Source organism: Psychrobacter sp. NPDC078929, from assembly GCF_050267985.1.
Classification (GTDB): Bacteria; Pseudomonadota; Gammaproteobacteria; order Pseudomonadales; family Moraxellaceae; genus Psychrobacter.
Genome location: NZ_JBNNFX010000001.1, coordinates 115,344 through 173,014, shown reverse-complemented (window position 1 = coordinate 173,014; position 57,671 = coordinate 115,344). Strand labels below are relative to the sequence as shown.

Genomic DNA, 57,671 nt, shown 5'->3' with positions numbered 1-57,671 from the left:
ATCCTAGTACGCCACTGCCAGCGCAGCTATCGAGTACATGGGCGTCATGAATGTCAGCGAGTAGCCAGTTAAATAAAGTCTCCCGCAAGCGATCTGGGGTCGGGCGCAGGCCATCTGCATCAATGAAACTTACAATACGGCGCTTAAACTGACCACCGATAATGCGCACATCACCCGCTGCCGCACTTTTCGTCTTACGGTTATTCTTTGGTGCGCGTCCATTTGAGGCTTTTTTCATTATTGTGTCTCGCTTACCAATTCTATGCTAGGTTTTACTTTACTAAGTCTTATTTCACTAGGTTTTACTTTTTATACTATTAACTGCTTAAACGTCTAGTTACTCAGACGTTGCTGCTGCCGCTTCAGCTTCCGCGGCTTCTTTCTCTTCCAATGCTTTTGCTTCTTTATCACGAATGGCATCACGCATCGCTTTTTCAAAAGCCTTTTGGCGTTTAATGACTTTTAGCTCATCAGCGGACGGCGGCAATATCGGATCAGTTTTGCGTTGTAGCATCCAGTAGTCAAATAGAGCACGGCCAATAGGCGCTGCAACAGCACTACCACCGCCGCCATTTTCGACCAATACCGCAAGGGCAATCTGCGGGTCTTCTACTGGCGCAAAACCATTAAACCAAGCATGATCCCAGTGGCGCTTATCTATTGCTGACTTATCGTAGCGTTTGCCCTGCGCAATAGATTTCACCTGTGCAGTACCTGTTTTACCAGCGATACGATAGCGCGGGGTATAGATACCGCGTCCTGTACCATTTTCTACCACGCTTTCCATCGCATCATGCATACGCAACCAGTCAGACGGCTTACCGTTATAGTCGATTTTACCATCTGGCTTAGTGATAATTTTGACGTCCGCGGCACCGTCACTGCTCTTTAATAAATGCGGAGTAATGTGCTGACCTTTACTGGCTGTCATGGCTGTAGCGTTGGCAATCTGTAATGGTGTTGCCAAGAAATACCCTTGTCCAATACTGACCGAGATGGTTTCGCCCGGTAGCCAATCTTTATCGTAAGTGTCTTTTTTCCACTTTGGTGATGGCATGATGCCTGATTTTTCATTAGGCAAATCAATACCAGTATCTTCACCAAAACCAAAGCGTACCATCCAGTCGTGCAGACGCTGTATACCCATTTCATAAGCCAACTTATAATAATAAGTATCGACCGACATCGCGATGGATTTTTTCAGATCTACCGTGCCATGACCGCCACGTTTCCAGTCGCGGAATCGATGCGTATCACCAGGTAAGCTAAAATAACCAGGGTCGTAGATAGTGCTGTTCCAATCGCGTAGACCATAATGAATACCGCCCAAACCTTCGAACGGTTTGATAGTAGAGCCAGGTGGGTAGGTACCTTGTAGCGCACGGTTATACAGTGGTTGATCCAAATCTTCACGCAGATCGTCGTAGTCTTTGAAAGAAATACCTGATATAAAAGGGTTAGGGTCGTAGCTTGGATTACTAACAAATGCTAAGACGTCACCGTTTTTTGGGTCTATAGCAACGATTGCACCGCGGCGTCCATCAAGTTGCTGCTGGGCGATGGTTTGCAAACCATAATCCAAGCTCAATGTAATATCGTTACCCGCTATCGGCGGCTTGGTATCCAATTGACGTAAGATATTCCCATGTGCGTCTGTCTCTACCGATTGATAACCCGGTTGCCCAAGCAAAATATCTTCGTAGTAGTCTTCGATACCAATCTTACCAATCAAGTCAGTACCAGCGTAACGGTCTTTATCAATACGCTTTGACTCTTTGTCATTGATACGTCCGACATAGCCGATGACATGAGCAAACAGCTCATCATAAGGATAAGAGCGCGTAAGCTTGCTCTGAATAGAGACCCCGCGGAAGAATGGCTTACGCTCACTAAATTGAGCCAACTGTGCTTCTGTTAAATCAATCTTAATCGTCACAGGGTCATTTTTATTTTTACTTAGACGCGCCAAGATATCAGTAATATCTGTATCGGTTAAATCAAAAATCGGCGCGAGCAGATGCAGTGTACGCTCAGGATTTTCCACCTCATCAGGGCTGAGCATCGCTGTAAATACAGGCTGATTGTCTGCCAATATTACTCCGTTACGATCATAGATATACCCACGACTAGGCGGCGCAGATATCAGTTTGATACGGTTGTTATCGGCTTGTGTTGTGTACTGATCATGAGCGTAGACTTGCAAATACCCATAACGTGTTATCAAACCGCCCAAACCAATCAATATTATAATCCCAAAGATGATAATACGATTGGTAAAGGTACTGTTGACCTGTTCGGTATTGGGAGTTATCGGTTTATTCATAGAAGATCAGAGCCCAAACGGTCAGTGAGTCAATAAAAGAAAAATAAGAGGGCAGGTTGGTTAACCAAAGTGCGGTGAGTCTAAAAGATAATGCAAATGGTTTCAATCACATAGAAGGGTATGGTGTGAAATCGTCATGCAGTCATTTATACGCAGGTAGTCTTTGTTATTGCACTACAAATTATAACAGAACAAATGAGCAGACGCAGTACTCAGTCATATATTTTGTATTGATTATCTACTGACCAAGCCCTGGATTATATTTAGTTTTTTGTTGGTTAATAGACGATACGAACCATGTCATCTTTAGTCACAACTTGCCGCTGGTCTATATGTGCTAATAAATGGCAAGTATGCTAAAATCAGGCGATTTATTTTATAGTAGTTATTATGGGCGGAGCGTCTTTTGAAACGTTCTCATTTTGCTAAAGTCTCGTTATCAGTAACGACAATATTAGCAACGACAATCAACCTGTCAGGGACTAGATAAGTCATGGACGTAAATTCATTATGGCAGACGATAGCTGAACACCCAGAGTTCTTTGCCATGCTGACCATCCCACCAGTGACGGCATTCGTCACTTGGGTACATGTGTGGATGGCGCTCAAGATGCTGTTCTATCCGGTCAAGTTTTGGGGTATTCGTATTCCTAACTTCCCATTTTTTGGGCTGCCAGGTATCGGTTGGCAAGGTATTGTTCCGCGCAAAGCGGGCAAGATATCAGGGGTTATCGTTGACCAGACGCTCTCAAAACTCGGTTCACTTGATGAGTTTTTTAAGGCGATGGAGCCTGAGCAAATGGCGATATTTGTCACTGATACGGTAGACAAAAACCTTGAGCCATTGATTGATGAGATTATGCTGGATCACTCGCCAGCATTATGGGGTAATCTACCTTACGCCCTAAAGCGTCGTGTCTATGCGCAAGCCCATAAAGAGCTCCCTAGTATTATGCAGTCGCTTGTGACAGATTTGACTTATCATGTCGAAGACTTGGTCGATATGCGTAAAATGATTGTCAATACCATGGAAAACGATCGTCGCCTGATGGTCAATATGTTTTTAAAGGTCGGCCAAAAAGAGATCGATTTTATCTGGCATATCAGTGCTTTGATTGGTCTGGTATTTGGTATTATCCAGATGTTTATATTTTTGGTGGTGCCGCAGCATTGGACCGTTCCGTTCTTTGCCGCAATTTGGGGTTTTCTCACCAATTGGATTGCCATTTGGATGGTGTTTAATCCAGTAGAGCCGCACTTTATACCTTATTTGAAGCTGTTTACGGTGCAGAGTCGCTTTCCATTTATCAAACCCGTCATACCGCATATCGCAAAGTATCGCTTACAAGGCGGCTTTATGAAGCGCCAAGAGGAAGTTTCTGAGGTTTTTGCTGAAATTGTGGTAAAGGATTTGGTCACTCTAGAAAACATCATGAATGAGATGATGTATGGTGACCGCTCAGCGCAAACGCGTGATTTGATGAAGTCACATTTATATACGGTGCTAGAGTCACCAGTGATTAGCACGACATTACGTGTGGGGTTGGGTCGCCGTGATTATGGACAACTCAAAAATACCATTATCGACAAATCTATTGTCGCGACGATGGTACCACTGCGAGATCCTGAGCTAAATGAAAGCCGAGCCAGTAAAATATTTGGTCTGTTTCGCGATAGAATACGTGCGCTCACGCCAAATGAGTTTCAAAATCTGTTACGTCCAGCTTTCCGCGAGGATGAGATGACGTTGATTGTTTTGGGCGGTTTGACTGGTTTTCTAGCAGGTTGGTTGCATTTAGTGTTAGTATTTTTCCCCTCGATGCAATAATGCATCAATAAGTATTTTTAATTAGTCATGAACGGCTGTATTGAATAAGCTTTGAATAACTAAAAAATGTAAAATTAACAACAGATAAGCATTTTGTATCAATCATTCATATTGGTACGTCACAATGATAGTAGCGGGTTTTATGTGCTTCTACAGCAATTGAAACCTCAGTTTTTAACCGTAAACTATGACCGCATAAAGGACTATTAGCGTTTGCCAGTGGCTAGCAATGCCATCGGTGAACCCTTAATTGTATCCAAGGTAAACAAGGTTAGACCGTATGTTAATCACAGAATTGGGTTATTTTGCCTTGCTGGCCGCTTTTATATTGGCGATTTTGCAGGTGGTACTACCAACCATTGGCGTCATGCGTGACCACGTCGCTTGGCAGCGTTTGGCGCCAAGTCTAGCATGGGCGCAATTTGCGGCAATGATTACCTCATTTGCAGCGCTGATGGCAGGCTTTTATTACAACGACTTTAGTCTCGTCTATGTCACTCAGCATTCCAATACATTGCTGCCTTGGTACTACAAGCTGTCGGCGACATGGGGCGGGCATGAAGGCTCACTGTTGCTTTGGATGACCATCATGGCCACTTGGTGTGCGCTGGTCTCTTACTTCAGTCGTGGGTTGCCGTTGTCTATGCGTGCGCGAGTGCTGGTGATATTGGCAGGCGTGCAGATGATGATGCTGGCGATGCTTATCTTTACCTCATCGCCATTTGATCGCACATTGCCAAATCTACCTGTTGATGGCGCGGATCTAAACCCTGTATTGCAAGATTTTGGTCTGATCATTCACCCACCGATGCTTTATATGGGCTATGTGGGTATGGTTGTGCCATTTGCGTTTTGTATGGCAGCATTGTGGGAAGGGCGTTTGGATGCGGTATGGACACGCTGGTCGCGTCCATGGGCATTGGCGGCTTGGGGGTTCTTAACAGTCGGTATCGCGCTTGGCTCATGGTGGGCTTATTATGAGCTTGGCTGGGGCGGTTGGTGGTTCTGGGATCCAGTAGAGAACGCCTCATTGATGCCATGGTTGGCAGGAACAGCGCTACTGCATTCACTTGCTGTCACCGAAAAACGCGGTGTATTTAAAGCATGGACTATTATGCTCGCAATCTTTGCTTTTGCGCTTAGTCTGCTTGGTACGTTCTTAGTACGTTCAGGTGTCATCACCTCAGTGCATTCATTTGCCGCTGATCCGACGCGTGGTCTAGTGATTCTAGTCATTCTCGGTATTATCGTCGGTGGTGGTCTGTTGATGTTTGCTGTACGTGGTTGGCGTTTGACGGTCGAGAGTCAGTATCGACTTATCTCACGTGAATCATTTCTAGTGATTAACAACGTTATCATTCTAATTTCAACCTTAGTCGTACTACTTGGTACGCTATATCCTATTATTGCTGATGCCTTTAACTTAGGTCAGGTATCTGTTGGCCCTCCGTATTTCAACGCTCTATTTGTGCCGTTGACATGGCTGCTACTGGTAGCGATGGGTATGGGCTCTAATATCCGCTGGAAACAAGACAGCCGCCCGTTATTGGGTGCTGGCATGGTCATTGCGGTGAGTAGTTTGGTATTGGCCGCCATTATTACCTATTTCACCAGTCCGTCGGCGATGCTAAATATCGGTGTCACATTGGCTGTGAGCTTTTGGGTGTTGCTATGGATGGTTGTCGATTTCAAAGACAAGACCAAAAACGCACCAAGTCGCTTAAACGGTTTACGTCAGTTGCGTCTGAGCTACTGGGGTCAGCAAACTGCTCATATTGGTGTCATCATTGCGGTCATCGGCGTGGCATTTACCACTACGTTGAGTATTGAGCGTGATGTGGCATTAGGGCCTAATGATAGTGTCAATGTGCAAGGCTATGACTTTACGGTAAAAGATTTTAGCGAAGTAAAAGGCAGTAACTTTGACGCTACGCAAGCAGAAGTAACAGTCAGTAAAGACGGTCAAGAAGTGACCACGTTATATCCCGAAAAGCGTAACTATATTATCAGTATGATGCCGATGACAGAGGCTGCGATTGATGCCAATTTGATGCGCGATGTCTACGTAGCACTTGGTGAGCCGATTGCTGAAGATAGCAATGAATGGGCTTTCCGTATCTATGTCAAACCGCTTATCCGCTGGATATGGTTGGGTGCGCTTATCATGGCGTTCGGTGCCTTGCTCAGCATGCTAGACAATCGTTACCGTATCAAAAAAACCAAAACACCTGCGCAAATCGCGGCCAAAAAATCAGGCTTTGCGACGGTTGCAGATTTGGATACGTCAGCTACAAAGATAGGGGAGCGTTAATATGACTACCTCAAACAATGAACCTGATAGAAAAGCTCAGCAAGAGGCTGTCAAAGACCCTAAAGTTGCGAGCAGCAATAAAGTAAAAAGTAAGAAAAAACTTAAAATTGGGTTTTTGATTCCGCTGGTTATCTTTATTGGTTTGGTCGCCATGCTCTATATGCGTTTGGGTAAACCGACTGATATCGTAACCAATACAGCGCTTGAGCGTCCAGTACCTGCTTTTGAGTTGCCATTGTTATCAGATACCAGTCGTATTATGACCAATGACAACTTGCCAGATAAGCCATTCCTCATGAATATTTGGGGCTCTTGGTGTCCAACTTGTATCATTGAGCATCCTTTTTTGATGAAGCTAGAAGAGCGCGGTGTTAACTTAGTGGGCGTAAACTACAAAGATGATATTGGTGATGCGTTAGGGTATCTGAATCGCGGTGGCGACCCGTTCTCTATGTCTATTCAGGACTTGTCAGGACAGTTCGCTCTTGACTTAGGTCTGACTGGTGCGCCTGAGACTTTCATCGTCGATGGTGATGGCATTATTCGTCAGCATATTATTGGTGAGATTAATGAAGCCAACTGGCAAGACCGTATTACTCCTTGCTTAATGGTACTCAATGACGCTAGTAATAATGGGGTCAGTCCAGATCCTAGCCAAGTTGCGGAGGCGTGCAAATGATAGCCTACCAAATAAGAAAGGCGACCATAAAGTTAGCAAGCTTGTTTATCGCTTGTCTATTGAGTATGGCAAGCTTTGCTGCCATTGATGTCTACGATTTTGATTCTGTGCAACAAGAAGCCCAGTATCGCGGTCTCATCGAAGAGCTGCGCTGCCCGAAATGTCAAAACCAGAACTTGGCGGGGTCTGATGCGCCAATTGCGCAAGACTTAAAGCAAAAAACCTATGATTTGATAAAAGATGGGCGTAGCGACGGCGAGATTCGAGCCTATATGCAAGAGCGTTATGGCGACTTTATCAGTTATAAGCCGCCAGTACGTCCTTCAACATGGATTTTATGGTTTTTCCCACCGTTATTATTGATCGTTTTATTGGTCGGTTGGTTTTGGCAAAGTAAACGCCGTCAGCTTGTTGCCAGCGGTGAGAGTGGTGTAGCAGTAGACAACCATGTCAAAGCGTTGTCTGCCGCTGAAAAAGCAGAACTTGATCGCTTATTGTCACGAGCCAATAACGATGACAAAGACGACACTACAAGCCTTGGGGGCAAAAAATGACCATATTTTCTACTGTTGGCTTATTTATTGCGCTAAGTTTACTTGTCGCTCTTTTATTGGGTGTTATCACCATTAAGCCGTGGTTAAGAGCACCGCGTTCGCATAGCATGCCTGTGGACAATCAACTGCTGGATATCAACGTTGCTGTGTTTCGTGAGCGACTAGCAGAGCTGAAAACAGACAAAGACAGTGGTATCATTGATGACCATCACTATCAAAACCAGAAGCTTGAGCTTGAACGTCAGCTTTTGGATGCTCAGCGTGAAGTGTCACCAATGGTCACGCCAGGTATCAAAAGCCGATTGATTATTATGGTTTGGGTGCCTGTATTAACGGCCATGGCATATCTGATGGTCGGTGATCGCACACCTGTATTTGAGCTATGGGCTGCTGAGGACAAAGTCGGTCAAGTGGCAGACGATCTATTAACAGGTAGAATCGATCAGCCACCGGCTTGGGCAATTGAAGATGGTAATCAGCTGATTAGTGCCATGCAGACTAACGTCTATCGTCATGCCAGTGACTACAATCGCTGGATGCGCCTATCAGAGCTGTTCTTGTCATTAGAGGCGACTGATTCGGCATTAGAGGCTTTGTCGCGCGCTTATCGTCTATCACCTGATAACGAAGAAATTGCGACCACTTATGCGCAGATTAGTTTCTTTGCTAATAAGGGTCAGTTAGATGCCAATAGCCGCCGAGTGTTAGAAAACATACTGGCCAAAAACCCAGAGCATGAGGGCGCACAAATGCTTATGGCGATGGGTGAGGCACGTGCTAGCAACTTCGATCAAGCGCAAGGCTGGATTAAACGTCTGCGTGACAGTATCGCGGCCAAACCAGGTGATCATACGCAAGCGCTATCAAGTCTAGATGAGCTTAGCGCTAATGTGGTGATGCAGCAACAGCAAGCCTCTGAAGGCGTCGAAGTGACAGTCAAAATAAATGCTAGTCTGTTACCATTGGTAAAAGCTGACGATACGCTGTTTGTAGCGATACGTGACGTGAAAGGTGGTCCACCATTTGCGGCTAAGCGTCTACCGATTAGCAATATCAAACAAGGCGAAGCGGTTATTAGCCTAAGTGATCTTGATGCTATGATGCCAGAGCGTACCCTAGGGTCGGCTCGTTCTGATAAAGTACAGCTAGCGGTCATCGCTCGTATCAGTCATAGTGGCAATGCTACCGCAGAGTCAGGCGACCTCTCGGGTAATCCCGTGGTTATCAGCGCAGAACAAAATCAGGTCAACGTGGAAATAAATCAGCAAGTTCCATAGCCATAGTAGTAATATAAATACTGGACGCTAATGGTATTTATTATATAGACGCTGTTGCTCAGTATGGACGCGAGCAGCAGTGTTATGATTGACTTGATTAAAAGAGATATAAAGGTAACCCAGATATATAAATGGGCACTCCAAACGCAGTCAATACTGCTGCTTTTTATCTTGAATTGACCATGTATGAACAGATAAGTCATGCCAACTTGTCACATCAATAATGAAAATACTTGAGCTTTGCAGGGCCACAAGGTAAGGTAGCTTTGCAAACAACTAATCCCAGAGTTTTATTAATCCCAAAATCCTATCTATTAAGGAGAGTCGTGTAATGATGCGTATTATTTTACTAGGACCACCAGGCGCCGGTAAAGGTACCCAAGCCCAGTTTATTTCTAAAGAATATGATATTCCACAGATCTCAACTGGCGACATGCTACGTGCAGCAATTAAAGAAGGTAGCGAGCTTGGCAAAAAAGCCAAAGATATCATGAATGCTGGTGGTTTGGTTTCTGATGACCTCATTATCAACCTAGTGAAAGAGCGTATCGCTAAGCCTGATTGTGTGAATGGTTGTATCCTAGATGGTTTCCCGCGCACTATTCCTCAAGCGCAAGCACTTGCAGACGCTGATGTTGCTATTGACCATGTTATCGAAATCAGTGTACCTGATGACGAAATCGTGAGCCGCTTGTCTGGCCGTCGTCAGCATCCAGGTTCAGGTCGTGTTTATCATGTCGATCACAATCCACCAAAGGTTGAAGGCATCGATGACGTCACTGGTGAAGCGCTTATCCAGCGTGAAGATGACCAAGAAGCGACTATCCGTGACCGTCTATCTACTTATCATGAGCAAACGTCAGCATTGGTTGGTTTTTACCAAGACAAAGCTAAAGAAGGCGATGATGCGCCTAACTATGATAAGTTTGATGGTACGCAAGGTATCGATGACGTTAAGCAGCAAATCCTATCTGCACTAAAAGGCTAATGTTCGATATTAGCTAATTGATTTAGCCAGTCGATGTAGTCGTTGAAGACCCTGTTTAATAGCAGGGTTTTTTTATGCCTTATGAGAACACACACAAAAAAACCGCTTACTCATTATAAGTAAACGGCCCTTTATCAAATATACGACTGGTAGAGCTCATATATTTTTGGTTAGCGCTTAAGCATTACCTTGAGCATCAACTTGTGCTTGCTGCTGACTCTGTGCATACGCTTGATCAAAGTTCACAGGTGCTAGTAGCAATTGTGGGAAGCTACCACGCGTCACGATGTCACTGATGACTTCACGAGCATATGGGAACAACACGTTAGGGCAGTATGCGCCTAGGATTTGACCGATTTGATCTTCTGGAATGTCTTTTAGTAAGAAGATACCTGCTTGATGCACTTCAGCGATAAATGCTGCTTCTTCCGCATTTTTGGCAGTAACGCTCACAGTTAGGATGATTTGATAATGATCGTCATCTAATTTTTCAGCGTTGCTAGACAAATTGATATCAAGCTCTGGGTTCCACTCTTTGGTAAATACGCTAGCGCCTGGGACTTCAAGTGACATGTCTTTTACGTAGATGCGTTCTAGTGCCAATTGTGGTTGTGCTTGTTCTTCAGCCATGGTAAATCCTCTAAAATTAAATCAAATGATTGGGCAAATCGTCATTTTAATAAAAGTTCATTGTAATATAAATCGAGACTATTTTTTGGTATTGTCTCGATATTTTTTATCGTTACTTCTTACTGCTCTATTAAAACCTGCCACTGTCTGTCTTTACATAAGTAAAGACAGACAGTAAAGAAAGGTAGCAGATTAACCTGCCAATAGCTCGTCAAGTTTGCCTTGCTGGTTCATTTGGTTGAGCTCATCAAAACCACCGACGAAAGTTTCACCAACGAAGATTTGCGGCACAGTGCGGTAATTATTGGTTTTTTTCATCAACGCTTGACGCTCTTCGCTGCTCATATCGTGCATGCCGATTTCTTCATAATCAACACCTTTGGTTTTTAGTAGTTGTTTGGCGTTTGAGCAGTATGGGCAGATAGGGGTAGTGTAAACTTTCACAGATACAGTCATGGTAAATCCTTATTTATAAATTTATGGGATAACAAACGTATTATAAAAAGCATGATAAATTATCATAGTCTAAGCGTTGGTATAGTCTGTTATCAATGAGTAAAGTAAAAATGCATTCGGTGATGCTCATTACTAAAGTGGGGATGAGCATGACAAATTCAAGCCGTTTTGGCTCAAAACGTATTTTAGTGCTATAAAACATGATAAATAGAACATAAAAAATAAACCACAAAAAAAGACACCCAATAAAAAGGTGTCTTCTTTATAGCGTTGGTAGCGCTGATAACGTCAGTCAGGTCACACAAACATGGGCTAAGCGATGTGTATAAACGCTTCACTTAAGCGCCTATACAGATCTATTACTTGCTTAGACTTGGTTTTGTTTTACCTTTAGCCTTTGCTTTGGCGTCTTTTACACCAACCAACGGCATGCCAGCGCCTTGCCAGCCGCCAATACCGCCCTCTAAGCGATAGACACTATCTTTACCAATCATCTGAATCGCAGCGCCTGCTTGGACGCCCATGTCGCAGATGATAATCACCGGCTGCTCAATCGCGCGAATCTCTTCTAAGCGGTCTTTGAGGTCAGTGAATGGTATGTTGCGGCTGCCTTGAATATAGCCTGATTCAAACTTCTTCTTAGCGCGAATATCGATAAGCTGCGCGTTTTGAGAATTGACCATCATGCCAAGCGTGTTAGGCGATATTTTTCTACCGCTACGTTTGTTTTCAATCGTAAAAAACAGTATAGCAAGTACGGCTAATATACCAAATAAAAACGGGTGGTTGCCCACAAATTCCAGCGCACGATCCAAACCATACCTCCAAAAAAATAAGTGTTCTATTAAGCTGAGAAGACAGCCCAATGATAATGAACAAGGCGCTATTATACCGATAAGGCCATCTATAGTAAACGGGCGATGACATAGGCAATAATTGGGCGGTTATTGCACCTATCTATGGATCTTCTCAGCCTAATAAAAATATCTACTCACAAGACCGTGTTTAATTAAAACGAACAGTAACAAGCCAAATACTAATAAGGCTTCGTATCTGCCTCTTCTCGTAGCGTGACGAGATTTTCAACGCGGCGCTGCAATACTTCACCATCAGCTACGGCTTGCCATAGTGCACAGCCTTTGCTGTTGTGAGTATGGCGACAGTCACGGAATTGGCAACCGCTGGCCAATGGTGCTAGCTCAACGAAGCCTGAAATAATATCATCAGGAGTAAGGTGCCAAATGCCATATTCACGAATCCCTGGTGTATCAACGATACCGCCTTGAGTGAGATCTTCTGGATTGAATGGCAACAGTCGACTGGTCGTCGTAGTATGCTGACCAAGCTTAGAGTTTTGCGAGATGATATTGACGCTCTGTCCAGAGTCAGGCAAAAGGGCATTGATTAGACTGCTTTTGCCGACGCCAGATTGACCCGCGAAGATGACCAGCTTTTTATCTATATAGCGTTTTAGTTCATCAAGGCCTTCTTGCTCATCGCTCTCAGCGATGTTTTCAGGGCAATCGACCGAAGTTAGAACGCTTTCATAACCGAGCGCGGCATATTGTGCCAATAGTTCATTGGTGTCCACGCCGTTCTCTTCTGCTAATAAATCGGCTTTGTTGAGTACCAATAGTGGTTTGACACCTGCATGATGGCATACCACGAGATAGCGATCGATCAGCGTTGGCGCGGCGGCAGGCAATGGCGCAAAAACAATCGCCAGAATATCGACATTGGCGGCAACAGGCTTGAGCTTGTGATAGCGGTCAGGACGAGAGACCAGCGATGTACGCGGTTTGACCGCTTCGATACGACCAAAGCCAGTATTAGAGTCGGCATTCCAGCGCACTTGATCGCCAGCAGCTAGCATCGGTAGATTGGTACGCACATGACAGCGCCAAATATCATTCAATTCAAGCGTTTGCCAAAACGGCTCAGGATCATCAGGTGCAATCTCTGGCTGCTCAGGTATGACAGCTGGCAGGCTAGTGACTTGTACTTCTAGTTGCTTACCGTAATGCGCCATGACCACGCCATCCATCAAACTGTCATCAATACTATCTTGATTGGACAGTTGCTGCTTGTCGATGCGACGAATCTGTTGTTTAGTCAGTTTGCGTTGCCGGATTAATGCCATGGGTTTTTGACCTATTATAAAAATATTGCTAAGTGTAGCGTGAAAATTTGCTAACATACAGCCTAAAGCGTCTGCGGCAGACAGTGGTTTTGTAATATTTTAGCTGCTTGCTAGATTTTTTGAATCAATCAGTGCATGACAAACCTGCCTGAATATGAGTATTCAACCGCAATACGTTTTTTAAATTATGTTTAAAACTGTCCCAAAATTTAATGACCATAGGATATTGTATGACTACCGGTGACCATCCCAATAAGATTAAAATCAAAAATCAAGGCAAAAAAGGGCTGGTGTGGATTGATTTAGAAATGACCGGACTTGATACCTTAAACGATGAGATTATCGAGATTGCTACTGTCGTTACTGACGAAGATTTGAATGTACTTGCTGAAGGGCCTGTGTTTGCTATCAAAGTATCAGATCAAGTCTTAAATAAGATGGATGACTGGAATACCAAGCAGCATGGTCAGTCAGGATTGGTCGATCGTGTACGTCGTAGTACGGTGACATTGGCAGAAGCCGAAGCGGAGACCATCAAGTTCCTAAACAAATGGGTCGATAGTGGTAAGTCGCCAATGTGTGGTAATTCTATCTGCCAAGATCGTCGATTTATGGCGCGTCAAATGCCAGAGCTTGAGCGTTTCTTCCATTATCGTAATCTTGACGTGTCATCAATTAAAGAGCTTTGTTTCCGCTGGCGTCCTGATATCTTAAAGAACTTCGAAAAAGGTGGCAGTCATTTAGCCTTAGACGATATTCGTGACTCTATCCGTGAGCTAAAGCATTACCGTCAGCATTTCTTTAAGCTAATACCTTAAATAGCTAGCAAGCGATGAGCTATTTAAAAGTGTAATGAAAGAATTGTGGTAAAAAATAAAAAGGGTCTGTTGATATTTCAACAGACCCTTTTTGTTTTTTAGATAGATTCAACGATCAAGTCAAACAAACATTGTAAACTCAAATAATCCAAACTCAGCATCATTACTGCTTAAATCATTACTACTAAAACCGTCATTTGAATGCTCGTCATCTGTAACTGCACCAATCACGGCACTGACTTTCGGCTGGCGAGTGTCTTTATCTAACAATCGCCAGTCGCCAAGCACGTAGCGCTTTTTATCATTAGTTACCTGATGAATGTCTGGACGATGAGTATGTCCGTGTAATAATGCATCGCTAGTAGTGATGGCCTGACGTACAGCTTTATCATTCACATCCATGATATGCGCAGCTTTGTTCGCATTATTCTGCTGGCTTCTTTTACGCATGTTTTCTGCGATGACTAAGCGTTTTTCTAATGACTTATTAAGCAAATACCACTGAGTTAAACGGTTGCGCATAATTTTGCGAAAGAACTGATATTTCTTATCATCAGTACATAGTGCGTCACCGTGTTCTAAGCGGTAGTTCTGCTGACCAACAGGCAAAATATATGGCTCGTTGATAAGCTCTCCACCGAACAGATTACAAAACGGCTGACCCAATAAAAAATCACGGTTACCGTGCATAACCAATATCTCACAGCCATTGATACGTAGCTGCTTGAGTTTAGCTATGAGCGGAGTTAGCCAATGTTTTTTCTGCTCATCTCCTGACTCCTTCTCTTTCGATAGGGACAGATACGTATCATCACCTAGCCACACCTCAAACCAATCACCCAATATAAAGAGGCGTTTGAGCGCTGGCAGGGCGAGACAGTCATCTAATAGCGCCAAAAAAGCCTGCACTAAGGCAGGCTCCTGAGGCGATAAATGCAAATCGCTAATCAATACTTGCCGCACTTGATGAGGGCGGGTCGTGATTAAGTGATTAAAACTTTGCATTTATCTTGGTCCTCGTGACTTATCGTATGGCGAGCATGACTTAGTAAATTCTACTAGAAAGTGCTCGCTCATTCACAGCTATCGCTAAGTAAATATTACTGACTAGCTGCTATTAAATAACTACTACTGAGTAATGATGGTTGCTGAGTTGATAACAACTGGCTCTTTTGGCACATCAGCATGCATGCCGAAACGACCAGTTGGTACGCTGCGCATTTTCTCGATAACGTCCATACCGCTTGTTACTTTACCAAATACGGTGTAACCCCAACCTTGCATGTTTTTGCCAGAGTGGTTTAGGAAGTCGTTGTCTTTTACGTTGATGAAGAACTGGCTAGTCGCTGAATGCGGATCTTGGGTACGCGCCATTGCGATAGTACCTTTGTCATTTTTTAGACCATTGTCCGCTTCGTTTTCGATAGGCGCATTGGTTGGTTTTTCATTCATCTCAGCGTCCATTCCGCCGCCTTGAATCATGAAACCATCAATGATGCGATGGAAAATTGTACCGTCATACTGACCAGATTTTACGTAGTTCAAAAAGTTTTCTACAGTTTTTGGTGCTTTTTCTTCGTTGAGTTCGATAACGATCGCACCCATATTGGTTTCTAGTTCTACTACTGGTGGCATGTCTACCATGGGATATTCCTTTTTTGTTGCAGCGCCTTAAATGACGCTGTCAAGTGGTGGTTAAAAATTAGTGATTAAAAAGTTACGGGTAGTCTAACGGCTTTTTTATCCCGTGTCATGTATCAGGCTGTTAATGCGTTTGCGAAACCTGATAGAATAACGCAACTTTACCCATTTTTGAAAAATTTTGATAATGCGGTCGCACTATCTAAGTTTTAATATTCTCGTTTTATTTTAACACTTTAGTTTAAACGTTTCGTGATGCGTGATGGCACGCACCATGAACTGACAATTTGCGTTAGGAGCAATGCCCGATGAGTGATCACTCAAGCAACAATGCACAAAAAGATGAACCAAAAAACGATTTTATTCGTAATATCATTCGTGACGATGTCAATGCGCAAAAATATCAGCAAATTGTAACGCGCTTTCCGCCTGAGCCAAATGGATACTTGCATTTAGGCCACGTAAAATCTATCTGCTTAAACTTTGGTGTGGCCAAAGAGTTCGGCGGTGTGTGCAATCTGCGTTTTGATGACACCAACCCAACTGCTGAAAAGCAAGATTACATCGACAATATTAAGAACGATGTGCAGTGGTTAGGTTTTGAGTGGCCAGGCGAGGCGCATCATGCCTCAGGTTATTTCGATCAGTTGCATGCATGGGCAATCCAGTTGATTGAGCAAGGCGACGCTTATGTTGATTTGCAAACCCCTGAACAAATCAAAGAAAACCGTGGTTCATTCAATGAAGCGGGAACGCCTTCACCATATCGTGATGCCAGTGTTGAAGAAAACCTAGCGCTTTTCAACGATATGAAAGACGGTAAATACGCTGAGGGTAAGGCTATTTTGCGCGCCAAGATTGATATGGCCAGCCCAAATATGAACCTACGTGATCCTGTCATCTATCGCGTGATGCATCAAGCGCATCATCAGACTGGTGATAAATGGTGCATCTATCCGATGTATGACTTTGCTCATCCACTCTCGGATGCGTTAGAAGGAATTACCCATTCATTATGTACGCTTGAGTTTGAAGATCACCGTCCATTCTATGATTGGGTCATCGAAAAAATCGGCTTTGACGTACCACCACATCAGTACGAGTTTAGCCGCTTAAACGTTGATCATACATTGACCAGTAAGCGTAAGCTAAAACAACTGGTAGATGAAGGTATCGTAAGCGGTTGGGACGATCCCCGTATGCCGACCGTCGCTGGTATGCGCCGCCGTGGTTATACGCCAGAGGGCTTGCGCGATTTTTGTGAGCGTGTGGGTGTGACCAAAGCGGATAGTGTGGTTGATTTCCGTTTACTAGAGTTTAGTGTTCGTCAATCGTTAGAGACAACTACTGGTCGCGGTATGGCAGTCCTAAAGCCATTGAAAGTGACGATCACTAACTTTAGCGAGGCGGTAAGCAGTTGGGAGTCACAAAAAGCCGATAGCGTTAATGCACGTTTTGACGATGCGACTCAGACGCTTTGGTTGACTCAGCCAAACCATCCTAACGTGGATATGGGTGAGCGTGAGATTCCATTTACCGAGACGCTATACATCGATCAAGGTGATTACGAGATTGAACCGCCAGCAGGCTACAAGCGTCTCTCTCCAGAAAAGCCAGAGATTCGTCTGCGTAACACCTACGTACTAGCCGTCACTGAGCATATCACTGATGAAAGTGGCAATGTCGTTGAACTAAAAGCGACGATTGACCCTGCTACTTTGGGCAATAACCCTGAAGGGCGTAAAGTCAAAGGCGTGATTCATTGGGTATCAGCCAGTCAAGGTGTGCCAGCGACGGTACGTATGTATGAGCAGCTATTCAGTGCTGAGGATCCAAGTAGCGTTGCTGATGTTTATCAAGCGCTAAACCCGAACTCGCTCACTGAGCTAAATGCAGTGGTTGAGCCATCTTTGGTCAATGCAGATGCTGGCACGCGTTTCCAGTTTGAGCGTGAAGGTTACTTCATCTCTGATAGCGAAGATCACAGCACTGATAAGCCAGTATTTAACCAAATCGTTAGCTTGCGTGATAGCTATAAGCCAGCTTAATTTATGTTGACTCAGTATATGAAAAGTATCCTTATCCAAATAGATATTTTGAAATAATACTGAACAATAGTAGTTTGCAAGTTAGCCTATTTCTAGTACGCTAGGAATGGGCTTTTTTGTGTGCAGTTATAAAGTTAAGTATGATTATGGTGCGAATTTTGCTTATGGGATGCAGGTATGGTGGTTTAATTATTTATCAAAGCTACTTGTCCATAAAATTCATTAAAAGATTTGTCCATCAGCTTAGAGGTAAATGGAATAACCGCATTACAATCCGTCACAAGACATTCATAACCAGTTTGTTACTATAAAGTCAGTTTTTACGGATGTGCTTTGCATTTTTATGGCGAGCACATCGATGATAATAATAGAGCGCGCGGCCAACGGGTCGATACAAGCGTTCATCAACATAGCTAAGGAATAAAGCATGGCACATTTACGTTTAGGCGATACCGCACCAAACTTTGACGCTGCGACCACAGAAGGCGATATTAATTTCCACGAGTGGGCAGGCGATCATTGGGTGGTTTTTTTCTCACATCCATCAGACTTTACCCCAGTATGTACCACTGAGCTTGGTCGTGCAGCAGCACTCAATGGCGAGTTTCAAAAGCGCAATGTAAAACCGATTTGTATCTCTGTCGATAGCTTAGAGGACCATAAAGCGTGGGCGAGTGATATCGGTGAGACGCAAGGGACAGAGATGAACTTTCCAATCATCGCTGATCCTAACAAAGAAGTGGCTGAATTATATGACATGATGCATCCTAATGCAGATAGCACGCATACGGTACGCAGCGTTTTTATTATTGATCCAAATAAAAAGGTGCGTCTAACGCTGACATATCCTGCTAGCTGTGGCCGTAACTTTGATGAAATTATCCGTGTAATTGACGCACTACAGTTGTCGGATGAGTATAACGTTGCAACACCTGTAGACTGGAAAGATGGTGATGACGTAATCATTCCACCAAGTGTGAAAAACGAAGATATCGCTGCAAAATATCCAAAAGGTCACAAAGAGATTAAGCCGTATCTACGTACCACACCTGCACCAAACAAATAATTAGACTGATGTATAAATGTGATTAAATAAAGCCCCATGACTCAAGGTTATGGGGCTTTATTTATTTCTACTTTATGATTAATAACACTTTGCCATGATGGCCCGATTAGGCTATAACTGTGGTATAGCGTATCAATATTTGTGCTTATCAGTACAATAACCATAATAAAGCGTATCAGCGCCAAATCGCTGTCTAATCATTCTTACAAGGAGTTTGCTATGAAAAAACTATATATTACCCGTACAGCGCCCAATCCACGTAAAGCGCTTATCCTATTGGCTTCAAAAGGTATTGATGTTGATGATATGGATGATGTCGATGTGATCGATATTGATTTTGCGGCAAATGAGCAAATGTCAGAAGCCTTTACGCAAATGAATCCGATGCAGACCGTACCTGTTTTGACCTTAGATGATGGTACTGTATTGAATGATTCGCAGGCAGTTTGTGAGTATCTAGATCGTGTTTACGGTGAGCGTTCGGTCATGGGTAATGATGTGGTACAGCGTGCCCAAGTTTGTTCTATGCGCCGTGTTGCAGAGTTTGAGGTGATGTATAACTTGATGCTCGCGTTTCAGCACAGTCATCCATCTAAAGCACAACGTGTTGAGCAAGTGCCCGAGTTCGTCGCACCATCAATTGCTCGTGCGGTCAAAGCCATGGCGTATTTTGAGACGATATTAGAAGGTCGCGAATACCTAGTAGGCGAGCAATTAAGCTTCGCGGATATCGTGCTATATCTCAGCTTAGATTTTGGTAAAGTGTTGAAAATTAATCCTAATGAACAAGGCGAAAACCTAGCCCGTTTTTATCAAAAAATGAATGAACGCTTCAGTATTAAGAATATGGCTAAAGCCAAACCTGCCAGTGTGAATGACTAAAAGGTTCTAGAAAAATAGTTTAAATCATAAAATTTATCTATTAACCCATTTGGTAAATTGATCGCTATAAAGCAAAACAGCTAACCTCAATCGTTAGCTGTTTTTTTATGGAATATAATAAAATTCAACATTTCGTTACATAGGTTAATAGTGCCAAGGTTATAGTGGTTAATCTAGCTTAGTTATATTAGTTATGTTTTTAAATTGTTCATTTAAGAGGAATAGTTTTTTTAAAATATAGATGGTACGCGAGATAAGTTGTACAAGCTTACTAAGAGGTATGTAATATGGTAGGTAGCCGAAATAAGCCAACGTTAAAATTACTGCTATTACCCAGTATGATGGCAGTTAGTCTGATGCTAAGTGCGTGTCAAAAAGACGCGGCGTCTAGCGAAAATGATACATCGCAGGGTGCTGAAGCTGGCGAGATGACAGACTCAGCCGTAAGTGAAGGTCTGGTATCTAGTATGAGCCCTACATCAGACGAATCTAAACCTGTTGAATTAACCACTCAAGACAAGCTGACGACCACCTTATCTCATCATCGCTGGACGTTAGTAAACGCAGTCGACGCCAATGAACAACCTATGGCTGAATTTGCGAATATCAACAGTCAGGTAACGCTTGCATTTAACCAGTATCAAGGGCAAGACACGCTAAGCTATAGCGTAGGCTGCAATACGATTAGTGCTGGCTATCAGCTAAAAGGGCATACCGTAACCACTGAAGAAGGTATGAGTACAAAGATGTCTTGTGGCGAGCTAGATATGGCAGAAAACACCTTGAATACGTTGATGCAGGGCAGTAATGAGTTCAAAATTGATCAAGGCGATAATCCAGTATTAACCCAGTTTACCGACGATGATGTAACTCTGGTTTGGAATGGTAGGCTTACTGCACAAGCGAAATATAACAGTAAGGGTGAAACGGTGTTTTGGGCAGTAAACTCCGAAACAGTACCTTGCGAAGCAGGTAACTCTGAGCAGTGTTTACAAGTTAAGCCTATTACTTATAATGATCAGGGCATTAAAACTCACGAAGGACAGTGGCGAGTATTCGTTGGTGAAATCGATGGCTATCAGCATGATAGCAAACACGAAGAAGTATTGCGCTTACAACGCTATCCACTACATATCGATGAATTATCAGAGATCAGTGAACCAACTAAAGATGATACTGCTGATGAAAAGTATGCTTATATATTAGATGCTGTCATTGAAAGTGCAGTTGTAGAGTAGCCTATTATAGTTTGAACATTTGAAATGTTCATAGTCATAAAAAAACACGCGTCTAATAGCGCGTGTTTTTTATGGGATGTCTACTTTGCCGTTTATCTATTTTGACGCTTTTCTGCTGCAACACCTCGCTATCTTAACGCCTCACTATTTTAACGCTGATCTTTAACGTAAGTTACCTAAATCTTCTTCGGTCAAGCGCCAACGGCCTTTCTTCTTGGAAGCGCCGCGACCACGCATGGCGCTATTCAAGATCAGTTTGTTCATTGAATGGCTTGAGTGAGCATGACAGATGGCGCAGGCAAGACCATCGGCAGCATCTTGTTGCGGCACGACTTCTAACGCTAATATCCGGCACACCATCTCCTGTACTTGCTCTTTGGCTGCCGCTCCATAGCCACAAACGGCTTGTTTGATCTGCCGAGCCGTATATTCTGACACTTCTAAATCTAGTGCAACCATCGCTGCAATCGCGGCACCTCTTGCTTGCCCAAGCTTAAGTGCAGAATCAGGGTTTTCTGCCATAAATACTTGCTCAATCGCTGTATAGATAGGCTCGTCTGCGTATTTTAAATGATGCTGTGTGATACGGGTTAGTCCATTGAAGATACGCTTGAGGCGTTCAGGCATCTCTTTGGTATCTGTACGAATCGTCCCTGCATCGATATAGGTCAGCTTGTCACCTGTCTGCTGTACTATTCCGTAACCGGTCATGCGTGACCCTGGATCAATTCCTATAATAATTGCCATAATATTCCGTCTTGCTTACCTGTCATTTTATATTCAGTCCTATAGAAATCGGATATGGAGTCAGACTCGCTTAGCCTACTGCTAGTAGCACTGACGTTTGTCTTTCTTGTAGCCAAATTATATCGTACCGACTATATGGCTTAAAAATTAGCCTTAAGTTTGATAGTATAGCAACCAATCCCCATATACATCATATGTTAGCCATTTTAATTTTCATGGCGCTCAATTTATTGGTTTTTATTTTATAGGACGACACTTTATGGGTCAGATAGTTGGTATAGCCATCGTTTGGTTTATTATCGAGATGCTACTGTGGTATTTGCTTGCTCAGTTTATGAGCGGCTGGTGGGTGTTTATGTGGTTTATTATCGCCGCAGTTATCGGTATCTCTTTGATGCGCAAAGGCATGGCTGCTCTTAATCCAATGGCACAGCAAATGAAAGCTGGTGGCATGATGAACCCTGCGATGCGTCCGCCAGAGACCACGATGATTAAGAGTATCGCGATGGCAGCTGCAGGTATTTTATTGCTTATTCCTGGGGTGCTTAGTGATTTGATGGCGCTGTTGGTAGTATTGCCACCTGTGCAAAAAAAGCTAAAAGACTTGGCCAATAATTACGTCATGAATAATCAGCAAAAAATGATGGAAATGATGGCCAAGCAGATGGGCGGTCAAATGGGTGGTGGTCAAAATCCATTTGGCGGTGCTGGTGGCATGGGTGGTCAAAACCCGTTCGGTGGCGCAGGTGGCATGAATGGTCAAAATCCATTTGGTCAACAGCAGCAAAACCCATTTGGTGATGTGTTTAAACAGCATACTACGGTTGATGGTACTGCCAAAAACATCCCTAAAGATGTCAAGAAAATTACCAAGTCTGCTAATGACGAATAACTATTTAGTTAAATCATAAGCATAAAAAAAGCCCCTCTCGTCGATGACGAAAGGGGCTTTTTAGTGGTAGTAAGCATACTATTTATAGGAAATATATTTTTATAAAGAATATACGTACAAACCGAATGAAACAACCGAAGTGCCGCTGTAAGATGGTGACCCATGAACCGTGAAGTTCAGGGCGGATGCGTCATCATCTCTGCAGGTTTCCTGATACACCGCAAGCGGTGCAGGCATACACAATGAGACAATAGGTACCACATCCTGGTAAAGCATTATCGGCTCAGGGAATAAACATCTACTAGCCAACACTTCAGAATAGTTTTATCTTAACCAATGAAAAGAGTGATTGCAAGTCTGAATTACAGATTGATACGTAGCTTGGTTGGTTGGCCGCATTTATATTGTCTTGCATAGAAAAATCATCACAAGATAACCCTATAAAATTATTCATAAACTCACGAAAAATGCTCAGTTTTTCAGCTATTTCAAGATGTGTGTTAATATAGAGGGCTTTATATTCCCTTACACAGCATTATAGGCGTTCATTCACTCGAGGAGCGGTAATATATGACCAGTACCCAACAAGCATCAGACTCTATTGATAGTAACAAAACACAGCTTAGCAATAACCAAGACGGTGCACAGAATAAAAAAATACCGCATGTCTTGATGATATTGGACGGCTTTGGTCATCGTGAAGAAGATAAAGATAACGCCATCGCTGCCGCTAATATGCCAAATTTAGACAAGATTTATCAGCAATATCCTCATGGGCTGATTTCAGCTTCAGGGGAAGATGTTGGTTTGCCAGATGGTCAGTTTGGTAATTCAGAAGTCGGTCACATGAATTTAGGGGCAGGGCGTGTTCTTTATCAGGACTCAACTCGTATCTCAAGTGAGCTTGCCAATCGTGAATTTTATAAGAACGAAGCATTGGTCAATGCGGTCAAAGCGGCCAATGAACGTGGCGGTAACGTCCATATTATGGGTTTGCTCTCTGATGGCGGCGTCCATTCACATCAAGACCATATCGAAGGTATGTGTCATTCAGCATTGGTCCATGGTGCCAAGAATGTCTTTATTCATTGTTTCTTAGATGGCCGTGATACCCCGCCTAAATCTGCTGATAAGTACATCAATCGTCTGCGCGACTATATTGATAAATTGAATGCTCATTACGAAGGTGGCCGCGTACAAATTGCGAGTATTATCGGACGCTACTATGCAATGGATCGCGACAATCGTTGGGATAGAGTGCAAAAAGCTTATGAGCTGATTACTGAAGGTAAAGCTGATCGTCTATCAACACGGGCAGATGGCGCTGTTCAAGCTGCTTATAAAGCGCGTGAGACTGATGAGTTTGTCAGTCCAACGACTGTGATTGGACGTGATGAAGTGCCATATACTGTCAATGATAACGACGCACTTATTTTTATGAATTTCCGTGCTGACCGTGCTCGTGAGCTTGCCCAAGCGTTTGTTCTGCCAGATCATGAGTTTTCTGGATTTGCGCGTCAAAAACAGCCAAAGCTGGCGGCATTTGTGATGTTAACTAAGTATTCAGATGTCCTAGCTGACAATCCAAAAACCAGCATTGCTTACTACCCAACGTCTTTGGCCAATACATTGGGAGAGTACTTGCAGGACCAAGGAAAAACTCAACTACGTATCGCTGAAACTGAAAAATATGCGCATGTGACGTTTTTCTTTAGTGGTGGCCGCGAAGAAGAATATCAGGGTGAGACCCGCATTTTAGTGCCATCTCCAGACGTTGCAACTTATGATTTACAGCCTGAGATGAGCGCGCCTGAAGTCACTGATAAATTAGTAGAAGCGATTGAGTCTGGTAAGTATGATGTATTGGTGGTCAATTATGCCAATGGTGATATGGTTGGACACACAGGTATCTTTGATGCAGCGGTAAAAGCGGTAGAGGCTTTAGATGTATGTGTTGGCCGTATCGAGTCAGCGGTGCGTGCTGCTGGTGGTGATATGCTTATCACAGCCGATCATGGTAACTGCGAGCAGATGCAAGACTATGAAAGTGGTCAAGTACATACACAGCATACGACAGAACATGTACCATTAATTTACGTAGGTGAGCAAAAGCTGCAAGTACGCCGTGGTGGTAAACTTAGTGATGTGGCGCCGACTATTTTATCATTGATGAATGTCGATGCCCCTGCTGAGATGACAGGTGAGAGCTTATTGGTTCCAGCAGTCTAGATCAGTCGAATTAAACTACAGTACTTGAATGACTGTGGTTTATACTGATTTGACAGCTGTACTAGAAGATATCGAAAAGGAAAGGATAACCTATTATCCTTTCCTTTTTTTGTGATACATTTTACTTAATTTACTTGCAATACTATGCTAGTTCGAAATATGCGTTTGGTGCTATCTTATAAGCGGCTATATAACGATAAATTCGCATTCTCTATTATTCAAATGAGTTCTTTTATGCAGCCTATTTCTTTTGCACGTTCTTTTTTATCCAAAGGGTTAAGTAAATCAGTAGGGAAGGCATCAGTCGCGTCCAAGATTTTGCAGCCTGCAATTATAATAGGTGTGCTTGGTTGTGCGATTAGCGTAAATGCACAAGCCGCAGTGGGAGCTTCTACAAATAATGATAATCCTACGAATGGTCTACAGCTCATCAGTTTGAATGCAGATGAGATAGCGGATGAAAACGACGCTGATAACTTATCTAATATTGCTGATATGTTAGATGTCGCCGATGAGCCAGATGACTCGATAGATAGTGTGCCAGACGAAAGCGCGCTAACAGATGATGCCGATGATATTGATACGGAGATTCCAGCAGAAGTTGCACAGGTATCGCTAAATGCTATCTCTCCTGAAACGCTAAAGACATTTGTGGCTGTGGTGGATTTAGTACGTCGTCAGTACGTCGATGCGGTCAATGACGAAGAGTTATTTAGCAATGCGATGAGCGGTATGCTGACCAAACTTGACAGCCATGCTGAGTTTTTAGATGCAGAAGCTTATGAGAACCTGCGTGCTTTTACTGAAGGTGACGTTGGTGATATTGGTATTAAAGTTAATTACCAGCCAGAGGCAGGTTATTGGGTCGTGACAGAGGTTATCGATGATTCACCTGCAGACAAAAAAGGCATCGCAGTTGGTGATTATTTGCATCAGGTTGATGAGTTCAAGCTAGACGAAGGGCGACAGGTCAACGACGTTGAGCAGATTTTGACGGGTATTGCTGGTACGCAGGTAGATATTATCACTTCTAAAGCTGGTCGCCGTAAGCACACAACGACGTTGCAGCGTAATAATAGTCATCCGCAGATTGTCGAGACCAAACTGGTTGATGGCATTGCCATTGTTAAATTACCGGCGTTTCAAAACAACAGCCGTGAGAAGTTGTTAGAAGGTTTAATTAACCTAAACGCTCCGATATCAGGCATTTTACTAGATATGCGTGATAATCCAGGTGGCGTACTGACATCAGCAGTGAGCGTGGCCAGTTTATTTATGGATGATACCGATGTGGTGCAGGTGCAAGCACGTCAAAATAAATCACGGGTACTATCGACCCAAGGTGATGCGATACTTAAACCTTTGCCATTAGTGGTATTGCAAAACCGCTATTCAGCATCAGCGGCAGAGGTGCTTGCCAGTAGTTTACAAGCACAAAAGCGCGCTACTATTATCGGTGAAGTTAGCTATGGTAAGGGCTCAGTACAATCGGTCATACCGTTAAACGATGAGCAAGCCGTCAAATTAACGGTGGCCAACTATATGACAGCAGCAGGCAAACAAATAGATGAGATCGGCGTAGAACCTGATGTGACTTTATCAGGCAGCGAGAACACGTGGGAGCAGCAAGCATTAGAAATAGTAAAGGCGCGCGCGCTTGATTCGGGTATTCGCTTTGTTAGAAAAAATGCTACGAAAGAATAGAATTTCGTAGCAATTAATTAACCGCACATACCATTCAACGCTTAAAAATATTTGAAGATGCCGCTTAACAGAAGCTAATCAGACGCATCTTCAGAAATTTCGAGCTTTTTCATACGGTAGCGTAAAGAGCGAAAAGTCGTTCCTAATAACTCAGCTGCTTGGGTTTTGTTCCAGCCAGTTTGTTTGAGTGCGGTGATAATTAACTGCTTTTCTTGTTCCTGCAAATAATGCTCTAAGCCTTGAGGCGGCAGTTGTCCGTCAAACAATTCTTGTAAACCTGATATGTCTTTAGAAGTTTCTTGTTGGGCGGTGGAGTCAAGGAGCGACTCTTTGTCATAAGTACTTGCTACGTTGGTTGACGAACTGTCATTACTAGCTGACGAATGCTGTACCATTGAGGGGTAGTGGTTGGTGTTAGTACGATAGGGATGTAAATTGGTCGCCCTTTGCTCAACCTGCGTTACTATATTGCGACTAGATTGAATGACTTGCTCATCGTCTTTTGTAGATTGAACGTCTATTTGATTTTCTACGTTACGGGCAGGTAGCTCAGAGCTATCGATAGCTGAGCTATGATTTTGCTCTTGTGTATTTACAAGCTCAGGTTCAATGTCAGGAAGACCTAAATGACTAACGTCTATGTATGAAGTTTCAGCTAACGTAACTGCACGCTCCAACAAGTTGCGTAGTTCACGGACATTACCCGCAAAGTCGTGGCGTTGTAAGCGTTCGCAGGCCTCCATCGTCAATGAGGGCGGTGACTCTAATTGCCAGTCATCAGCAATCATAGCTAAAAAGTGGTCTGCTAATACAGGAATATCATCACGGCGTGCATTAAGTGTTGGAAGCTTTAGCTCAATGACATTGATGCGATAATATAAATCTTGTCGAAATGCACCATCTTGTACCAATTGGCTCAGGTCTTTGTGAGTGGCAGACAAAATACGGATGTCTACTGGAACTTCTTTTGTATCACCGATTGCCCTTACTGTTTTCTCTTGAATGGCACGTAACAATTTAACCTGCATGGCTAAAGGTAAATCTGCTACTTCATCTAAAAATAACGTGCCGCCATTGGCTTGCTGGAATAACCCTTGTTTATCAGCGACAGCCCCTGTAAAGCTGCCTTTTTTATGACCAAAAAACTCTGACTCCATTAACTCCGATGGTATCGCACCGCAGTTCACTGGTACAAAGCTACCATCACGACGTGGACTTAAATCATGGATCAATCTGGCGACCACTTCTTTACCTGTGCCAGAAGCGCCCGATAAAAACACAGGTGCCTGTGAGCGTGCTAGCTTTAAAATAGTGTTTTTGAGGGGGTGCATGACAGCAGAATTACCGATCAATCTACTATCTAGCATTTTTTGTTCAGGAGAGTATTCTGGTGCGGCCTGTACTTCGTTATCTTGATGAATAACTTTTAAGGCGTTCTCTACCAGTTGGCGCAAACGTGGTAGTTCTAGCGGCTTATTGACAAAATCGAAGGCACCAAGCTTTAACGCCTCAATAGCTAAATCCATGCTGCCATGAGCCGTGATCACCGCTATTGGAATATTAGAGCTATTGCTGATTTCTCTTACTAGCTCCAGTCCAGAGCCATCTGGCAGTTTTAAATCCGTCAGACAAAAATCGTAGTCATTGTCTTGCCAAAACGTTCTTGCTTGCGACAATGTATAAGCCACATCACTTCTGATACCCATTTTAGTTAGGGTAATTTGCATCAATCGACATAAATCTACTTCATCATCGACGACTAGCGCGGTTGTTGTCATACATCATCTCATCGTATTTTATGGCTATAAAATCAATAGCTGGGTCTAAATGGGCGTAATAGCTTTCAAAAGATAAATTTAGGTAAGATTTTCTTCGATAGTTTGAAATTTATTATCAGATTTAATAGAAGGTACAATTAATCGAAAACATGTTTTTTCATGTTCAGGAATGTAGAGTAAACGCGCTTGATTGGCTTCACAAAATGCTTGTGATAAATAGAGCCCCAGTCCTGTACCAGCTTTATCTGTTGTAAAAAATGGATCGAACAAAAGTTCTAAGTTTCCAGTACTAACACCATTACCATTATCCAATATATCGATTATAACATCGTTGTCTGCGCAGTAAATATCGATTTCCACATAAGCATGAGGATGAGCATAGCTGCTATAACGCAGGCCATTGTTGATTAAGTTGATTAATATTTGCTCTAACTGATGAGTATCGAATGATATGATGGGCTTGGTTTTCATTCGTAGAAAAATGTCGTGTCCTTGAAAGTAATTCTCCAAAAATGATGGCATCCATTCAGCCAATTCGAGCACCTGCTGGGTAGCCGTTTGCTGACGAGACAGCTTTAAAATATCCTCAATGATACGGTTTACACGTTTTGTCTGTGAAAATATCATCTCATAAAGCTCATGGTTGCCGGTTATGGCAGTATTCGATTCACTTGTTGATGCACTGCCATCTTCCATTTGTTCTGCAACATCTTCCATTAATAGCTGACTGGCTTGCGATATCGCTGCTAATGGGTTTCTGATTTCATGGGCAATACTGGCAGTTAATTGCCCTAAAGAAGCCAGTTTCAACTGTTGAGCACTGGCTTGCTCACGGCGTAAGTCTTCTAATATGACAAGTTTGCTATCATCTTTTAGTGGAATAATCTGTACGCGTAATTTGCCAAATATTGAGGCATTTGCCACAGCTGGCACATCGTAGGTAAAAGCGCGTGACTGCCCAGATGCTACCGACAAGCAGGCATTAAACAACTGTGAATGCTGTTCATTGAGTTGCTGCTCAAAATTAGAGAGAAGTGCTTTGCTATGAGTCTCTTTCACATCTTCAAGGGTATTCTGTGCTGTGACAGGCGTGACAAGTGATAGACTCAGCAACTGATGTGCGGCAAGATTTGCTAAGACAACATGTTGCTTATCGATAACGATAACACCATTCACCATCTGCGTGATAACCTCTTGATTAATCACGTTGAGTCGCTCAACTTCCTTAGCATGGTTTGCCGCGACCTTTTCAAGCTGTACCAATCGCTGAGAGATAGACCAACTCAAACCGCCCACTGCTAAAAAACTCGCTGACATCAGTAGCGCATCACCTAGATTGGCTAGACTCATGCTATTAGCAATAGCGTAAAAAAATTGCTGATAAATAACGAGAATGATGGCAAGTAAAGTAATAACCAATGCTTGTGAGCCATGTAGTAGCATAAAGCTAGCCGCGACGACCACCATGTATAGCATGGTTAGCTGCAAGTCAGGGTTGCCTGTCGTATAGAGCAGCAGGCTTAGTATAATAACGTCTAAGGCCAGTCCGAATGCCAATTGGCGGCGCATATGTTTTCTAACAACATAAAATAATCCAAGCAGTATCAAACTTAACAGTACATAGAAGCTTAGAGTCGTTTGTTGTAAAAAACTCGGTAAAGAAGCGCTATCACCAGTACGAGCAGAGATGTATAGCATGAGCATAGAAAACAGGCTAACAACGAAACGATAACTGCTATAGATCAGTCCCAACTTACGCAACTGCGGCAAAGGAAGCGTATCATCATGATGAACATAACGAGTAATGGCAGAGCTAAAATTGGTAGCAGGGTTCATAAACTGGCCGTAATAAAATAAACGCTAAAATGGTTTATGGTTGAATCAGACCATGACGAATGGCCAAATGAGTTAATTTAACATCACTATCAACCCCAACTTTTTCATAAATACGATAGCGATACGTATTAATGGTCTTGACGCTAACAAACAATTGATCGGCTATTTGCTGAGGGCTCTGACAATTGACAACCATCATGGCCACTTGTTTTTCTCTGTCACTTAATAAGTCAAAAGGTGAGTTGGCATTATCAGACAATAAAACATCTGCTAGCTGTTCAGCAACATCTTGGCTGAAGTAGCGACCTCCTTGATAAATCTTTTTGACTGCACGTATCATTTCATCAAGCGGCGTGCCTTTGGTAATGTAACCATTTACACCTGCTTTGATCAGCATTGAGGGATAGGGCTGTGCAGACATACTACTGACCGCCAAAATCTTGATACCCATGTCGAGTTGTATCAGACGTTTGGTTGCTTCGAGCCCGCCAATATTCGGCATATTGACGTCTAGCAAAATCACATCAGGATGTAGTTGTTTGGCTTGTTTGATAGCCATATCACCGCTGTCTGCTTCACCTACCACTTCAATATCGGGGCTGTCTGACAACATACGGCTAATACCCATCCGTACCAAATCATGATCATCTACCACTAATACTTTAATCATAACCATACTCTTTATTGATTGTCAGAATGAACGCTTTATTGGGTCCAAATAGTATAAAAAACGAATATATTTCAACCATTATTGTTATCTTTGTATATTCAAAATACCGCTGATTAATATAACAAAATACGAGTAATCATAACATTCGAAGTTAAATTATATTGCTGCAGTGTGAATTGATGTTTCTATAATATAAATTGGTTGTAGCAAAGTTTGAATGAAGCCAAAAAAAACTACTAAATCAGTTTGATAGATTAAACTTAAATGTAAACCATGATACACTAAAAATACAAAAGCTCTATGTGAGTACTTACAAACACATCTATAAACGCTACGTACGTTTTTGGCGTCAGACAATATGTAACTGGCGTAATAGCGACAGCAGGAGGCATAATGAAGCAACTACCATTAACCAAACAGCAATTGATCGCTGCTATGATTTCATTGAGTTTGGGCAGTGTTGCACAAGCCGCACTTACAATTAATGGTAGCACTGACACTGCCTCTAGTGCACGCCTGAGTTGGGGCGGCGCTGATAGTTTGTCTGAAGCCCGCAATATTATGTACAAGTCTAATGGCTCTGCTATTAAGAAAGTCGATAATGGCTACGGCACTACCAATATTACGAATACTAATAGTTTTGCTAGTAGTAATAACACCAATAGTGCTCGCTATAACACAACTTATCGTGGGGCATTCGGTAGCAGCGATATGATTCCGATTAGTACGGATTCACGTAGTGTTGCGGTGATCGATGCTGAAACTGGCGAATCTATCTACGAAAAAGATGCTGATATCGCGCGTCCTATGGCTAGTATCACCAAGGTTATGACGGCTATGGTCGTATTGGATGCAGGCCTTGATATGCGTGAAGAGATCACGCTTGATCCAGAGGATTTTGTTGGTCCAAAGCGTGCAAGCTCGCGTTTGAAATCAGGTGATCGTTTAAACCGTGCTGAGATGCTATTGATGGCGTTGATGAAGTCTGAAAATCCAGCGGCGAAGAGTTTAGCGCGTAATTACCCAGGTGGCTATGATGCCTTTATGCGTGCAATGAATCGTAAAGCGCAAGATTTGGGCATGAATACGGCATTTTTTGGTGATCCAACTGGACTTGATAAGCGTAACGTAGCTTCGTCAAAAGATTTGGTCAAGATGGTACGTGCTGCTGGCAACTATGATGTGATTCGTCGTTTTTCTACCACCAAGAGCTATGACTTCTTTGTTTCAAACTACTCAAGTGGTAATCGCACTTATAAAGCCAACAACACTAGTAGCTTGGTTCGTGCAGGTGATTACCCAATCGGTATCTCAAAAACAGGTTTTATTAACGAAGCTGGGCGCTGTGTTGTGATGGAAACGCGAGTCAATAATCGCCCTGCAATTATTGTCATCCTAGGGGCAAACAGCTCAGCAACACGTTGGGGCGATGCTAAAAACATTCTAAACAGTTTGGCGACACGTCGTACCGTATAGACGCGCTGTTTTAAATATGTAAAAAAGGCTGTTATATCATATAACAGCCTTTTTATTGTGTTGAGTTTAAGATTAAGGATCTGCCCTATGAACCAGTCATCAACCTCATCTGCGATACCCAAGCTATATTTGCTGACCAATGATGATGAATTTGAATTGTTGTATCAAAAGTTAGATGCCGCCTTATCAACAGGGCTAATCGTATTGTTGCAGATTCGGCGCAAGCAAACACTTAGTCTACCAGATGGTCATATAACGCTTTATGAAGAAGCCAAACAGATTGTTAAGCTGGCCAAAGCACATGACGTTCCAGTCGTTATGAATGATGATATTGCAATAGCAGCCAAGCTTGGTATTGGTGTACACCTTGGGCAAGGAGATGGCAAAATTGGTGATGCTTTGCAGTCTCTTGAATCGACTCAAATAATTGGTCGAACTTGCCATGGGAATATTGAATTAGTCAAAGAGGCAAAGGATAATGGTGCAAGCTACGCTGCGATGGGTGCCATATTTACCTCTACCACAAAACCGAATGCTGATATTATCTCACGTCAGAAGTTGATTGAAGGCTGTCAACAAGACATACCTATATGTGTGATAGGCGGATTAACTGCAGAAAATATTTCAGAGCTGGCAGGCATACCAATTGCGCTTGTGGCGGTAGTAGGCGATATTATGGATTTGCCTGTAGAAAAAATCGCCGAGCGTTGCTATCAATGGCAGCAGGCACTTTCTAAATGGAAAACACCTGCTGTATAAAATGTGTTCTAGATGAAATTTATTAGCTATTCAGCATGTTCCATACACAAAGTAGCGTAGGGCAGCGCTTCTAAACGTTGCTCTTCAATCGGTTCACCGCAAACCTCGCACTCGCCATAAGTACCATTTTCGATACGACTTAAGGCATTTTCGACATAGATTAGGCTCTGACGCGCTTCGGCCATTAAATTTTTACGCATATCATTTTGACGATAGGATATAGCCTGATCTTCCCAGTGCTCATTGAGATCATCTTGTGGGTTTTGGATATGATCTTCGATTTTGTCAATGCGAGACTCGTACTCATCTTTTAGTTTCAATAGATTTTGCTTTGCAGTGTCTAAGTCGATACTCATTGTGTTCTCCTAAAAAGTTATTGTTATTGTCAACGCTTCTATCATAAAGAGCCTGACTGCTGAGTACCACCACGAAATGTTACTGTTTATTGAATGAGTTCAAAGCTAGCAGTTACAGCCGTTTCCTATCAATGCTGGAGTAAAATTACTCACTCAATATTTTCATGTTTTTAAAAATCGTGAAAGTTTGCTTGTGAGCATCTCATAGAAAACTGATAGAATACACCGCCACTGATTTCTACTCACTTATCTGTTCCAGTAACTTGGTGTGATAGTTAGTATAAAGACTCAGTGATGAAGACATATAAAGATAGCAAGTGTGCAGTCTAATAAGGCTCATTGTTAGAGCAGATATAGTAAATGATAGTTAAAAAATTATCAGTCATATCAATCATGATAGTAATCGTAAATTAATAGATATATTGATGCATAGGAGCAGGTAATGAATTTTTTGCGTATGAGCGAGCTGAACTTAACCGATAAAGTGGTATTGATCCGAGAAGATTTAAATGTCCCTATTAAAGACGGTAAAGTCACAAGTGATGCTCGCTTACAAGCAAGTCTACCTACTATTGAGATGGCGCTAGAGAAGGGTGCCGCTGTTATTGTTTGTTCACATCTGGGACGCCCAACAGAAGGCAATCCTGAATCTATTTATTCATTGGCACCAGTTGCTGATTATTTGACAGACAAATTGGGCTCGCAATTAGCGTCACCAGTGCGCCTCAATAATGACTACCTGACTCAAGGCGCTGCTGTAAAATCTGGCGAAGTCGTACTACTAGAGAATGTGCGTTTTAACGATGGTGAAAAGAAAAACGATGCGACGTTAGCAAAAAAATACGCGGATTTATGTGATGTCTTTGTCATGGATGCATTTGGTACCGCACACCGTGCGCAAGCATCAACAGAAGGCTTGACGCAAGCAATGCGTCAAGCAGACAAAACCGTTTGTGCAGGGCCTTTGTTGGCAGCGGAGCTTGATGCCTTGAGCCTGGCGCTTGAAACACCAGCTCAGCCTATGCTTGCCATCGTTGGCGGCTCAAAAGTATCTACCAAGTTAGAAGTGCTACATAGCTTGGCTGAAGTCTGTACACAGATTATCGTTGGTGGCGGTATTGCCAATACTTTCTTAGCGGCGCAGGGACATAGTGTGGGCGCGTCGCTATACGAAGCAGATTTGCTCGATACTGCACGTGACATTATGACCAAGACTGAAATTTTGCTGCCTGAGTACGTCGTCGTCGCTGATAAAAATGACATCGATTTCGCTGACTTTACTGGCTCATTGCAAAAAGCTACCGCAACGATCAAATCAGTTGATGCGATCGGTGACAATGACATGATATTGGACATCGCACCAGAAAGCGCAAAACAGCTTGCCGATGCCATTATTAATGCAAAAACCATTTTGTGGAATGGTCCAGTGGGTGTATTTGAGGTCGATGCTTTCGGGCAAGGTACACAAATACTGGCAACTGCGGTCAAAGACAGTGATGGTTTCTCTATCGCGGGCGGCGGTGATACATTAGCAGCTATCGATAAATATCAAGTTGCTGAAGGCGTGAGTTATATGTCAACAGGTGGCGGTGCGTTTTTAGAGTTTGTTGAAGGTAAAGTACTTCCAGCAGTTGCTGCACTGCAAATAGATGCCTAACTAATTAACGATACTCTGTAGCTTAGTAACATTAGACGTACAACTAACTTTAAATAACTAAGGTAGTCTGTAAAAATAATATTTTGGCTGTTGATTTGCTTGTTTTTATTGACATAAGTAAGTGCAATAGTCATCGATTATTATTAAGCAGTAATTATTTATTTATATACTGAAAATTACTATTGCATGTCTGATTCGCACTCTATAAAATAGCGCGACCATGTATTTTGACATGCATTATTTACGAGAGGTTTATTATGTTAAAACGTCATTTATTACTTGCTAGCGTACTTGCTGGTACCTTTGCAATCACTGCATGTAGCCAACAAACAGAAGAAAACACAGAAGCTGCTGTTGAATCTGCTGGCGATGATGCCGCTGCAAACGCTGATGCTGCTGCCGCTGAAACAGACGCTGCTGCTGATGAAGCTGAAGCTGCTGCTCAAGACGCTGGTACTGAAGTTGCCGAAGGCGCTGACACTGCTGGTGCAGCTGCGACAGACGCTCTAGAAAACACTGGCGATGCTATTGCTGAAAGCACTAACACAGCGGTTGAAAATACTGCTGAAGCTGTTGCTGATGGCGCTAACGCTGTTGCTGATGGCGCAAATGATGTTGCAGTTGATGCAGAGCAACAGTACTAAGCTACGCGATAACTAAGCACTATAATGACTGATTTGCTAGGATGCTATCGATTGGTAGATACTCATTGGTAAATAATTTCTAAAAAGAGTCATTGCTTTATAAGCCTCAAAATACTAGAAAAGCCTTGGTGATTGCCAAGGCTTTTTGCGTTGTATGTCGTTGTGGCAGTTTATAAAGTGACAGTTTATAAAATTAAACTGATATCAAGAGACGGTATAGACTGACAAATAGTCGGTCAACCGCTACGAAGACAGAACAATTTTTGCTATAATCACCGCGTGGTAATCATATCCAATATTATTCAGACTTTTACTAGCCTATATACGGTCAGTATGGTCGAATATACAGTGAAATGATTGCTATCAAGCTGTTTTTTAAAATACTATTCAAAATCTAATCAGAGAGCGTCTTATGGCCCTAATATCCTTACGTCAACTTCTAGATCATGCCGCTGAACACAGCTATGGTGTTCCTGCCTTTAACGTCAATAACTTAGAGCAAATGCGTGCAATCATGATGGCTGCGGATGCTTGTGATTCACCTGTCATTGTCCAAGCCAGCGCAGGCGCACGTAACTATGCAGGGTCAGCATTTTTGCGTCATTTGATTATCGCTGCTATCGAAGAATGGCCACATATTCCAGTAGTGATGCATCAGGATCACGGTATGTCGCCAGCTATCTGCCAACGCTCAATCCAATTAGGTTTTTCATCAGTGATGATGGATGGCTCACTTGGTGAAGATGGCAAAACGCCAATGGATTATGATTACAATGCTAGCGTCACGCGCGAAGTTGTTAAGATGGCACATGCTTGCGGCGTCTCTGTAGAAGGCGAAATCGGTTGCCTAGGTAGTCTTGAAACTGGTATGGCTGGCGAAGAAGATGGTTCTGGCGCTGAAGGCGTATTGGATCATGAGCAGCTTTTGACCAGTGCTGATGAAGCTGAGCAGTTTGTAAAAGATACCAATGTCGATGCGTTAGCGATTGCTATCGGTACTAGCCATGGTGCCTATAAGTTCACACGTCCACCGACAGGCGATATCTTGTCTATTGAGCGCGTAAAAGAGATTCATGCCCGTATTCCTAATACTCATCTTGTTATGCATGGTTCTTCATCAGTGCCACAAGAATGGCTAAAAGTTATTAATGAAAATGGCGGTGATATCGGCGAAACTTATGGTGTGCCAGTTGAGCAAATCGTTGAAGCAATAAAACATGGCGTACGTAAAGTAAACATCGATACGGATTTACGTCTGGCATCAACTGGTGCTATCCGTGAATTCCTTGCGAAAAATCCAAGTGAATTTGATCCACGCAAATACTTTAAAGCGTCTATGGTAGCGATGTCAGATATCTGTACCAATCGTTTTGAAGCGTTTGGTTCTGCAGGTCAAGCACATAAAATTCGTCCAACCAGTCTTGAAGGTATGGTGAACTTCTACCAATAAGACTGTGTTGTAGAACGTAGTTGTTAATCATGAAGTAGCAGCTGATTTTATAATATTATACATAAGAGGTCGTAAATAATGATTGGATTGATTACCGGACAGGTGCAGTACTTGATGGCACCGACGGCTTGTATCATGACGACCTCTGGTGTGGGTTATGATATCGAACTGCCATTGCCTTCGTTTTGTCAGTTACAGCTGAATGAACAAGCTAGCATCTGGACACATTTCCATGTTCGCGAAGATGCCCAGTTGCTCTACGGTTTTATCGATCGAAAAGAACGTGATGTCTTTCGCCAGTTAATTAAAATTAACGGGGTTGGTGCAAAAATGGCCTTGGCTATGCTGTCTGCAATGTCAGCAGCTGAGCTAAAGATGCACGTCGAGCAAGAGTCGGAGACGGCATTAACTCGTATCCCAGGCATTGGTAAAAAGACGGCGCAACGTTTATTGATTGAGCTAAAAGACAAGCTAAAGAATATCGACGTTGATAGTGGTGCGTTTGAATTGATACCACAGGAAACTACGATTTCTCACGAAGGTAGTATTATCGCTGAAGTGGAAGGCGCATTGATTAGCTTGGGCTACAAAGAAAAAGAAGCTCAGCTAGCGATCAAAGCTGCTAAGAGTAAAGGAGATACTTTTGCTGATACTCAAGGCTTGTTAAAAGCTACTTTGCAGCAGTTATCTGGCTTTTAATTCATATTAACTAGCCGTTTATCGATAACAACCACATAGTGTATCAAATTAATAAGCGACATTAAATGTCGCTTATTTTCGTTTTAGTGCTCGCTTAATGAGGTTTTGCATGACTTATGCGCAGCGTTTAGTTATGCTATTTGTTAACTAATTTTTTAATATAATGATAAATTCTATGACGCAAGATCGTTTAATTAATCCGCTAGAAGGTGCAAGTGACGCTCCTGATGCCAATATCCGACCAGCATTATTGGCTGAGTATATTGGTCAGCCGGTGGTACGTGAGCAGATGGAAGTGTTCATCGGTGCTGCTCGTGGCCGTGACGAAGCGCTAGATCACACACTTATATTTGGTCCACCGGGTCTTGGCAAGACGACCCTCGCCAATATTATCGCTCGTGAAATGGGTGGCAATTTGCGTTCTACTTCAGGGCCTGTGCTTGAGCGCCCAGGAGATTTGGCAGCCATGCTGACCAATCTAGAAGCAGGTGACGTGCTGTTTATTGATGAAATTCACCGTCTGAGCTCGGTGATTGAAGAGATACTTTATCCAGCAATGGAAGATTTCCAATTGGACATTATGATTGGTGAAGGGCCTGCTGCGCGTTCTATCAAGCTTGATTTGCCACCGTTTACCTTGGTAGCAGCAACGACGAGAGCAGGACTGTTAACCTCACCACTACGTGACCGTTTTGGGATTGTACAGCGCCTTGAGTTTTACAATATTGCTGATCTAACGACGATTGTCAGTCGCGCAGCACGTCTAATGCGTGTACCAATGAGTGAAGACGGGGCTGTAGAGATTGCGCGCCGTGCACGTGGTACACCAAGGATTGCTAACCGCCTATTACGCCGTGTGCGTGACTATGCTGAGGTAAGAGGCGACGGTAGTATTAACGGCGCGATTGCAGGTAGTGCGCTAGATATGCTGGCAGTGGATAGACGCGGTCTTGATCATCTAGACAGACGTTATATCGAAATATTGCACGAGCGCTTTGACGGTGGTCCTGCGGGTGTTGAAGCAGTGGCAGCAGCGATGGCTGAAGACCGTGGTACGCTTGAAGATGTGATTGAGCCGTATCTGATTCAACAAGGTTATGTGCTGCGAACTGCTCGTGGCCGCGTACTGACACAGATGGCAATAGATCAGATGTTATAGTAATCAGTATTCAATAAAAAAATGCGTCTACTTTTAATGAGAAGTAGGCGCATTTTTTTGTTTAAATCTGAAATTATGAAAATTTTCTGAACTGATTGAGTAAAAATAAATCTGATTTCTAAGCTAAAATTCGCCAAACAACTACCAGAACAGCCAGTATATAAAATATAGGTGATAGCCAGCCGATAACTTGCGTAGCGATAGCAATAAAAATAGCAAACCCTGCGAGTGCCAACCAATCGCGGCGACGGTCGTTTAGCATGTCAGCGCGAATCTGTTGTATCTCGCGTAGTTGACTGTCCTGACGAGAGCCCTGTGAGGCAAGGCTTTGTAGCCCTTGATCTAATAGTTTAGGAATATCAGTGGTAGACAGGAGTATTTCAGGCAGTTGTTGACGCAGTTGCTGTAGATTACGCATAGGATCTAACTGCTCTTTAATCCAACTGCTTAGAATTGGTTTGGCAAGTGACCAAATGTCTAGATCAGGATATAAATCACGACCGAGTCCTTCCACATGGACCAAGGTTTTTAGCAGAAGCATCAGCTGCGGCGGGATACTCATATGATGTCTACGCGCAATGTCCAAAATCTGCATCAGTACGCCAGCAAAGTCGATATCATCGATTGATTTTTGTAGCATAGGGCCGACGGTACGTTTCATATCACGCATCAGGGCATGCTTATCAGCATTTGGCGGTATCCAACCTGCACGACTCACAATATCAACCACAGCGGTAAAGTTATTGTTCATTACAGCAAGTAACATCCGCGCCACGATGAGCTGATCGTCTTTTGATAAAGTGCCCATGATGGCGCAATCAAGCCCGATATAACGTGGCTCATGACCTAAATCAACTGCTTCCATACCTGCATGTAGAGTTTGCACAGGTGGCGTCTCTACGAACACATTGCCTGGATGCATATCAGCATGAAAGAAGTTATCACGGAAGACTTGGGTGAAAAATATGGTTAGGCCTTTTTCTGCAAGCGCTGCACGGTCATAACCTAACTGATCAAACATCTCAACTTGTGAGATAGGGACGCCTTGGATACGCTCCATGACCATCACGTTTTTGGCAGCGTCATAAACTTCAGGCACATACATCAATGCTGAACCCAAGAAGTTATTACGCATCTGAGTAGTATTGTCAGCCTCAAGCGTTAAATCTAACTCGTTGAGCATGACTTGCCGATAGTCTTCGACAATATCAATGATATGGACGGCACGTGCTGCTTCAATACGTGCAGATGCCCAACTTGCCAATTCTCGCAGTAGCTCAAAGTCAGAAACAATCACAGTGCGAATATCGGGGCGAACCACTTTTACCACGACTTCACGCCCATCATGTAAGGCAGCCGTATGTACTTGGGCGATAGAGGCGGCCGCTAACGGTTTGATATCGAATCGAGCAAACAAGGTTTCAATAGACTGGCCAAGACCATGTTTAGAATGCTGAATTTGGGCGACAGCGATATCAGCGTCAAAAGGCTTAACTTTGTCCTGCAACTGAATCAACTGAGCGATAATCTCAGGCGGTACCAAGTCGCGACGCGTTGAGAGTAACTGGCCAAGTTTCAAAAACAGCGTACCCATATCTTCAAGCGCATACTTAATCGCATTTGGTTGGTGCTTTTTACCCCATGCTGCTGGATGCATGCGAATTAATCGCGCCAAAGGTTGCAGTTGCGGTGCTTCTTCGATAGAAAAATGGGTATCAAGGCGATACATTGCGGCGATACGCCAAAGCTCAAGTAGACGAGCGCGGTGCGATAATAGCATGAGGTTAGGTACTCTAAACAAAGACGAAAATGGGGTAGGCGTTGTGCTTAATCATAAATAGTGCCATCGGTAATAGCGTTCATTTATGATTGAGACAATCGGCTATTGATGAAACGAGTTGTTAAGAAACTGAGCTTGCTCTTCTTTGATAGCAGCAAGTTTGGCTTCTTCTCGTTCGACGTCAGCACGTAATTTTAACAATAGCTGCTTAAGATCATTTGCTTCAGCCACCTCGATAGGGTCAGGTGTGCTATTGCCAGCTACTTCATTGGCCCAATCACTGACGTCATCAAAAGCACGTTTGGCACTATGACGCCAGCTACCTTTGAGCTGAGAGATAAGAAGGTGTAACTGGCTAGCCATTGGTTTACCAATAAAAGGCTCAAGCTGTCCAGCCACGTCAGGGTCAAATCCTGCAACCAGTTGTTTGAGCTGCATTAGCACTTTGTAATCGCCAGCGATTGGCAGGTTACCTTCCGCACCGCGCATTAGATTGAGTAGTTGAGCGGCATTGTCTACGGTGATGGTACAGTCCGGACGACTGTGACCAAAACGTGCGCGCTCCATGCCGGCTCTTTGGCGCTCATTCATCTGGCCACTTGGCTCAAATACGCTCTCTGTCGTGACCGGCTCAAAGCGCAAACGCTCATGAGTGAACAAGATATCTAAATGAATCTCCGGCATTCCCATATTAAGACGTAACACCTTACCTGCAAGGGGCGCTAAACCTGCTTTGGTAATCTCATCACTAGCAATGGCAATGTTAATTAGCTTTTCGGCACCAGCTAATAGAAGGACAGTCAGCATAAGGCTCTCGCATCGTTAAGTGAGCGCCTTCGCATTAGCTGCATCAGCGCATAGTGTGTTCGTGTTAGGTTCAATAAGGTCTGTTAAACGTAATAGTCTTGCAAATCGTACTCTATCGTTACGCTTTAAAGCCGCGATGGACAGCCACGATACCAGCAGTCAAGTTATGATAATCGCAGTTTTCAAACCCAGCTTGTTGCATCATCTGCTTGAGTGTCTGCTGATCAGGATGCATACGAATTGACTCAGCTAAGTACTGATAACTTTCAGCATCATTAGCAATCAGCTTACCCATCACTGGCAGTGCGGTAAATGAATACAAATCATAGGCTTTAGATAGTGGCTCAAATACTGGTTTGGAGAATTCTAAAATCAATAGACGACCGCCTGGCTTTAGGACGCGATACATAGATTTTAGCGCGGCATCTTTATCTGTGACGTTACGCAAACCAAAGCTAATGGTCACTAAATCGAAGCTTTCATCATCAAATGGTGCTAATGTCTCAGCGTTTGCCAAGACAAAATCAACATTATTACAACCAGCATTAATCAGGCGCTCACGGCCTACTTCTAGCATCGCAGCATTGATATCAGATAGTACTACGTGGCCATTTCGACCAACTTCACGGCTAAATACTTTGGCTAAATCACCTGTACCACCAGCGATATCAAGGACATGCTGACCAGCACGTACGCCTGATAGACTAATCGCATAGCGTTTCCACAGACGATGAATACCGAATGACATCAAGTCATTCATGATGTCGTATTTTTTGGCAACAGAAGTGAATACGTCAGCCACACGTGCTTGTTTTTCTGCTTTATTGACTGTCTTATAACCAAAATGCGTCTGCTCGTTGCCGTCTGTTTCAGGCGTGTGCGGATTATTGATATCATCACGCTGATTGAATAGCGTTTGTTTTATGGTTTGCTCTGAAGGGTTTGTGCGAGTCGTTTGATCGTTGTTTGGCATAGTGGTTTGTTGGCCTTGTGGCGTTCCAGTTGGTAGGTCTTGAACTTTAGTAAAGTCGCTATTGTCATCACTAGCAACGCTATTATTCTTGCTCGGCACGACATTGGTTGTTTGGTTGCGTAATATCTGCGCGCTAATCTGTTGATTATGAGCAATACTGTCTTTTACCAGTTTGTCTTGCAAATGACCATTAGTTGTTGTGGCTTGATTAGAAGGGGCGCTGCTATCTTTTGAATTATCAGTCATCATGTTGTCCTAGAATTTATTTTTATGATTGTCTTTATCGGAGGAAATCGTTAAATAGTAAGCGTCAATTGGCTATTCAACATATTGACCTTATGATACACCAAACGCTACTGGCTTACTGCCATTATCCGTATCATGAACCTGATCAATAATGGACAGCTCACGCTTGCAGAACGGCTCAATAAAATCGCTGACGCTGCTCAGAGGTTTCATGGCCTTAAATCCTGTATCAATAAAATCATAAAGCGGCTGGTAGCCATGACGATAGGCTGTACTTTTTGCTAGTGCAAAGGCTTTTTTGAGCATAAACGAATTTAAATGTTTGTCTGTGCGATAACAGACGTCTTTTAAATTGGCAATCTGAACTCGGCGCTCGTTTTCTTCATCGATAGTTCGATAGGCGGTTAGCATGTTCTCTTCGTTCACTGGCAAATCTTGAGCGAGTAACCACTGGGCTAAATGCAGATCTAGCTCAATGGCAAAAATTGCTGCTTGGATACCCATGCTACCAGCCTCTAGAGCTGACTCTTTGGCAAGACGTTCTAGCTTTTTCGCTTTTGGCAGGATACGTGCCAATTGCTCTGCTAATAACTTGAACTCTTCGCCACCATACAGTTGGGTGAGGAAGTAATCGGCCATTAGTTGGTTTTTAGGTTGTTCAAATAGCTCGCGATGCGTCTGCTGGAGACGTGCTTGTTGCCATGATTGTACTTCTTTGAGCTTAGCATTTAATTCATCATTTTGGTGATGAGGCATCGCCCAAAAACGTGTCAAATGCTGTTGTAAATCAGCTAAAGCGGTCATGGCAGTGAATCCTGTAGAAGTAAATAGGGTAATCAAATTTAAGTATTGTTGTTTTAAATATGGTGGTTCAGGGTTATAAGGTTTTCAACAACTGTTCTATCCTATACTCAAAATTGTGTTCACCTTAAAAGAAAATAATTAAGAATACAAATACCAATCTGTTACACAGCAATATTATTTACTCGATTGGCGCAGTGCTATGATTAAATGAGATAAAAATGATTGATGAGATAGAAATATTAAGAGTTATCTTATCGAGAGCTATCCCATAAGTCATTCATTAGTAAAGCCGCCCAATAACAATAATAGCGAGTGTAATCATGTCTAAAAAAAATGATACTACTGAACCAAAAGCACCACAAGCGGTAAGTACACAATTTAGTGAGCAAGTTGTGGAGCAGCGTCTAAAGCCCAATCCTTTGAGTCAGTTTTCACTGGACGAGGATTCGCTTAGACTGGCATTGGTAACAGCTCAGTATGCTTTAAAAGCCACTCGCCAGCAAACGCCGCTGACCCTCAATAAGCCAACAGGTCTGTTAGTGCTAGTGAACGGAATGGAGCAGGCAGGTAAAGGTACCGCCGTTAAGCAATTACGGCAATGGGTAGATCCAAGGCTGCTTAAAGTTGAGGCAACTATTGGTCATTCGCCATTGAGTTATCAACCCATTTGGCAAGCGCATACTAGCGCCATGCCACGCCATGGTGATGTCATGGTGTATTTCGGCAACTGGTATGCTGATTTATTATATAACGTCATGCGACTAGCGACATCAGATAGTGAGAACCTTGAAGCATTATCAAATGATAAAGGTCAAAAAGGTAAAAATTCGCTTCCTATCGCTCAGTGGCAAGACTATCTACAGCAGCAGTTAAATACACTAAAAGCATTTGAAAACGATCTCATTGCCAATCAAACCAAGTTATTAAAATGTTGGTTTCATGTCGATATTGAAACGTTGCACAGTCGCTTAAAGGATGATGAAGCAGATCCGCAGTTTTTGTATCAAATTGACTGGAATAATAAACAAGTCATTGAGAAGTTTAATGAGGTGGCTGCGACCTTGCTGCGTCAACAGGATGACTGGGTCATCATTGATGGTGATGATAAGTTAGAGGCCGCTGATAACTTTTGTCATTTGGTGCTACATGCTATGCAAACAGCGCTGGTGAGTAGTCAGACAGATAGCAATGACAATGACAATAATAACGACAATGACAAGGAAACGTCAGAAAACCATTCTCAGTCCGAAAAACTGGAACTTAACTCAGATACTAAACAAAAACAGTTTGAACCTGTACCAATACCTAAGCAGCTGACGTCTATTAAAGATAAAAAAATCAGTAAGTCCGTCTATCGTGAGGCATTGGCAGAGAAGCAGGCAAGACTCGCTGAGTTGCTACGTGCACGCCAAGGTCGGCATGTTGTATTTGCTTTTGAAGGAATGGACGCTGCTGGCAAGGGCGGTGCAATCAAAAGATTGGTCGCACCGCTAGATCCTCGCGAGTATCAAATTTATAATATTGGCGCACCGATGTTATATGAGACCCAGCATCCTTACTTGTGGCGATTCTGGACGCGATTGCCTGACGAACAAACCAATCGTATTAGCCGTATCGCTATTTTCGATCGTACTTGGTATGGGCGTGTGCTGGTTGAGCGCATCGAAGGATTTGCATCTCCTAATGAATGGCAACGAGCATATGATGAAATCAATCGTTTCGAGGCAGATTTGGCAGCAGCAGGAACGTTGGTTATCAAATATTGGTTAGCGATTGATAAAAAAGAGCAGCTTAAACGGTTTGAAGATCGTCAAGAAACACCGCATAAGCAATTTAAACTGACAGATGATGACTGGCGTAACCGTGATAAATGGTCAGACTACGTGCAATCTGCAGCAGATATGCTGGCACGTACAGATACAACGACGGCGCCATGGTGTGTTGTTGCGACCAACGAAAAGCGTCAGGCGCGTTTAGATGTGTTAGATCATGCTATAGAGCAGTTGTCTGCATTTTCTGAAAGCAAATAGTTCTCAAAAATGAATGAGTTTTAAGGGCTCTTATAGGTTTATATAGCTGTATTTTTCAAGTATTTCCTAAGTAGGATGGCTCGAAACATATTCGAGCCATCCTGTCTTTTACAGAGTGTGGTCTTGTCCGTATACACCCGCAGTTACAAATCTCGCAATATCATCATGCATTATGTGCTCATATTTAATATAATAGAGCGCAAAACAGCTCCTGCTAAATAATAATTTTAATTTAGCAAACAACGTGTTTTGGTTATTTAGTATAGATAACTTAATAATTACGACAAAAATTGTTACAATAGCTGTTAGTAGTACCACAAATATCGCTAAGAAATATATAAGCCGCAAGATGCTGTAATCAGACGATTTGGCAATATCACTTGCGGCTTTGTGACATGTTGAAGGATGTGCTTTCCCTTTCGCTCTAGTCGGTTCAAGGCCTTCTAATCGCATGTTATATATTTTCCATTGCTACTTCATTAGATGCCGTAACAAGTACTGTGAGTAGCAGTGCAATATTATCAACCTCATATAATTTTAATCAGCTTACGCAGGACGTACTAACGTATGGGTATTAGCAGCAGTTCTACAGAGTCAGTCAAGCCAGTTGGCTCTATGAGAATCAATCTATTTTTTGCCATTTTACTGATTGCGATGACTTCCTACTTTTTGTGGTGGGGTTTAGATTACACCATGCGTCAACAAACGACGCTATTCATTGTGGCGACCGCTTTTGGTGTCTTTATGGCATTCAATATCGGTGGTAACGATGTCGCCAACTCATTTGGTACTTCGGTGGGTGCAGGGACGTTGACTATCCCGCAAGCATTGGGTATTGCCGCGATATTTGAAGTATCGGGGGCAGTTCTTGCAGGCGGGGAGGTGACTGATACGATTCGAAGCGGCATCGTCGATCTAGATGGTCTATCAGTGACGCCCAATCAGTTCATTTATGTCATGCTCTCCGCATTGGTTGCAGCAGCATTTTGGCTGTTATTTGCGACCAAAAAAGGTCTGCCTGTTTCGACCACGCACTCCATTATTGGTGGTGTGATTGGTAGCTCCATTGTGTTAGGTATCACGTTAGGTGGTACGGACATGGCGCTATCAACGGTAGACTGGGGAACGGTTGGAACCATCGCTATTTCTTGGGTGTTGTCGCCGCTACTAGGTGGCGTGTTGTCTTATCTTTTATATGGACAAATCAAGAAAAACATCATTGAATATAACGATAAAACCGAAGCCTATATTGCGACGCTAAAAGGCAATAAAAAAGTCTTAAAGCAAAATCATAAAGAGTTTTTGGATGGTTTGACAGAGTCTGAGCAATTGGCTTATACGTCAGCGATGTTACGTGATCAGGAAATCTATAAAGATGACGATTGTATTGTTGAAGACCTAGAAACTGATTACTATAAAAAGCTTTATGATATTGAGAATGAGCGCAGTAGCCTTGATACTCTAAAAGCACTTAAGCAATGGGTACCTATCATTGCTGCCGCAGGTGGTGCGGTGATGACTTCTCTAGTCGTCTTTAAAGGTCTTAAAAATGTTAATAGCGGCCTGACCACACTACAGGGCTTCTTGATTATGGGTATGATAGCGGCGCTAGTATGGTTAGCGACCTATATCTATACCAAGAGTATCCGCGGTAAGCACAAAGAAGATTTGACCAAAGCGACGTTCATTATGTTTAGCTGGATGCAGGTCTTTACCGCGTCAGCTTTTGCCTTTAGTCATGGTTCAAACGATATCGCCAATGCCGTTGGTCCTTTTGCCGCCATTATGGATGTGATTCGTACTAATAGTATCGCTACTGAAGCTGCTGTTCCACCTGCTGTCATGCTGACCTTTGGTGTGGCACTAATCGTTGGTCTTTGGTTCATTGGTAAAGAAGTGATTCAAACCGTTGGTACCAATCTAGCGAAAATGCATCCAGCTTCAGGTTTCTCAGCTGAGTTGGCTGCAGCAGCTGTTGTAATGGGCGCATCGACAATGGGTCTGCCTGTATCTAGTACTCACACGCTAGTAGGTGCGGTACTGGGTATCGGTATCGTCAACAGAGATACTAACTGGAAGCTTATGAAGCCGATTGGCTTAGCTTGGATTGTGACGCTACCTGCAGCGGCTACTATGTCTGCTATTAGTTATCTCGTATTGAGCAATATTTTTTAATGCGCTGTTTTTATCAGTGAATTATCATAATTGAGTTTTAATAACTAGGGCGTGTCTTCATTTCAAAAATGGTGGTAAAAATGAGATAAATTGCCGTCAAACAAGAAAAATAGCGCAGATAATATCGGGATATTAACCAGCTATTTGACGATGTTTGGCAAGATTTAGCCATTTTTAGCCCATTTAGATGACTATCGGGTGAATTGAAGACACGCCCTAGGTTCAACGCAATAAAAAACGCTTATCAGCATCATGCCGATAAGCGTTTTTTTAATGATGTATAATGATTTACTCGGTACCAAACTGCTTACGTTTTTTGGCAAAAAATCTGTCCAATCTATCCATCGCATTTTCTAGGTCAAGCAAGTTAGGCAAGAACACCAGACGGAAATGGTCGGGTCTATCCCAGTTAAACCCAGTACCTTGAACCATCAATACATTTTCTTCAACGAGCAAGTCCATCATAAAATCCATATCATCGGTGATAGGATAGACCTCTGGATCCATTTTTGGGAAACAGTAAAACGCGCCTTGAGGCATGGTACAAGAAATACCTTTGATAGCATTAAGACGTGAGACTGCCATTTCACGTTGCTTATATAGGCGACCCTTTTCAGAAGTCAGGTCTTGCATGCTCTGATGCCCACCCATCGCTGTTTGAATGGCATACTGTCCCTGCACGTTAGAACAAAGGCGCATGGATGCTAGCATATCTAAGCCTTCAATAAAGTCAGCTGCGTGCTGTTTGCGGCCTGATACCATCATCCAACCTGAGCGAAAACCTGCAATACGATGCGACTTCGACAAGCCATTGTAAGAGAGTACTAGCACGTCGTCAGTTAAGGTGCCCATCGGCGTATGTACATTATCGTCATAGAGAATACGGTCGTAAATTTCATCAGCCATGATGATTAAATCATGCTCTTTAGCAACTTCGATGATTTGCTTTAATAGCTCATCACTATAAAGTGAACCTGTTGGGTTATTCGGGTTAATAACTACGATACCTTTCGTTTTGCTCGTAATTTTAGACTTAATATCTTCAATATCAGGGTGCCAGTTGTCTTCTTCATTGCAGCGATAGTGCACCGCAGTACCGCCAGCGAGATTAGCAGCAGCAGTCCAAAGCGGGTAGTCTGGCATTGGAATTAGGACTTCATCACCGTCATTCATCAACGCCTGCATGGTCATGACAATAAGCTCAGAAACCCCATTGCCCAAATATACGTCACGTACGTCAACGGCCGACAGCAATCCCTTTGATTGATAATATTGCAAAATGGCTTTGCGCGCTGAGAAAATCCCTTGCGAGTCTGAATAGCCAGTTGCCTCAGATAAGTTCATAGCGACATCACGCAAAATCTCATGCGGGGCTTCTAAACCAAAAGGTGCTGGATTGCCTACGTTTAGTTTTAATATGCGTTTGCCTTCTGCTTCCATCTTATTCGCAGTCTGCAATAGAGGACCACGAATGTCATAGCAAACGTTTTGTAATTTATCAGATTTTTTTATGGTGTTCATAGCATGACCGTTTTTCGGGTTGGTTGTCGAATTGGTTTTTGATTTTTTACTAGCGGAATAAGGTGTCGTCGATTGAGCATCAGTTATTTTAATGTCTGACTGGGTGTGAGAAATCGTATCTATCTTTTGATGTTCACTGCGCTCTACAGATGATGTCGACTCGTCTGCATCAATAGCTTCATTGTTGAGGTCGCCGCGCAACAGATATCCTTCACTACAGCCCAAAATACGCGCAAGTGTAGGCAGCTTAGATGAGACAATGCCATTGGTACCGCGCTCCCAGTTTGAGATAGCACCACGGCTCACTTTTGCACCAGCGGCTGTCATGGCTTGCGCTAGCTGCTCAGCAGTAAATCCTTTGTCACGGCGCAACTGTACCAGTCGTTCCGCTTGCGTACCTTTGCCATTGTCGTCAGACATTGTTATATGAGCCTTTGTTAATCAGTAATTATTCAGAGTAGAGATATATTAAACATTTTAGTTAAGCACTAATGCAAGATATTATTGCATTGATAGTTAATTTGCAAATGATTTTACAATCAGTTCTATCAGTGTTTGCAAGTATATCTTGCAATTAATACTTGGCTTATATTTGTATGGCTCTAAATCTCTTAAGTAGACTATAAAATGTATAGGTATCAAAATTACATCTTTACCCATCATTATCTAAAATTAATTTGGTATATTTAACTCAGTCAATCTCTTCAATCATGCTGTCTATCTCCCAATATAAAGAGTGCTTTTCTTATATATGCCTTGAATAGTGTGCTGATAACCAACAGATAGAGCACGTCGTTCTCATAATCATATGGCGATAAAATAGTTACCGAGATTAGATAATAAATACTCGAATAAGGATAAATTATGCAAGACAATCAACTAAGCAAAGAAGAGATCAGCCAGTTGACTGAAGCTGACTGGAAAGAGCGTTTAACCGCTGATGAGTATCATATTATGCGTGAGAAGGGCACTGAACGCCCATTTACAGGTGTATATAATGATGCGACTGATGATGGCGTTTACCGTTGTAAAGGCTGCGGTGCAAGCTTATTTGACTCAAGCAATAAATTTGATGCGAGCTGTGGCTGGCCAAGCTTTGATCAAGGTATCGATAACAGCGCGATTGAAGAGCACGTCGATAACTCGCTAGGCATGACTCGCACCGAAGTCACTTGCAGCAACTGCGGCGCACATTTGGGTCATGTATTCCCTGATGGCCCTACTGAGACAACAGGCATGCGCTATTGCATCAACTCAGTATCTATCGATTTAGATAAGTCTGAGAAGTAAGTAGGCTAAGTAGTATTAGAAACGTGAAAGGGAAGTGCACGGTGCTTCCTTTTCAATAGTTTTATTATGTGTATGATAGAAAAAGAAGTAGTGCATAAACACCCAAAACAATAAAAACCTCAATTTAAGGATAAATGATGAGCACAATTTATGATTTTACGGCTGAGCGCATGGATGGTAACTCGCAAGCATTTTCAGATTACCAAGATAAAGTATTATTAATCGTCAATACCGCAAGCAAATGTGGATTTACGCCGCAGTTCGAAGGCTTAGAGTCGTTATATCAACAGTATAAAGATCAAGGGCTGGTAGTTATCGGTTTTCCTTGTAATCAATTTGGTAGCCAAGATCCAGGCAGCAATGACGAGATTGGTGCATTCTGTCAAAAAAACTATGGTGTCAGTTTTCCAATGATGGCAAAGACTGATGTCAATGGCGCAAATGCTCATCCTATCTATGAATGGCTAAAAGAACAAAAGGGTGGCGTGCTAACAGATGGTATCAAGTGGAATTTCACCAAGTTCCTAGTCGATAGTAAAGGCCAAGTTGTTGACCGTTATGCACCAACGACCAAGCCAGAAGCCATTAAAAACGACATCGAGCAAGCACTGGCTAACAAATAAGCACTAAACCTAAAAAACATTGGGTTTGTATGAAAATATAAAGCCAATAAAAACAAATGCTTGCTAGATATTTTAATAAAGATAGAAAAAATATCTAAAAAAGTCGTAAATACTGTTTGACACCCAACAGTAAATCTATATAATACACACCCACAGCAGCAGAGCTTAGTGACAAACTTAAGAGCTCAGTTGATGTTGAATAAATTGCATAGCAATTGTTCGAAGGGTGATTAGCTCAGTTGGTAGAGCGTCTGCCTTACACGCAGAATGTCGGCGGTTCGAATCCGTCATCACCCACCACTTCTTAGCAAGTGGCTAAACAAGCTAAGAGACCTAAGCAGCGGTAGTTCAGTTGGTTAGAATACCGGCCTGTCACGCCGGGGGTCGCGGGTTCGAGTCCCGTCCGCTGCGCCATATTTAAAACGAATTTAAACCTTTGGGTTTAGGCAAGTTTCGCCTCAAACATTAGATTGTTTGAGGTTTTTTTGTGTCTGTTTTTTATGTATCTATATTTTATGAGTGATAAGTCAGGTAAGGAAGTACAGTAAGAGTTAGAATCTAGAACTATGATTTATATTTACTCAAGTCATATCACTTAAAAGTCAGCTAAAACGACGACCCTTCTTTTATGTCAGTCCTATATTGAATAAAAGAAGGGTCGTTGTACTTATTTTAAGTATAGCATGTCTTAGTTACAGTACATTAAAATGCCTCTGTTTAAAACTTGAGACGCGTTTAGCTCATTGTAGATTTTAGCTACGGGTAAAGACTTACTCATGCGTTGCTTGTCATGCGCCCATCGACCCTAGATAGATATCAATGTGCTCAAAACCTCGACTAGCGAGCCATCCTGCTGCTATTGTTGCCCGAGCACCACTGGCACACATCAATGTATAGTGGCGACTTTGGTCAAGCTCATGCCAACGCTCGTTCAGGTGTCCAACATAGATATGCTGTGAGCCTTCAATCGCACTAGTATTCCTCTCATCGATATCGCGTACATCGAGCAATGTCCAGTTCTGAGCATTATTAAGACGACTCTCTACCTCGGTTGTATCGATCATAGGGGTTTGCTGCACCTGCTCACCTTTGACAGCAGCAGGGACGACACCCACATAGCCACCTATAACATTATCAAAAGCAATACGTACCAGATGCTCCATCGCAGTCGCAAGTTGCTTTTCATCAGAGGCAATCAGTGCCAAGCTTTGTCCTTCTTCAATAAACCATCCAGCAAACGCAGGTAGCATGTTGACAGGTAAGCTCATAGAACCGGGTAGGTGTCCTGACGCATATGCCATAGGTTCACGAATATCGATGAGATGATCAGCATCGCAGTCATGCAGCTGTTTGAGTGAAAGGTTACGCGGACGCATAACCACTGGAGGTGCTTCACCACCTTCCATGTTGAGGCGCTCCATCAATCTGAAGTAGGGTGGCTGATAATGGTTTTCGCTAGTCTTGAAATCAATGAACGCCTCACGATTGGTAATCTGTAAACGTGGGTTGTTCATTCTTTCGTGACCGACGGTAGAAAACTCACGCTCCGCCATGCCTGAACCACAGACGGAGCCAGCACCATGAGCTGGATAAATAATCGCCTGATCACCAAGCGCTAAAATGTCTTGTAATGAGTCATAAAGTAGACCTGCAACTTCTCTACGACGATCAGGATAAAAGTCAGTACGACCGACATCACCTACAAAGAGCGCATCCCCAGTAAAAACGCCAACCGCCTTATCTGGGTACGCTGTGTCAAACAGCGCATAAGCAAGGTGATCATCGGTATGACCAGGCGTTTCTAAGACACGAATTTCTAATTGACCAACTGAAAAGCAGTCACCATTACGTACTGTCTCAGCATAGACAACAGGTTGTTCTGGATTAGGGCCATGTAAAACTGTCGCTCCTGTCATTGCAGCCAAGATAGGTGCGCCAGAAACCAAATCCTCATTACGATGTGTCTCAAAAATATGAGTAATCTCAAGTCCTGCTGCACGCGATTTTTCTACATATATCGCACAGTCACGACGTGGGTCAATTACCGCTGCTTGACCACCAGAGCTTACCAAGTAAGATAAGTGCGAAAGTCCAGGTGTCTTAATTTTCTCTAGTAGCATGGTCATTTCCTTATTGTTGTTTTAATCATAATAGTTATTTTAATCAGGTTTATTGGCAGTACAGAGCGAGAGCTACCAGCCAAATTTAGTTTTACTGTGCATAAACTTGTATTCAATCTAGCATGAACTTATAAGTGTCATCAATATACAATAACATATATTAAACTTGTTATTTACATAGGCCAAACGTAGAGGATTTTAGGTTTAAAAGGTTAAACAAGCATTATTTTCGCTATTTAGTTAATCGCTTTTACTTGTTGATATATATAGTTTAATTGCACAGATATATTTCTTTTAGAATAAAAATATCTGTAAAACATTGAATTATTTCCATATGTCTGTATTATTGGACATATGGAAATAACTAATGCTATTGCAAGCTTTGCTGCGCTCTCTCAAGATACTCGTTTAAAGGCTTTTAAGCTGCTCGTCAGCCACGAGCCTGAAGGCCTACCTGCGGGCGAAATAGCCCGTCAGCTCTCTGTTCCTCATAACACAATGTCAACCCACTTATCGGTGTTGGCACGAGCAGGGTGGGTGGTCTCACAGCGTCATAGCCGACAGATTATCTATCGTGCTTCGCTATCACATATGGATAACGTCATCCAGTTTCTGTTGCAAGATTGCTGTGCGGGACATCCAGAATTATGTGCGTCACTCATGGATAGTTTGAGTGGCTGCAGAGTAAATGAGTCTGCTGAGCAAGGTAATGATTAAACCAATTATCAATTCAATAAATACATAAAATAGGTGTAAAAACTATGAAGCCATTAATTTTTCATAATCCTAAATGCGGTACATCTCGCAACACACTTGCTATTATTAAAGCATCAGGTGAAGAGCCAGAAGTGGTGGAATATCTGAAAAATACACCAACCCGCGACCGTTTAGTGGAGCTGTTGGCACAAATGCAGATTTCGCCTAGAGAGCTATTAAGAAGCAAAGAAGCTATCAATGATGAGCTTGGTTTAGATAATCCTGAGTTGTCTGACGATCAAATTATCGATGCCATGATTGCGCATCCTATTTTAATCAACCGTCCTATCGTAGTGACTGATAAAGGCGCTGCTCTATGTCGTCCTTCAGAGCGCGTGTTTGAATTGCTAGCCAATCCAGTAAGTAGCTTTACAAAAGAAGACGGCGAGGTTATTACTCATGATAAACACTGAGGTTGACCAAGCATTGGAAGCCGAATCTACTGTTTCGCCAAAATTTAGCTTAGACGATTTGCCCAATATTGATATAGATAATCTTCAACCTATCGACATTGAGTCTTTGGTTGCACCGAATGACTCACGTCACCCGCCTAGAATACTAGTGCTATACGGCTCTGTCCGCGCGCGCTCGTTTTCTAGATTGGCCGCTGAAGAGTCGAGCAGGTTGCTACGTTGGTATGGTTGTGAAGTAAAAATGTTTGATCCATCCGGCTTGCCATTGCCTGACGATGTAGACGCAGACCATCCCAAAGTGCAAGAATTGCGGGAGCTGGCGCAGTGGTCAGAAGGCATGCTGTGGGTGAGTCCAGAGCGTCACGGTAGTATCACCAGTATTATGAAAGCGCAAATCGACTGGATACCGCTGTCACTAGGTGGCGTACGTCCAACTCAAGGTAAAACACTAGCACTGATGCAAGTCAGCGGCGGTAGTCAGAGCTTTAATACGGTTAATCAAATGCGTATTCTCGGGCGCTGGATGCGGATGATCACTATCCCCAACCAATCCTCGATCCCCAAAGCATTCTTAGAGTTCAACGACGACAATCGCATGGATATGTCTCCATTATATCTGCGCCTTGTTGATGTCTGTGAGGAGCTAGTGAAGTTTACTTGGCTCACACGCGGACGTTCAGATTATCTTACTGATCGTTATTCAGAACGCGTTGAGAGTGCTGAAGAACTATCGAGCCGCGTCAATCAAAAATCGATCTAACCCCCTAATCGATCTAATTCCCTATATTAAATCGGCTGAATAAAATCAGCTTAAGTAAGGTTGTACAATGCTTGCATTTGCTATTTTTGTGGTCACTTTAGTCTTAGTTATCTGGCAACCTAAAGGATTGGGCATCGGTTGGAGCGCCATGGGTGGTGCGTTAGTCGCGTTAGCGCTTGGCGTCGTGCAGTTATCAGATGTGGGTATTGTCTGGGATATTGTCTGGGATGCGACCTTTACTTTTGTGGCGCTGATTATCATCTCGCTTATCTTAGATAGGGCAGGGTTTTTTGGCTGGGCAGCATTGCACGTGGCACGCCTTGGCAATGGACAAGGGCGCTTATTATTTCCGATGATTGTCGTGCTCGGCGCTTTTATTTCTGCCTTTTTTGCCAATGATGGTGCTGCGCTACTACTGACCCCGATCGTCATCGCTATCTTGCTACGTCTGAAATTTTCGCCACCATCAGCGTTAGCATTTATCATAGCGACTGGTTTTATCGCTGATACGGCAAGTCTGCCATTGGTCACCTCAAATTTAGTCAATATCGTCAGTGCCAATTATTTTGCTATTGGTTTCGGTCGTTATGCGGCGGTGATGGTACCAGTCAATATCGTGTCTGTATTAGCGACGCTACTGGTATTGTGGATTGTCTATGCACGTCATATTCCAAAAACCTACTCGACTAGCGAGCTCAGCGCTCCAGAGTCTGCTATTACCGATCCATTGGTATTCCGAGCTGCTTTTCCACTATTAGGCTTGCTACTGGTCGCCTATTTTGAGACTGAGCCGTTGGGGCTACCTATTTCATTGGTCACGGGCATCGCTGCTGTCGCGTTAATGGCAATCGCTGGTCGTATATGGCAAGGCGGGCGTGGTGCGGTGGTCTCGGTGAGCGATGTGGTACGCAAGGCGCCTTGGCAAATCGTACTATTTTCAATCGGTATGTATCTAGTGGTATACGGTCTGGGTAATGCAGGTCTTACCGCCTATGGCGCGCAAGTACTTAACTGGTTGGGTCAACAAGGCGCAGTCATTGCTACGGTTGGAACTGGTTTTTTGTCCGCTATAGTCGCTTCTGTTATGAATAATATGCCAGCAACCCTAGTCGGCGCGCTTGCTATTGATCAAGCACAAGTGCCTGCTGCAACGCGAGAGCTGATGATTTATGCCAATGTCATTGGTAATGATTTAGGACCTAAGTTTACGCCGATTGGTAGTCTTGCAACCCTTTTATGGCTGCATGTGTTGGCAGAGAAGGATTACAAAATCAGTTGGGGACAGTATATTAAGATTGGATTAGTGATTACACCGCCAGTGTTGTTAGTGACCTTGTTAGCCTTGGTGTTCTGGTTGCCACTGTTGCCAAGTTAACTGATGAAAAACTTACTACAGTAATATCCTATCGTGACAATGATATTTATTTTTAAATATCATTGTCACTATCAAGTATGAAACAAAGTAGTTATTAGCGTTTATCAAAATGGCAACGGTAATAAAGCATATTAAATGAGACACATAAAAAAACCCCCATCAAAGTGATGAGGGTTTTGGCAAATGCCATAATTGAATTAATCATAATTCAAAAAATTTACTACTAAAATGTGGCTCTCCAACCTGGGCTCGAACCAGGGACACACGGATTAACAGTCCGTTGCTCTACCAACTGAGCTATTGGAGAATAGGCTGTAAGTAACTAATCGCTTACAACGAGCCTTAGAAGTCTCTAACGAGTTCTTGCTAAGTGGGGCGTATTCTAGCAAAGTTAAAAAATACGTCAAGCCTTTTTTTGCATAATTAGTAAAAATTATCATTTTAATGATGAGATAGCGTGTTTTTCCTAGTTATGCCTAAGACTCTCGCACAAAAAGACGCCCTATAGAATGTATAGGGTGTCTTTTTAATGAACAGCGGTAAGACTCGTTGCTATTTAAAATTTATTCAGCAACGTCTAAGTCAGCCACTGCTTTTTCGATACGCGATAGTGCATCTTTCAATGTTGCCTCATCAGTAGCGTACGAGATACGCATATAGCCGCCAAGACCGAACGCATCGCCAGGTACAACTGCCACGCCTACTTTGTCCAATAACCATGCTGAGAATTCAGTACATGATGACAGGCCCGCCGCTTTGATTAGCGGTACGATATTTGGATACACATAAAATGCGCCATCAGGACGCAAGCAAGTAATACCTTTAATGGCATTTAGACCATCTACGACTAGGTCACAGCGCTTCTCAAAAGCGGCTACCATCGGCTCTAGTACGCTCTGATCACCACTGATAGCGACTTCCGCTGCCACTTGGCTGATTGATGTTGGGCATGAAGTAGACTGTGACTGTACCTTTTTCATCGCGCCGATTAGCTTAGCAGGGCCACCCGCATAACCGATACGCCAGCCTGTCATCGCATACGCTTTAGACACACCGTTCAAGA

48 protein-coding genes, 3 tRNA genes, 1 other RNA gene and 2 pseudogenes (2 of these 54 cut by a window edge) are annotated in these 57,671 nt (G+C 43.0%); 31 read left to right on the top strand and 23 right to left on the bottom strand.

The features are described 5' to 3' along the window. Positions 1-238, bottom strand: the 5' portion of a protein-coding gene (rsmD, locus tag ACQKCG_RS00750) for a 16S rRNA (guanine(966)-N(2))-methyltransferase RsmD (protein WP_101206365.1). 449 nt of this gene lie to the left of the window's left edge; only the first 238 of its 687 coding nucleotides appear in the window; the start codon lies at positions 236-238; its stop codon lies off the left edge, out of view. Between the two features lie 99 nt (positions 239-337). Continuing rightward, a complete protein-coding gene (gene mrdA, locus ACQKCG_RS00745) occupies positions 338-2,323 on the bottom strand; it encodes a penicillin-binding protein 2 (RefSeq protein ID WP_101206366.1) in 1,986 nt (661 codons plus the stop codon). A gap of 493 nt (positions 2,324-2,816) precedes the next feature. On the opposite strand from mrdA, the gene ACQKCG_RS00740 reads away from it, so the two are divergent. The 6 genes from ACQKCG_RS00740 (at position 2,817) to adk (ending at position 9,960) form a co-directional block, all read left to right on the top strand. Then, positions 2,817-4,151, top strand: coding sequence for a hypothetical protein (locus tag ACQKCG_RS00740; RefSeq protein ID WP_101206367.1), 1,335 nt, complete (start codon positions 2,817-2,819; stop codon positions 4,149-4,151). A 280-nt stretch (positions 4,152-4,431) separates the two neighbouring features. Then, on the top strand, positions 4,432-6,462 hold the full coding sequence (locus ACQKCG_RS00735; RefSeq protein ID WP_101206368.1) for a heme lyase CcmF/NrfE family subunit: 2,031 nt from the start codon (positions 4,432-4,434) through the stop codon (positions 6,460-6,462). Position 6,463: 1 nt separating this feature from the next. Beyond that, a complete protein-coding gene (locus tag ACQKCG_RS00730) occupies positions 6,464-7,141 on the top strand; it encodes a DsbE family thiol:disulfide interchange protein (protein ID WP_101206369.1) in 678 nt (225 codons plus the stop codon). After that, positions 7,138-7,695, top strand: a complete 558-nt coding sequence (locus ACQKCG_RS00725) for a cytochrome c-type biogenesis protein (RefSeq protein ID WP_101206370.1) — start codon at positions 7,138-7,140, stop codon at positions 7,693-7,695. The genes ACQKCG_RS00730 and ACQKCG_RS00725 overlap by 4 nt, the downstream gene beginning before the upstream one ends. Then, complete coding sequence (gene ccmI / locus ACQKCG_RS00720) at positions 7,692-8,972, top strand: c-type cytochrome biogenesis protein CcmI (protein ID WP_101206371.1); 1,281 nt, start codon at positions 7,692-7,694, stop codon at positions 8,970-8,972. The genes ACQKCG_RS00725 and ccmI overlap by 4 nt, the downstream gene beginning before the upstream one ends. A 334-nt stretch (positions 8,973-9,306) precedes the next feature. Then, positions 9,307-9,960, top strand: coding sequence for an adenylate kinase (adk, locus tag ACQKCG_RS00715; RefSeq protein ID WP_180952604.1), 654 nt, complete (start codon positions 9,307-9,309; stop codon positions 9,958-9,960). Positions 9,961-10,137: 177 nt separating this feature from the next. Here adk and secB read toward each other — a convergent pair whose 3' ends face one another. The 4 genes from secB to rsgA all read right to left on the bottom strand — a co-directional run bounded on the left by secB (position 10,138) and on the right by rsgA (position 13,186). Beyond that, positions 10,138-10,590, bottom strand: coding sequence for a protein-export chaperone SecB (secB, locus tag ACQKCG_RS00710; protein WP_057760989.1), 453 nt, complete (start codon positions 10,588-10,590; stop codon positions 10,138-10,140). 192 nt (positions 10,591-10,782) lie between these two features. After that, the gene (gene grxC, locus ACQKCG_RS00705; RefSeq protein ID WP_021813631.1) at positions 10,783-11,046 is read right to left on the bottom strand and encodes a glutaredoxin 3; all 264 of its coding nucleotides are present in this window, start codon (positions 11,044-11,046) and stop codon (positions 10,783-10,785) included. Positions 11,047-11,405: 359 nt separating this feature from the next. Further along, positions 11,406-11,861: a rhodanese-like domain-containing protein gene (locus ACQKCG_RS00700; RefSeq protein ID WP_057760987.1), complete on the bottom strand. Its 456-nt coding sequence runs from the start codon at positions 11,859-11,861 to the stop codon at positions 11,406-11,408. 221 nt (positions 11,862-12,082) lie between these two features. Next, positions 12,083-13,186, bottom strand: a complete 1,104-nt coding sequence (gene rsgA, locus ACQKCG_RS00695) for a ribosome small subunit-dependent GTPase A (protein WP_101206372.1) — start codon at positions 13,184-13,186, stop codon at positions 12,083-12,085. A 230-nt stretch (positions 13,187-13,416) separates the two neighbouring features. Between rsgA and orn the strand changes: the two genes are divergently transcribed. Then, the gene (gene orn, locus ACQKCG_RS00690; RefSeq protein WP_057760984.1) at positions 13,417-14,004 is read left to right on the top strand and encodes an oligoribonuclease; all 588 of its coding nucleotides are present in this window, start codon (positions 13,417-13,419) and stop codon (positions 14,002-14,004) included. Positions 14,005-14,124: 120 nt separating this feature from the next. On the opposite strand, the gene ACQKCG_RS00685 is transcribed toward orn, so the two are convergent. Both ACQKCG_RS00685 and ACQKCG_RS00680 read right to left on the bottom strand, forming a co-directional pair. Continuing rightward, the gene (locus tag ACQKCG_RS00685) at positions 14,125-15,009 is read right to left on the bottom strand and encodes a UDP-2,3-diacylglucosamine diphosphatase (protein WP_101206373.1); all 885 of its coding nucleotides are present in this window, start codon (positions 15,007-15,009) and stop codon (positions 14,125-14,127) included. Positions 15,010-15,132: 123 nt separating this feature from the next. Beyond that, positions 15,133-15,648, bottom strand: a complete 516-nt coding sequence (locus tag ACQKCG_RS00680; protein ID WP_057760980.1) for a peptidylprolyl isomerase — start codon at positions 15,646-15,648, stop codon at positions 15,133-15,135. Positions 15,649-15,953: 305 nt separating this feature from the next. On the opposite strand from ACQKCG_RS00680, the gene ACQKCG_RS00675 reads away from it, so the two are divergent. The 4 genes from ACQKCG_RS00675 (at position 15,954) to ACQKCG_RS00660 (ending at position 20,879) form a co-directional block, all read left to right on the top strand. Further along, complete coding sequence (locus ACQKCG_RS00675) at positions 15,954-17,693, top strand: glutamine--tRNA ligase/YqeY domain fusion protein (RefSeq protein WP_101206374.1); 1,740 nt, start codon at positions 15,954-15,956, stop codon at positions 17,691-17,693. Positions 17,694-18,120: 427 nt separating this feature from the next. Further along, on the top strand, positions 18,121-18,759 hold the full coding sequence (locus ACQKCG_RS00670; protein ID WP_101206375.1) for a peroxiredoxin: 639 nt from the start codon (positions 18,121-18,123) through the stop codon (positions 18,757-18,759). Between the two features lie 219 nt (positions 18,760-18,978). Continuing rightward, complete coding sequence (locus ACQKCG_RS00665; RefSeq protein ID WP_101206376.1) at positions 18,979-19,641, top strand: glutathione S-transferase family protein; 663 nt, start codon at positions 18,979-18,981, stop codon at positions 19,639-19,641. A 287-nt stretch (positions 19,642-19,928) separates the two neighbouring features. Then, the gene (locus ACQKCG_RS00660) at positions 19,929-20,879 is read left to right on the top strand and encodes an META domain-containing protein (protein WP_101206377.1); all 951 of its coding nucleotides are present in this window, start codon (positions 19,929-19,931) and stop codon (positions 20,877-20,879) included. A gap of 162 nt (positions 20,880-21,041) precedes the next feature. Here the strand turns inward: ACQKCG_RS00660 and ruvC are convergent, their stop codons facing one another. Further along, positions 21,042-21,626, bottom strand: a complete 585-nt coding sequence (gene ruvC / locus ACQKCG_RS00655) for a crossover junction endodeoxyribonuclease RuvC (protein ID WP_057760973.1) — start codon at positions 21,624-21,626, stop codon at positions 21,042-21,044. Between the two features lie 259 nt (positions 21,627-21,885). Here ruvC and ACQKCG_RS00650 point away from each other — a divergent pair, with 259 nt between their 5' ends. Then, a complete protein-coding gene (locus tag ACQKCG_RS00650; protein WP_057760971.1) occupies positions 21,886-22,518 on the top strand; it encodes an FxsA family protein in 633 nt (210 codons plus the stop codon). A 127-nt stretch (positions 22,519-22,645) separates the two neighbouring features. Here ACQKCG_RS00650 and ssrS read toward each other — a convergent pair. Continuing rightward, a non-coding RNA gene (gene ssrS, locus ACQKCG_RS00645) (6S RNA) lies at positions 22,646-22,841 on the bottom strand. Positions 22,842-23,088: 247 nt separating this feature from the next. Here ssrS and gpmI point away from each other — a divergent pair. Beyond that, complete coding sequence (gene gpmI, locus ACQKCG_RS00640; RefSeq protein WP_101206378.1) at positions 23,089-24,747, top strand: 2,3-bisphosphoglycerate-independent phosphoglycerate mutase; 1,659 nt, start codon at positions 23,089-23,091, stop codon at positions 24,745-24,747. Positions 24,748-24,981: 234 nt separating this feature from the next. Further along, a complete protein-coding gene (locus ACQKCG_RS00635) occupies positions 24,982-26,451 on the top strand; it encodes a S41 family peptidase (protein ID WP_101206379.1) in 1,470 nt (489 codons plus the stop codon). Positions 26,452-26,525: 74 nt separating this feature from the next. Here the strand turns inward: ACQKCG_RS00635 and ACQKCG_RS00630 are convergent, their stop codons facing one another. The 3 genes from ACQKCG_RS00630 to ACQKCG_RS00620 all read right to left on the bottom strand — a co-directional run bounded on the left by ACQKCG_RS00630 (position 26,526) and on the right by ACQKCG_RS00620 (position 30,735). Next, positions 26,526-28,229 carry a sigma-54-dependent transcriptional regulator gene (locus ACQKCG_RS00630; RefSeq protein WP_101206380.1) on the bottom strand — a complete coding sequence of 568 codons (1,704 nt, stop codon included), beginning with the start codon at positions 28,227-28,229 and terminating at the stop codon, positions 26,526-26,528. A gap of 78 nt (positions 28,230-28,307) precedes the next feature. Then, positions 28,308-30,065: a sensor histidine kinase gene (locus ACQKCG_RS00625; protein WP_101206381.1), complete on the bottom strand. Its 1,758-nt coding sequence runs from the start codon at positions 30,063-30,065 to the stop codon at positions 28,308-28,310. 34 nt (positions 30,066-30,099) lie between these two features. Continuing rightward, positions 30,100-30,735 carry a response regulator gene (locus tag ACQKCG_RS00620; protein WP_101206382.1) on the bottom strand — a complete coding sequence of 212 codons (636 nt, stop codon included), beginning with the start codon at positions 30,733-30,735 and terminating at the stop codon, positions 30,100-30,102. Between the two features lie 393 nt (positions 30,736-31,128). Here ACQKCG_RS00620 and ACQKCG_RS00615 point away from each other — a divergent pair, with 393 nt between their 5' ends. Both ACQKCG_RS00615 and ACQKCG_RS00610 read left to right on the top strand, forming a co-directional pair. Continuing rightward, complete coding sequence (locus ACQKCG_RS00615; protein ID WP_101206383.1) at positions 31,129-32,211, top strand: serine hydrolase; 1,083 nt, start codon at positions 31,129-31,131, stop codon at positions 32,209-32,211. Between the two features lie 87 nt (positions 32,212-32,298). Then, the gene (locus ACQKCG_RS00610) at positions 32,299-32,970 is read left to right on the top strand and encodes a thiamine phosphate synthase (RefSeq protein ID WP_180952601.1); all 672 of its coding nucleotides are present in this window, start codon (positions 32,299-32,301) and stop codon (positions 32,968-32,970) included. A 26-nt stretch (positions 32,971-32,996) separates the two neighbouring features. Here ACQKCG_RS00610 and ACQKCG_RS00605 read toward each other — a convergent pair whose 3' ends face one another. Continuing rightward, entirely contained in the window at positions 32,997-33,326 is a 330-nt protein-coding gene (locus ACQKCG_RS00605) for a TraR/DksA family transcriptional regulator (RefSeq protein ID WP_101206384.1), read from the bottom strand. Between the two features lie 442 nt (positions 33,327-33,768). Here ACQKCG_RS00605 and ACQKCG_RS00600 point away from each other — a divergent pair, with 442 nt between their 5' ends. The 5 genes from ACQKCG_RS00600 (at position 33,769) to ruvB (ending at position 38,935) form a co-directional block, all read left to right on the top strand. Beyond that, positions 33,769-34,983 carry a phosphoglycerate kinase gene (locus ACQKCG_RS00600; RefSeq protein WP_101206385.1) on the top strand — a complete coding sequence of 405 codons (1,215 nt, stop codon included), beginning with the start codon at positions 33,769-33,771 and terminating at the stop codon, positions 34,981-34,983. A gap of 257 nt (positions 34,984-35,240) precedes the next feature. Further along, complete coding sequence (locus tag ACQKCG_RS00595) at positions 35,241-35,627, top strand: hypothetical protein (RefSeq protein ID WP_101206386.1); 387 nt, start codon at positions 35,241-35,243, stop codon at positions 35,625-35,627. Positions 35,628-36,039: 412 nt separating this feature from the next. Next, complete coding sequence (gene fba, locus ACQKCG_RS00590) at positions 36,040-37,077, top strand: class II fructose-bisphosphate aldolase (RefSeq protein ID WP_057760953.1); 1,038 nt, start codon at positions 36,040-36,042, stop codon at positions 37,075-37,077. Between the two features lie 78 nt (positions 37,078-37,155). Next, the gene (gene ruvA / locus ACQKCG_RS00585) at positions 37,156-37,776 is read left to right on the top strand and encodes a Holliday junction branch migration protein RuvA (RefSeq protein ID WP_101206387.1); all 621 of its coding nucleotides are present in this window, start codon (positions 37,156-37,158) and stop codon (positions 37,774-37,776) included. Between the two features lie 175 nt (positions 37,777-37,951). Further along, the gene (gene ruvB / locus ACQKCG_RS00580) at positions 37,952-38,935 is read left to right on the top strand and encodes a Holliday junction branch migration DNA helicase RuvB (RefSeq protein ID WP_057760949.1); all 984 of its coding nucleotides are present in this window, start codon (positions 37,952-37,954) and stop codon (positions 38,933-38,935) included. A 118-nt stretch (positions 38,936-39,053) separates the two neighbouring features. Here the strand turns inward: ruvB and ACQKCG_RS00575 are convergent, their stop codons facing one another. The 4 genes from ACQKCG_RS00575 to ACQKCG_RS00560 form a co-directional block, all read right to left on the bottom strand. After that, positions 39,054-40,715, bottom strand: coding sequence for an ABC1 kinase family protein (locus tag ACQKCG_RS00575; protein ID WP_101206388.1), 1,662 nt, complete (start codon positions 40,713-40,715; stop codon positions 39,054-39,056). A gap of 102 nt (positions 40,716-40,817) precedes the next feature. Then, a complete protein-coding gene (locus ACQKCG_RS00570) occupies positions 40,818-41,522 on the bottom strand; it encodes a ubiquinone biosynthesis accessory factor UbiJ (protein ID WP_101206389.1) in 705 nt (234 codons plus the stop codon). Between the two features lie 118 nt (positions 41,523-41,640). Further along, positions 41,641-42,744, bottom strand: a complete 1,104-nt coding sequence (ubiE, locus tag ACQKCG_RS00565; RefSeq protein WP_394123795.1) for a bifunctional demethylmenaquinone methyltransferase/2-methoxy-6-polyprenyl-1,4-benzoquinol methylase UbiE — start codon at positions 42,742-42,744, stop codon at positions 41,641-41,643. Between the two features lie 87 nt (positions 42,745-42,831). Beyond that, positions 42,832-43,545 carry an FFLEELY motif protein gene (locus ACQKCG_RS00560; RefSeq protein ID WP_101206390.1) on the bottom strand — a complete coding sequence of 238 codons (714 nt, stop codon included), beginning with the start codon at positions 43,543-43,545 and terminating at the stop codon, positions 42,832-42,834. Positions 43,546-43,865: 320 nt separating this feature from the next. On the opposite strand from ACQKCG_RS00560, the gene ACQKCG_RS00555 reads away from it, so the two are divergent. Beyond that, positions 43,866-45,575, top strand: coding sequence for an ATPase (locus ACQKCG_RS00555; protein WP_101206391.1), 1,710 nt, complete (start codon positions 43,866-43,868; stop codon positions 45,573-45,575). Between the two features lie 567 nt (positions 45,576-46,142). Next, positions 46,143-47,750 (top strand): inorganic phosphate transporter, encoded by a 1,608-nt coding sequence (locus ACQKCG_RS00550; protein ID WP_101206393.1) that lies wholly within the window; start codon positions 46,143-46,145, stop codon positions 47,748-47,750. 288 nt (positions 47,751-48,038) lie between these two features. Here ACQKCG_RS00550 and ACQKCG_RS00545 read toward each other — a convergent pair. Both ACQKCG_RS00545 and ACQKCG_RS00540 read right to left on the bottom strand, forming a co-directional pair. After that, positions 48,039-49,403, bottom strand: a pseudogene (locus tag ACQKCG_RS00545) (aminotransferase class I/II-fold pyridoxal phosphate-dependent enzyme); the annotation flags it as partial. Positions 49,404-49,456: 53 nt separating this feature from the next. Continuing rightward, positions 49,457-49,691 (bottom strand): annotated as a pseudogene (locus tag ACQKCG_RS00540) (helix-turn-helix domain-containing protein); the annotation flags it as partial. A gap of 444 nt (positions 49,692-50,135) precedes the next feature. Between ACQKCG_RS00540 and msrB the strand changes: the two are divergent. The 4 genes from msrB (at position 50,136) to ACQKCG_RS00520 (ending at position 51,598) form a co-directional block, all read left to right on the top strand. Further along, positions 50,136-50,561 carry a peptide-methionine (R)-S-oxide reductase MsrB gene (gene msrB / locus ACQKCG_RS00535; protein ID WP_057760931.1) on the top strand — a complete coding sequence of 142 codons (426 nt, stop codon included), beginning with the start codon at positions 50,136-50,138 and terminating at the stop codon, positions 50,559-50,561. Positions 50,562-50,698: 137 nt separating this feature from the next. Next, positions 50,699-51,184: a glutathione peroxidase gene (locus tag ACQKCG_RS00530; RefSeq protein ID WP_101206395.1), complete on the top strand. Its 486-nt coding sequence runs from the start codon at positions 50,699-50,701 to the stop codon at positions 51,182-51,184. A 224-nt stretch (positions 51,185-51,408) separates the two neighbouring features. Continuing rightward, a tRNA-Val gene (locus ACQKCG_RS00525) sits at positions 51,409-51,484 on the top strand. A 37-nt stretch (positions 51,485-51,521) separates the two neighbouring features. Continuing rightward, a tRNA-Asp gene (locus ACQKCG_RS00520) sits at positions 51,522-51,598 on the top strand. Between the two features lie 374 nt (positions 51,599-51,972). Here ACQKCG_RS00520 and ACQKCG_RS00515 read toward each other — a convergent pair. Further along, positions 51,973-53,304, bottom strand: coding sequence for an MBL fold metallo-hydrolase (locus ACQKCG_RS00515; protein WP_101206396.1), 1,332 nt, complete (start codon positions 53,302-53,304; stop codon positions 51,973-51,975). A gap of 354 nt (positions 53,305-53,658) precedes the next feature. On the opposite strand from ACQKCG_RS00515, the gene ACQKCG_RS00510 reads away from it, so the two are divergent. The 4 genes from ACQKCG_RS00510 (at position 53,659) to ACQKCG_RS00495 (ending at position 56,608) form a co-directional block, all read left to right on the top strand. Beyond that, positions 53,659-54,021, top strand: a complete 363-nt coding sequence (locus ACQKCG_RS00510) for an ArsR/SmtB family transcription factor (protein WP_101206397.1) — start codon at positions 53,659-53,661, stop codon at positions 54,019-54,021. A gap of 44 nt (positions 54,022-54,065) precedes the next feature. After that, complete coding sequence (gene arsC / locus ACQKCG_RS00505; protein WP_101206398.1) at positions 54,066-54,473, top strand: arsenate reductase (glutaredoxin); 408 nt, start codon at positions 54,066-54,068, stop codon at positions 54,471-54,473. Next, on the top strand, positions 54,460-55,233 hold the full coding sequence (arsH, locus tag ACQKCG_RS00500) for an arsenical resistance protein ArsH (protein WP_101206399.1): 774 nt from the start codon (positions 54,460-54,462) through the stop codon (positions 55,231-55,233). The genes arsC and arsH overlap by 14 nt, the downstream gene beginning before the upstream one ends. 67 nt (positions 55,234-55,300) lie before the next feature. Then, positions 55,301-56,608 (top strand): arsenic transporter, encoded by a 1,308-nt coding sequence (locus ACQKCG_RS00495; protein ID WP_101206400.1) that lies wholly within the window; start codon positions 55,301-55,303, stop codon positions 56,606-56,608. Positions 56,609-56,839: 231 nt separating this feature from the next. Here the strand turns inward: ACQKCG_RS00495 and ACQKCG_RS00490 are convergent. Beyond that, positions 56,840-56,915, bottom strand: a tRNA-Asn gene (locus ACQKCG_RS00490). Positions 56,916-57,171: 256 nt separating this feature from the next. After that, positions 57,172-57,671, bottom strand: partial view of a pyridoxal phosphate-dependent aminotransferase gene (locus ACQKCG_RS00485; protein ID WP_057760918.1) — the 3' end only. 703 nt of this gene lie beyond the right edge of the window; only the last 500 of its 1,203 coding nucleotides appear in the window; the start codon falls outside the window, past its right edge; the stop codon is at positions 57,172-57,174.

Coding starts and splice junctions, on each gene's coding strand:
- ruvA (WP_101206387.1), top strand. CDS start 37,156: ATGATTGGATTGATTACCGGACAGGTGCAGTACTTGATGGCACCGACG.
- adk (WP_180952604.1), top strand. CDS start 9,307: ATGCGTATTATTTTACTAGGACCACCAGGCGCCGGTAAAGGTACCCAA.
- ACQKCG_RS00650 (WP_057760971.1), top strand. CDS start 21,886: ATGGGTCAGATAGTTGGTATAGCCATCGTTTGGTTTATTATCGAGATG.
- ACQKCG_RS00620 (WP_101206382.1), bottom strand. CDS start 30,735: ATGATTAAAGTATTAGTGGTAGATGATCATGATTTGGTACGGATGGGT.
- grxC (WP_021813631.1), bottom strand. CDS start 11,046: ATGACTGTATCTGTGAAAGTTTACACTACCCCTATCTGCCCATACTGC.
- ACQKCG_RS00665 (WP_101206376.1), top strand. CDS start 18,979: ATGAAAAAACTATATATTACCCGTACAGCGCCCAATCCACGTAAAGCG.
- ruvB (WP_057760949.1), top strand. CDS start 37,952: ATGACGCAAGATCGTTTAATTAATCCGCTAGAAGGTGCAAGTGACGCT.
- arsC (WP_101206398.1), top strand. CDS start 54,066: ATGAAGCCATTAATTTTTCATAATCCTAAATGCGGTACATCTCGCAAC.
- arsH (WP_101206399.1), top strand. CDS start 54,460: ATGATAAACACTGAGGTTGACCAAGCATTGGAAGCCGAATCTACTGTT.
- ACQKCG_RS00680 (WP_057760980.1), bottom strand. CDS start 15,648: ATGGTAGACATGCCACCAGTAGTAGAACTAGAAACCAATATGGGTGCG.
- ACQKCG_RS00575 (WP_101206388.1), bottom strand. CDS start 40,715: ATGCTATTATCGCACCGCGCTCGTCTACTTGAGCTTTGGCGTATCGCC.
- ACQKCG_RS00495 (WP_101206400.1), top strand. CDS start 55,301: ATGCTTGCATTTGCTATTTTTGTGGTCACTTTAGTCTTAGTTATCTGG.
- ACQKCG_RS00675 (WP_101206374.1), top strand. CDS start 15,954: ATGAGTGATCACTCAAGCAACAATGCACAAAAAGATGAACCAAAAAAC.
- ACQKCG_RS00510 (WP_101206397.1), top strand. CDS start 53,659: ATGGAAATAACTAATGCTATTGCAAGCTTTGCTGCGCTCTCTCAAGAT.
- ACQKCG_RS00555 (WP_101206391.1), top strand. CDS start 43,866: ATGTCTAAAAAAAATGATACTACTGAACCAAAAGCACCACAAGCGGTA.
- ACQKCG_RS00660 (WP_101206377.1), top strand. CDS start 19,929: ATGGTAGGTAGCCGAAATAAGCCAACGTTAAAATTACTGCTATTACCC.
- ACQKCG_RS00610 (WP_180952601.1), top strand. CDS start 32,299: ATGAACCAGTCATCAACCTCATCTGCGATACCCAAGCTATATTTGCTG.
- mrdA (WP_101206366.1), bottom strand. CDS start 2,323: ATGAATAAACCGATAACTCCCAATACCGAACAGGTCAACAGTACCTTT.
- ACQKCG_RS00735 (WP_101206368.1), top strand. CDS start 4,432: ATGTTAATCACAGAATTGGGTTATTTTGCCTTGCTGGCCGCTTTTATA.
- ACQKCG_RS00550 (WP_101206393.1), top strand. CDS start 46,143: ATGGGTATTAGCAGCAGTTCTACAGAGTCAGTCAAGCCAGTTGGCTCT.
- ACQKCG_RS00615 (WP_101206383.1), top strand. CDS start 31,129: ATGAAGCAACTACCATTAACCAAACAGCAATTGATCGCTGCTATGATT.
- gpmI (WP_101206378.1), top strand. CDS start 23,089: ATGACCAGTACCCAACAAGCATCAGACTCTATTGATAGTAACAAAACA.
- ACQKCG_RS00730 (WP_101206369.1), top strand. CDS start 6,464: ATGACTACCTCAAACAATGAACCTGATAGAAAAGCTCAGCAAGAGGCT.
- ACQKCG_RS00595 (WP_101206386.1), top strand. CDS start 35,241: ATGTTAAAACGTCATTTATTACTTGCTAGCGTACTTGCTGGTACCTTT.
- ACQKCG_RS00605 (WP_101206384.1), bottom strand. CDS start 33,326: ATGAGTATCGACTTAGACACTGCAAAGCAAAATCTATTGAAACTAAAA.
- ACQKCG_RS00530 (WP_101206395.1), top strand. CDS start 50,699: ATGAGCACAATTTATGATTTTACGGCTGAGCGCATGGATGGTAACTCG.
- ACQKCG_RS00725 (WP_101206370.1), top strand. CDS start 7,138: ATGATAGCCTACCAAATAAGAAAGGCGACCATAAAGTTAGCAAGCTTG.
- ACQKCG_RS00600 (WP_101206385.1), top strand. CDS start 33,769: ATGAATTTTTTGCGTATGAGCGAGCTGAACTTAACCGATAAAGTGGTA.
- ruvC (WP_057760973.1), bottom strand. CDS start 21,626: ATGGCAATTATTATAGGAATTGATCCAGGGTCACGCATGACCGGTTAC.
- fba (WP_057760953.1), top strand. CDS start 36,040: ATGGCCCTAATATCCTTACGTCAACTTCTAGATCATGCCGCTGAACAC.
- msrB (WP_057760931.1), top strand. CDS start 50,136: ATGCAAGACAATCAACTAAGCAAAGAAGAGATCAGCCAGTTGACTGAA.
- ACQKCG_RS00570 (WP_101206389.1), bottom strand. CDS start 41,522: ATGCTGACTGTCCTTCTATTAGCTGGTGCCGAAAAGCTAATTAACATT.
- ubiE (WP_394123795.1), bottom strand. CDS start 42,744: ATGATGACTGATAATTCAAAAGATAGCAGCGCCCCTTCTAATCAAGCC.
- ACQKCG_RS00740 (WP_101206367.1), top strand. CDS start 2,817: ATGGACGTAAATTCATTATGGCAGACGATAGCTGAACACCCAGAGTTC.
- ACQKCG_RS00635 (WP_101206379.1), top strand. CDS start 24,982: ATGCAGCCTATTTCTTTTGCACGTTCTTTTTTATCCAAAGGGTTAAGT.
- ACQKCG_RS00625 (WP_101206381.1), bottom strand. CDS start 30,065: ATGAACCCTGCTACCAATTTTAGCTCTGCCATTACTCGTTATGTTCAT.
- ACQKCG_RS00515 (WP_101206396.1), bottom strand. CDS start 53,304: ATGCTACTAGAGAAAATTAAGACACCTGGACTTTCGCACTTATCTTAC.
- orn (WP_057760984.1), top strand. CDS start 13,417: ATGACTACCGGTGACCATCCCAATAAGATTAAAATCAAAAATCAAGGC.
- ACQKCG_RS00560 (WP_101206390.1), bottom strand. CDS start 43,545: ATGACCGCTTTAGCTGATTTACAACAGCATTTGACACGTTTTTGGGCG.
- ACQKCG_RS00685 (WP_101206373.1), bottom strand. CDS start 15,009: ATGCAAAGTTTTAATCACTTAATCACGACCCGCCCTCATCAAGTGCGG.
- ACQKCG_RS00630 (WP_101206380.1), bottom strand. CDS start 28,229: ATGACAACAACCGCGCTAGTCGTCGATGATGAAGTAGATTTATGTCGA.
- ACQKCG_RS00670 (WP_101206375.1), top strand. CDS start 18,121: ATGGCACATTTACGTTTAGGCGATACCGCACCAAACTTTGACGCTGCG.
- ccmI (WP_101206371.1), top strand. CDS start 7,692: ATGACCATATTTTCTACTGTTGGCTTATTTATTGCGCTAAGTTTACTT.
- rsgA (WP_101206372.1), bottom strand. CDS start 13,186: ATGGCATTAATCCGGCAACGCAAACTGACTAAACAACAGATTCGTCGC.
- secB (WP_057760989.1), bottom strand. CDS start 10,590: ATGGCTGAAGAACAAGCACAACCACAATTGGCACTAGAACGCATCTAC.